This is a genomic window from Salipiger sp. HF18 (assembly GCF_011806505.1).
GTDB lineage: Bacteria > Pseudomonadota > Alphaproteobacteria > Rhodobacterales > Rhodobacteraceae > Salipiger > Salipiger thiooxidans.
In genome coordinates, this window is sequence record NZ_JAATOS010000002.1 from 1 (window position 1) to 56,533 (window position 56,533).

General features: G+C 68.3%; 53 protein-coding genes (1 of these 53 cut by a window edge). 28 read left to right on the forward strand and 25 right to left on the reverse strand.

Annotation, left to right across the window (positions count from 1 at the left end; translation table 11 throughout):
* The first annotated feature begins 169 nt into the window (after positions 1-169).
* Positions 170-1,177: an NAD(P)-dependent alcohol dehydrogenase gene (locus HC022_RS00605; RefSeq protein WP_167450950.1), complete on the forward strand. Its 1,008-nt coding sequence runs from the start codon at positions 170-172 to the stop codon at positions 1,175-1,177.
* Positions 1,178-1,749: 572 nt separating this feature from the next.
* Positions 1,750-2,802, forward strand: coding sequence for an AbrB family transcriptional regulator (locus tag HC022_RS00610; RefSeq protein WP_167450951.1), 1,053 nt, complete (start codon positions 1,750-1,752; stop codon positions 2,800-2,802).
* Positions 2,803-2,839: 37 nt separating this feature from the next.
* Here the strand turns inward: HC022_RS00610 and HC022_RS00615 are convergent, their stop codons facing one another.
* The 3 genes from HC022_RS00615 to HC022_RS00625 all read right to left on the reverse strand — a co-directional run bounded on the left by HC022_RS00615 (position 2,840) and on the right by HC022_RS00625 (position 7,562).
* Positions 2,840-4,723, reverse strand: coding sequence for an ABC transporter ATP-binding protein (locus HC022_RS00615; protein ID WP_175583396.1), 1,884 nt, complete (start codon positions 4,721-4,723; stop codon positions 2,840-2,842).
* A gap of 297 nt (positions 4,724-5,020) precedes the next feature.
* Positions 5,021-5,269, reverse strand: coding sequence for a hypothetical protein (locus tag HC022_RS00620; protein WP_167450952.1), 249 nt, complete (start codon positions 5,267-5,269; stop codon positions 5,021-5,023).
* A 1,357-nt stretch (positions 5,270-6,626) separates the two neighbouring features.
* On the reverse strand, positions 6,627-7,562 hold the full coding sequence (locus HC022_RS00625) for a LysR family transcriptional regulator (protein WP_089959501.1): 936 nt from the start codon (positions 7,560-7,562) through the stop codon (positions 6,627-6,629).
* 100 nt (positions 7,563-7,662) lie between these two features.
* On the opposite strand from HC022_RS00625, the gene HC022_RS00630 reads away from it, so the two are divergent.
* From HC022_RS00630 to HC022_RS00645, 4 genes are all read left to right on the forward strand, one after another.
* On the forward strand, positions 7,663-9,192 hold the full coding sequence (locus HC022_RS00630) for a sulfatase (RefSeq protein ID WP_167450953.1): 1,530 nt from the start codon (positions 7,663-7,665) through the stop codon (positions 9,190-9,192).
* Positions 9,193-9,206: 14 nt separating this feature from the next.
* Positions 9,207-10,196 carry a tripartite tricarboxylate transporter substrate binding protein gene (locus HC022_RS00635; RefSeq protein WP_167450954.1) on the forward strand — a complete coding sequence of 330 codons (990 nt, stop codon included), beginning with the start codon at positions 9,207-9,209 and terminating at the stop codon, positions 10,194-10,196.
* 79 nt (positions 10,197-10,275) lie between these two features.
* Entirely contained in the window at positions 10,276-10,764 is a 489-nt protein-coding gene (locus HC022_RS00640) for a tripartite tricarboxylate transporter TctB family protein (protein WP_167450955.1), read from the forward strand.
* 10 nt (positions 10,765-10,774) lie between these two features.
* Complete coding sequence (locus tag HC022_RS00645; protein WP_008888193.1) at positions 10,775-12,259, forward strand: tripartite tricarboxylate transporter permease; 1,485 nt, start codon at positions 10,775-10,777, stop codon at positions 12,257-12,259.
* An 8-nt stretch (positions 12,260-12,267) separates the two neighbouring features.
* On the opposite strand, the gene HC022_RS00650 is transcribed toward HC022_RS00645, so the two are convergent.
* Complete coding sequence (locus HC022_RS00650; RefSeq protein WP_167450956.1) at positions 12,268-13,155, reverse strand: LysR family transcriptional regulator; 888 nt, start codon at positions 13,153-13,155, stop codon at positions 12,268-12,270.
* 124 nt (positions 13,156-13,279) lie between these two features.
* On the opposite strand from HC022_RS00650, the gene HC022_RS00655 reads away from it, so the two are divergent.
* The 6 genes from HC022_RS00655 to HC022_RS00680 all read left to right on the forward strand — a co-directional run bounded on the left by HC022_RS00655 (position 13,280) and on the right by HC022_RS00680 (position 19,509).
* Positions 13,280-14,257, forward strand: coding sequence for a tripartite tricarboxylate transporter substrate binding protein (locus HC022_RS00655; RefSeq protein WP_254884849.1), 978 nt, complete (start codon positions 13,280-13,282; stop codon positions 14,255-14,257).
* A gap of 70 nt (positions 14,258-14,327) precedes the next feature.
* Positions 14,328-15,809: a sulfatase-like hydrolase/transferase gene (locus HC022_RS00660; RefSeq protein WP_254884847.1), complete on the forward strand. Its 1,482-nt coding sequence runs from the start codon at positions 14,328-14,330 to the stop codon at positions 15,807-15,809.
* A gap of 22 nt (positions 15,810-15,831) precedes the next feature.
* Positions 15,832-16,323 carry a tripartite tricarboxylate transporter TctB family protein gene (locus tag HC022_RS00665; RefSeq protein WP_167450959.1) on the forward strand — a complete coding sequence of 164 codons (492 nt, stop codon included), beginning with the start codon at positions 15,832-15,834 and terminating at the stop codon, positions 16,321-16,323.
* Positions 16,324-16,344: 21 nt separating this feature from the next.
* Complete coding sequence (locus HC022_RS00670) at positions 16,345-17,820, forward strand: tripartite tricarboxylate transporter permease (RefSeq protein ID WP_167450960.1); 1,476 nt, start codon at positions 16,345-16,347, stop codon at positions 17,818-17,820.
* Positions 17,821-17,839: 19 nt separating this feature from the next.
* Entirely contained in the window at positions 17,840-18,745 is a 906-nt protein-coding gene (locus HC022_RS00675) for a sulfite exporter TauE/SafE family protein (RefSeq protein ID WP_008888059.1), read from the forward strand.
* The gene (locus tag HC022_RS00680) at positions 18,742-19,509 is read left to right on the forward strand and encodes a TIGR02186 family protein (RefSeq protein WP_167450961.1); all 768 of its coding nucleotides are present in this window, start codon (positions 18,742-18,744) and stop codon (positions 19,507-19,509) included. The genes HC022_RS00675 and HC022_RS00680 overlap by 4 nt, the downstream gene beginning before the upstream one ends.
* Positions 19,510-19,867: 358 nt before the next feature.
* Here HC022_RS00680 and HC022_RS00685 read toward each other — a convergent pair whose 3' ends face one another.
* The 7 genes from HC022_RS00685 to HC022_RS00715 all read right to left on the reverse strand — a co-directional run bounded on the left by HC022_RS00685 (position 19,868) and on the right by HC022_RS00715 (position 30,252).
* Positions 19,868-21,532 (reverse strand): hydantoinase B/oxoprolinase family protein, encoded by a 1,665-nt coding sequence (locus HC022_RS00685; RefSeq protein ID WP_167450962.1) that lies wholly within the window; start codon positions 21,530-21,532, stop codon positions 19,868-19,870.
* Positions 21,529-23,640 carry a hydantoinase/oxoprolinase family protein gene (locus HC022_RS00690; RefSeq protein WP_167450963.1) on the reverse strand — a complete coding sequence of 704 codons (2,112 nt, stop codon included), beginning with the start codon at positions 23,638-23,640 and terminating at the stop codon, positions 21,529-21,531. Before HC022_RS00690 ends, HC022_RS00685 begins: the two co-directional genes overlap by 4 nt.
* Before the next feature lie 4 nt (positions 23,641-23,644).
* Complete coding sequence (locus tag HC022_RS00695) at positions 23,645-24,937, reverse strand: TRAP transporter large permease (protein ID WP_089959474.1); 1,293 nt, start codon at positions 24,935-24,937, stop codon at positions 23,645-23,647.
* Entirely contained in the window at positions 24,931-25,482 is a 552-nt protein-coding gene (locus HC022_RS00700) for a TRAP transporter small permease (protein WP_167450964.1), read from the reverse strand. Before HC022_RS00700 ends, HC022_RS00695 begins: the two co-directional genes overlap by 7 nt.
* A gap of 12 nt (positions 25,483-25,494) precedes the next feature.
* Positions 25,495-26,502 (reverse strand): TRAP transporter substrate-binding protein, encoded by a 1,008-nt coding sequence (locus HC022_RS00705; protein ID WP_167450965.1) that lies wholly within the window; start codon positions 26,500-26,502, stop codon positions 25,495-25,497.
* A gap of 79 nt (positions 26,503-26,581) precedes the next feature.
* Positions 26,582-28,156 carry a hydantoinase B/oxoprolinase family protein gene (locus HC022_RS00710; RefSeq protein ID WP_167450966.1) on the reverse strand — a complete coding sequence of 525 codons (1,575 nt, stop codon included), beginning with the start codon at positions 28,154-28,156 and terminating at the stop codon, positions 26,582-26,584.
* Positions 28,153-30,252: a hydantoinase/oxoprolinase family protein gene (locus HC022_RS00715; RefSeq protein ID WP_167450967.1), complete on the reverse strand. Its 2,100-nt coding sequence runs from the start codon at positions 30,250-30,252 to the stop codon at positions 28,153-28,155. Before HC022_RS00715 ends, HC022_RS00710 begins: the two co-directional genes overlap by 4 nt.
* A gap of 164 nt (positions 30,253-30,416) precedes the next feature.
* Here HC022_RS00715 and HC022_RS00720 point away from each other — a divergent pair, with 164 nt between their 5' ends.
* Positions 30,417-31,100 (forward strand): TetR/AcrR family transcriptional regulator, encoded by a 684-nt coding sequence (locus tag HC022_RS00720; RefSeq protein WP_167450968.1) that lies wholly within the window; start codon positions 30,417-30,419, stop codon positions 31,098-31,100.
* Positions 31,101-31,189: 89 nt separating this feature from the next.
* On the opposite strand, the gene HC022_RS00725 is transcribed toward HC022_RS00720, so the two are convergent.
* From HC022_RS00725 to HC022_RS00745, 5 genes are all read right to left on the reverse strand, one after another.
* Entirely contained in the window at positions 31,190-31,942 is a 753-nt protein-coding gene (locus HC022_RS00725; protein ID WP_167450969.1) for an SDR family NAD(P)-dependent oxidoreductase, read from the reverse strand.
* A complete protein-coding gene (locus HC022_RS00730) occupies positions 31,939-32,706 on the reverse strand; it encodes an SDR family oxidoreductase (RefSeq protein WP_167450970.1) in 768 nt (255 codons plus the stop codon). Before HC022_RS00730 ends, HC022_RS00725 begins: the two co-directional genes overlap by 4 nt.
* 10 nt (positions 32,707-32,716) lie before the next feature.
* Positions 32,717-33,982, reverse strand: coding sequence for a TRAP transporter large permease (locus HC022_RS00735; protein WP_008888211.1), 1,266 nt, complete (start codon positions 33,980-33,982; stop codon positions 32,717-32,719).
* Complete coding sequence (locus HC022_RS00740; RefSeq protein ID WP_254884848.1) at positions 33,979-34,512, reverse strand: TRAP transporter small permease; 534 nt, start codon at positions 34,510-34,512, stop codon at positions 33,979-33,981. Before HC022_RS00740 ends, HC022_RS00735 begins: the two co-directional genes overlap by 4 nt.
* Positions 34,513-34,597: 85 nt before the next feature.
* Positions 34,598-35,581 carry a TRAP transporter substrate-binding protein gene (locus tag HC022_RS00745; RefSeq protein WP_008888085.1) on the reverse strand — a complete coding sequence of 328 codons (984 nt, stop codon included), beginning with the start codon at positions 35,579-35,581 and terminating at the stop codon, positions 34,598-34,600.
* A gap of 171 nt (positions 35,582-35,752) precedes the next feature.
* On the opposite strand from HC022_RS00745, the gene HC022_RS00750 reads away from it, so the two are divergent.
* From HC022_RS00750 to HC022_RS00760, 3 genes are read left to right on the forward strand one after another with little or no spacing between them, the layout of a single operon-like run.
* Positions 35,753-36,469, forward strand: coding sequence for a GntR family transcriptional regulator (locus tag HC022_RS00750; protein WP_008888188.1), 717 nt, complete (start codon positions 35,753-35,755; stop codon positions 36,467-36,469).
* A 25-nt stretch (positions 36,470-36,494) separates the two neighbouring features.
* Positions 36,495-37,397: a 3-hydroxyacyl-CoA dehydrogenase gene (locus HC022_RS00755; protein ID WP_167450972.1), complete on the forward strand. Its 903-nt coding sequence runs from the start codon at positions 36,495-36,497 to the stop codon at positions 37,395-37,397.
* A gap of 13 nt (positions 37,398-37,410) precedes the next feature.
* Positions 37,411-38,343, forward strand: a complete 933-nt coding sequence (locus HC022_RS00760) for a 3-keto-5-aminohexanoate cleavage protein (RefSeq protein WP_008888062.1) — start codon at positions 37,411-37,413, stop codon at positions 38,341-38,343.
* A 237-nt stretch (positions 38,344-38,580) separates the two neighbouring features.
* Here the strand turns inward: HC022_RS00760 and HC022_RS00765 are convergent, their stop codons facing one another.
* The 4 genes from HC022_RS00765 to HC022_RS00780 are packed head-to-tail and all read right to left on the reverse strand — an operon-like array spanning position 38,581 to position 41,997.
* A complete protein-coding gene (locus HC022_RS00765) occupies positions 38,581-39,288 on the reverse strand; it encodes a GntR family transcriptional regulator (protein ID WP_089959444.1) in 708 nt (235 codons plus the stop codon).
* The gene (locus HC022_RS00770; protein WP_008888197.1) at positions 39,288-40,160 is read right to left on the reverse strand and encodes an ABC transporter permease; all 873 of its coding nucleotides are present in this window, start codon (positions 40,158-40,160) and stop codon (positions 39,288-39,290) included. Before HC022_RS00770 ends, HC022_RS00765 begins: the two co-directional genes overlap by 1 nt.
* A complete protein-coding gene (locus HC022_RS00775) occupies positions 40,157-40,969 on the reverse strand; it encodes an ABC transporter ATP-binding protein (RefSeq protein WP_040385031.1) in 813 nt (270 codons plus the stop codon). Before HC022_RS00775 ends, HC022_RS00770 begins: the two co-directional genes overlap by 4 nt.
* A complete protein-coding gene (locus tag HC022_RS00780; protein ID WP_008888263.1) occupies positions 40,966-41,997 on the reverse strand; it encodes an ABC transporter substrate-binding protein in 1,032 nt (343 codons plus the stop codon). Before HC022_RS00780 ends, HC022_RS00775 begins: the two co-directional genes overlap by 4 nt.
* Before the next feature lie 217 nt (positions 41,998-42,214).
* Between HC022_RS00780 and HC022_RS00785 the strand changes: the two genes are divergently transcribed.
* The 12 genes from HC022_RS00785 (at position 42,215) to HC022_RS00840 (ending at position 52,295) form a co-directional block, all read left to right on the forward strand.
* Positions 42,215-42,913, forward strand: a complete 699-nt coding sequence (locus HC022_RS00785; protein WP_167450973.1) for a fumarylacetoacetate hydrolase family protein — start codon at positions 42,215-42,217, stop codon at positions 42,911-42,913.
* Between the two features lie 23 nt (positions 42,914-42,936).
* Positions 42,937-43,530: an RraA family protein gene (locus HC022_RS00790; protein ID WP_167450974.1), complete on the forward strand. Its 594-nt coding sequence runs from the start codon at positions 42,937-42,939 to the stop codon at positions 43,528-43,530.
* Positions 43,430-44,443 (forward strand): NAD(P)-dependent oxidoreductase, encoded by a 1,014-nt coding sequence (locus tag HC022_RS00795; protein WP_368484588.1) that lies wholly within the window; start codon positions 43,430-43,432, stop codon positions 44,441-44,443. Before HC022_RS00790 ends, HC022_RS00795 begins: the two co-directional genes overlap by 101 nt.
* The gene (locus HC022_RS00800; protein ID WP_167450976.1) at positions 44,440-45,270 is read left to right on the forward strand and encodes a sulfite exporter TauE/SafE family protein; all 831 of its coding nucleotides are present in this window, start codon (positions 44,440-44,442) and stop codon (positions 45,268-45,270) included. Before HC022_RS00795 ends, HC022_RS00800 begins: the two co-directional genes overlap by 4 nt.
* A 253-nt stretch (positions 45,271-45,523) precedes the next feature.
* Positions 45,524-46,354: an aspartate dehydrogenase gene (locus tag HC022_RS00805; RefSeq protein ID WP_008888032.1), complete on the forward strand. Its 831-nt coding sequence runs from the start codon at positions 45,524-45,526 to the stop codon at positions 46,352-46,354.
* Between the two features lie 66 nt (positions 46,355-46,420).
* Complete coding sequence (locus HC022_RS00810; protein ID WP_167450977.1) at positions 46,421-47,428, forward strand: ABC transporter substrate-binding protein; 1,008 nt, start codon at positions 46,421-46,423, stop codon at positions 47,426-47,428.
* Between the two features lie 28 nt (positions 47,429-47,456).
* Entirely contained in the window at positions 47,457-48,242 is a 786-nt protein-coding gene (locus HC022_RS00815; protein ID WP_089959420.1) for an ABC transporter permease, read from the forward strand.
* 26 nt (positions 48,243-48,268) lie between these two features.
* Positions 48,269-49,063 carry an ABC transporter ATP-binding protein gene (locus HC022_RS00820; protein ID WP_167450978.1) on the forward strand — a complete coding sequence of 265 codons (795 nt, stop codon included), beginning with the start codon at positions 48,269-48,271 and terminating at the stop codon, positions 49,061-49,063.
* Between the two features lie 5 nt (positions 49,064-49,068).
* The gene (locus tag HC022_RS00825) at positions 49,069-49,815 is read left to right on the forward strand and encodes an ABC transporter permease (protein WP_167450979.1); all 747 of its coding nucleotides are present in this window, start codon (positions 49,069-49,071) and stop codon (positions 49,813-49,815) included.
* 37 nt (positions 49,816-49,852) lie between these two features.
* The gene (locus HC022_RS00830; protein WP_167450980.1) at positions 49,853-50,272 is read left to right on the forward strand and encodes a VOC family protein; all 420 of its coding nucleotides are present in this window, start codon (positions 49,853-49,855) and stop codon (positions 50,270-50,272) included.
* Positions 50,269-51,210: a glyoxylate/hydroxypyruvate reductase A gene (locus tag HC022_RS00835; protein ID WP_167450981.1), complete on the forward strand. Its 942-nt coding sequence runs from the start codon at positions 50,269-50,271 to the stop codon at positions 51,208-51,210. Before HC022_RS00830 ends, HC022_RS00835 begins: the two co-directional genes overlap by 4 nt.
* A gap of 134 nt (positions 51,211-51,344) precedes the next feature.
* Positions 51,345-52,295 carry a LysR substrate-binding domain-containing protein gene (locus HC022_RS00840; RefSeq protein ID WP_167450982.1) on the forward strand — a complete coding sequence of 317 codons (951 nt, stop codon included), beginning with the start codon at positions 51,345-51,347 and terminating at the stop codon, positions 52,293-52,295.
* 15 nt (positions 52,296-52,310) lie between these two features.
* Here the strand turns inward: HC022_RS00840 and HC022_RS00845 are convergent, their stop codons facing one another.
* From HC022_RS00845 to HC022_RS00865, 5 genes are all read right to left on the reverse strand, one after another.
* Positions 52,311-53,360: an L-idonate 5-dehydrogenase gene (locus HC022_RS00845; protein ID WP_167450983.1), complete on the reverse strand. Its 1,050-nt coding sequence runs from the start codon at positions 53,358-53,360 to the stop codon at positions 52,311-52,313.
* Between the two features lie 10 nt (positions 53,361-53,370).
* Complete coding sequence (locus HC022_RS00850; RefSeq protein ID WP_089959407.1) at positions 53,371-54,648, reverse strand: TRAP transporter large permease; 1,278 nt, start codon at positions 54,646-54,648, stop codon at positions 53,371-53,373.
* 1 nt (position 54,649) lies between these two features.
* Positions 54,650-55,150: a TRAP transporter small permease gene (locus HC022_RS00855; protein WP_167450984.1), complete on the reverse strand. Its 501-nt coding sequence runs from the start codon at positions 55,148-55,150 to the stop codon at positions 54,650-54,652.
* Positions 55,151-55,275: 125 nt separating this feature from the next.
* Positions 55,276-56,253 (reverse strand): TRAP transporter substrate-binding protein, encoded by a 978-nt coding sequence (locus HC022_RS00860; RefSeq protein WP_167450985.1) that lies wholly within the window; start codon positions 56,251-56,253, stop codon positions 55,276-55,278.
* 37 nt (positions 56,254-56,290) lie between these two features.
* Positions 56,291-56,533, reverse strand: partial view of a GntR family transcriptional regulator gene (locus tag HC022_RS00865; RefSeq protein ID WP_167450986.1) — the 3' end only. Its footprint extends 456 nt past the window's final position; 243 of the gene's 699 nt are visible here — the last part of the coding sequence; the start codon falls outside the window, past its right edge; its stop codon occupies positions 56,291-56,293.

Genomic DNA, 56,533 nt, shown 5'->3' on the forward strand with positions numbered 1-56,533 from the left:
GCTCGAGTGGGATGCCCATCTGCGCTCCATCGACGGGCTGGGCCGCGACTACCGCGCTTGACACCTGCAAGGGTCGCTCCGGGATGGAAGCGCCGCGTCCCGGGGCTAGCTTAGCCCCAGCGCCCGCCCCGAGGCGGGCAGGCAAGGCACAAGACGAAAGGCATTCCCCATGAAACAGGTGGCGATCAAGGCCCCCGGCGGGCTCGACAACCTCGTGATGAGCGACATGAGCGAGCCGGCCGCCCCCGGTCCCGGCGAGATCACCGTTCGGATCCACGCCAGCTCGCTCAACTACCACGACTACCGCGTCTGCGCGGTCGAGGGCGCACTGCCCGACGGGCGCATCCCGATGGCCGACGGTGCCGGCGTGGTCGAGGCCGTGGGCGAGGGCGTCGACGGCCTTGCCGTGGGCGACAGCGTGGTGTCCTGCTTCTTCCCCGACTGGCAGACCGGCGACGACCGGCCCAGCGATTTCTCGACCACCCCCGGCGACGGCCGCGACGGTTACGCCCGCGAGCGCGTCACCCTGCCCGCCTCGTGGTTCACCCGCGCGCCGGAGGGCTGGACGCATGAAGAGGCCGCGACGATCACCACCGCGGGCCTCACCGCGTGGCGCGCGCTGGTGGTCGATGCCGGGATCAAGGCTGGCGACACGGTGGCCGTGCTGGGCACCGGCGGCGTGTCGATCTACGCGCTGCAACTGGCCAAGGCGATGGGGGCGACTGTGATCGCCACCTCGTCCTCGGATGCCAAGCTCGACCGTCTGCGCACGCACGGCGCCGATCACGTCATCAACTACCGCACCACGCCGGAATGGGGCGAGGAGATGCGCCGTCTCACCGGCGGGCGCGGCGTCGACATCGTGGTCGAGGTCGGCGGGCCGGCGACGCTGGCGCAGTCGATCGTCGCCGGCCGCCCGGGCGCCCATATTGCGCTGATCGGCGTGCTGACCGGCCGCTCGGGCGAGATCCCCACCGCGCTGCTGATGGCCCGGCAACAGCGCCTTCAGGGCCTGATCGTCGGCTCGCGGCAGCACCAGCTCGATTTTGTCAGGGGCCTCGAGGCGCTGGAACTCCGGCCCGTCATCGACCGCAGCTTCCCGCTCGCCGACCTGGCCGAGGCCTTCCGCCATCAGGAAAGCGGCACGCATTTCGGCAAGATCTGCGTGACGATGTAGGCGTCGGGTCCTGCGACGTCCTTGGGGTTGTCGGCGGCAGACAGCATCTTCACCGGGCCTGCCACCTCCGCCCGCTCTGGCGGGAGGTGGCAGGTGTGCGGATCGCCGTGGCTCCGCCCCCGAAGATGATGGCATCGAGCGCCCCGGACTCTCCGTCTGCACTGGCCGGGAGGTCGATGCAGGTCAGGTAGCGTGGGCTGGGGCCGCTCCGGCACATCCCACACGGCAGGTGGCGCCAGCGATCCGCGCATGTCCTCGCGCCCCGCCCGCCAGCAGTCACTGGGCGCGACCATTCGCGCCGGCACAGTCAGGCCGCTGACCGCCGCGCATGACAGACGCGCCGGATGCGCCGCCAGAGCGCGCACCTAAGATAGAGCGACCTTCGAGCACTCCAGGCCGACAGCACCGACACCTGCCCTCGTCACCCGACAAGCCCAACATGCGACAGGGCCCGGAGCCGCCCCCGATCGGCCCCGCGCCACACGGATCTGGCAAATAATACCCCGGCATGTCGATTGCACATCTCCGGCCTATGTCGGAGATAGCCGGCGAGATCGGAAGGAATGCGGCGGATGACGATAAGAGCGGGACAGAAATGGGGCGTCCTCGTTGCGCTGTCGCTCATCTTCGGCGTGGGAATGGAGTTGGTCGGGGTCCCGGCGGCGCTGCTTCTCGGGCCGATGATCGCGGGCGTCATCTGCGGCGCGCGGGGCTTCGGCCTGAGGGTTCCGGTGATCCCCTTCCAGCTGGCACAGGCGACCGTGGGCGTGCTGGTGGCTTCGTCGATCTCGATGGAGGTGCTCACCAACCTCGCGGAGGACTGGCCGATCTATCTGGGCGTGGTGATCCTGATCCTGATGGCCAGCGCCGCGCTCGGGCTGATGCTGAGCCACTGGAATGTGCTGCCCGGCACCACCGCGATCTGGGGCTCGTGGCCCGGGGCCGCGACGGCGATGACGCTGATGGCCGAGGCCTTCGGCGCCGACGTGCGGCTCGTGGCGTTCATGCAGTACCTGCGGGTGCTCTTCGTGGCGCTCGCGGCCTCGCTGCTGGCCGGGCTCTGGGGCGACGGCAGCGGCAGCGCCACGGGCGAGACGGTCTGGTTCCCCGCCCCCGACTGGTCGGCGCTGGCGGTGACCGCGGCGCTGATCGTGGGCGGAAGCTGGCTGGGGCGCCTGTCGCGCATCCCCGCGGGCCAGATGCTGGTGCCGATGCTGGTGGGCATCGTCCTCAACGTCAGCGGGCTCGGTCATTTCCAGCTTCCGGAATGGTTCCTCGCGCTGGCCTACGCGATGCTCGGCTGGCGCATCGGACTAGGCTTCAGCACCGCCGTTCTGGCCTATGCGTGGCGTGCGCTTCCGAAGATCATCGGCTCGATCCTCGCGCTGCTGGCCTTCAGCGGCTGCCTCGCGGCGATGCTGCATTTCTGGCTCGGCATCGACCCGGTGACCGCCTATCTCGCGACCAGCCCCGGAGGCATGGATTCCGTCGCCATCATCGCCGCCTCGACGCAGGTCGACCTGCCTTTCGTCATGGCACTGCAGACCATGCGCTTCCTGATCGTGCTGTTCTTCGGCCCGCCGCTGGCGCGCTTCGCCGCGCGACGCTCGGGCCGCCGGGACTGAACGCAGCGTCGGCCGCTGACGGCCGCACGGAGCCCGCTCAGGCCTCCTGCGCAATCCCGCCGAATTGCTGCTCGAAGAGCACCCGGAAGGGCCCGTCTGCCTGCAGCAGCTCGGAGGGGCTGCCCGACTGGATCACCTGCCCGTCCTCGATGAAGTGGATGCGATGGGCGTCCATCACCGTCGACAGGCGGTGGGCGATGACCACGGTCGTGGTCTCCCTGCTCACCCGCTGCATCGCCTCGCGGATCAGCCGCTCGGAATCCGCATCGAGCGCGCTGGTGGCCTCGTCGAGCAGCAGGATCCGGCCGCTGCGCAGGAAGGCGCGCGCAATCGCGAGGCGCTGGCGCTGGCCGCCGGACAGCAGCGCGCCGTTCTCTCCAACCTCGGTCTGATAGCCCTGCGGCAGCGCCGAGATGAAGTCATGCGCATTGGCGTTCCGCGCCGCGGCGATCACCTCCTCGTCGCTCGCATCGGGACGGGCGACCCGCAGGTTGTCCATCACCGTGGTCGAGAAGAGGAAGGTCTCCTGCCCGACGTAGGACAACGTGCGATGCAGCGATTTCGGCGCGATCCGGCGCAGGTCCTGCCCGTCGACCACCACCTCGCCCGAGGTCGGATCATAAAGCCGCATGAGCAGCTGCAGGATGGTGGACTTGCCGCTGCCCGACGGTCCGACGAGCGCCGTGGTCTTGCCCGCCTCGAAGCGCAGGTCAAGCGCGCGAAGCACGTCCTGCCCCTCGCGATAGCCGAACGACACCCCGCGCATCTTGATCTCGCCCGGCCCCGGGACGAGCTCGCGCGTCTCGTCCTCGGTCCCGATGGCGGGCGGCGTCTCGATCAGGTCGAACATCATGTGCACCGGCTTGATCAGCGCCTCGAGCCGCACGCGCAGCCGGGTCAGCCGCTTCGCCGGCTCGTAGGCCATGAGCAGCGCGGTGATGAAGGACATGAGCTGGCCCGGCGTGGTGGGCTGGCCGTCGAAGAGGTCGATGGCGCTGATCATCACCACCGCCGCGATGACGAGGCCCGAGAGCGTCTCGACCAGCGGCGAGGTGATGGCCTGCATCCGTGCGACGGCGTTGGAACGCTCCTCGACCTGTCGCACGGCGGTGTTCATGCGCGCGGCCATCCGGTCCTCGAGCCCGAAGAGCTTGATCACCGCAAAGCCCGCGGCGGTCTCCTGCGTGACCTTCAGGATCTCGGTAAGCGAGCTCGTCTCCTTTTCGACGATGGCGCGCACACGCTTGATGATCACCCGGACGACGACCATCAGGATCGGCCCGATCACCAGCGCCACGAGGGTCAGCACCGGCTGCTGCCAGAACATCACGAAGATCAGCCCGCAGAGCGTGAGGATGTCGCGAACGAAGGAGGTCACGACGAGGTCGATGATCTGCCGCGCCTTCTGGGCGCTGCGCGAGCTGTGCAGCAGGATGCTCGAGGATTCGTTGACGTTGAAGAAGGCGACGCCCTGCCGCAACAACTGCTCGTAGAACCGGATCTGCAGCATCGCCACGATGCGGTTTCCGGCCCGGGTCATGAACACCGCCTGCACGTAGCTCGCGAGGCCCTTGACCGTGAAGATCGCCGCCACCGTGACCGAGACCGAGAACACCCGCCGCATGTTGCCGCTGTCGTTCATCGCGTCGACGATGCCCTCCATCACCCACGCGGTCAGCGCAGCACCCGAGGCACCGACGACCATGGCGAGGATGGCGATGATGTAGGTCTTCGACTGCGACCGGAGGCTCGACAGGATGAGCGCCCGGATGCGCTGCCGGGACTTCTGCGACCTTCTCTTCTTCCGCGCCGCCTTGCTCTCGCTCTCGGACGCGGGCGCGGGCGCGGGCGCGGAGGCCGCATCTGGCGCGGCGTTGTCCTGCGCGTCCGGCGTTTCGATTTTCACGGTGCGGTCAAACATGGGGAACAGCGCTCCGGGCCCGTTGGCGGGTTTGGATCGAATGGGCAATGGGTAATTGATGGACACGACGAAGCTGGGCCGCGGAAGGGCGTGGCGCTGCGCATCGGTCCGTACGTCTCCCGAAAGCGGGTCGAGGGCCAATCACCTTCGGTTGATGAGAGGCATGCTGCCGTTGACTCGTGAATGACAGCGCTGCCCCCTCACACGCAAAAAAGGGGTGTCCTCACGGACACCCCTTTTCGTCAGATCCCCGGATCTCCTCGGTCATCGCGCGTGGCGAAACCGGGAAGTCCTTGATTACTGATAGGAGCGGATCATCGACTCGGCGCGGGCCTTCTGGTTGGCTGCGCCGGTTTCGTCCTGAACCACCTGGTACACGGCAACCGCCTGCGCATTGCTCAGAGCAGCCACGTCGGCGTCGGGTGCGATACGCTCCAGAGCTGAGCGGGCGAAGTCTCCGGTGTTGAAGGTCTGCGCCGATGCGACACCAGCAAAGGTGGTGGCGGCGGTCAGGGCGGCGGCGGCGATGAGTGCAACGTTTTTCATGATGCGTTCCTTTTCGATTTCGGTTTGCGGTGCGCCGAAGCGCGATCGTTTTTCGTGTTCGGCGTCTGTCGAATGAGGCTGATATCGTCCCCGCCGCCGCAGCTTTCAAATCACGCCGAACCTCACTGCCGCTCGCGAACTCGTGGCCTTGAAAGTGAGTCTTCGCGCACCGGAGCACGCCCCGGGCCAGGGAATGCTGGGAAGCGCTGGCGCCATGTGATCGCAAATCCGGTGAAAGGTCGTGAACAGATGACCTTTTACACGGCGGTTCGCATTCATTCATAAGTTCTGTGCGTATGCGCGCACCTCAGGGAGGCTGTACGAAAGCCGTTCGGCGCACTGCGACCGCACCGCCCCCGCATCAGACGCCTCGCCGCGGCAATGCGCTCTCGCCTTCGGCTGTTTTCATGATCCAGATCAAGGCGCCGCGCGCGCCGATGCACGAGACAGACCGCGCCCAGGTGAGGAACCGGGCCGGTGACAGGCTGCCGAGGGGGAGCGTGGGGAGCGCAGAGGCGGCCTTGTGAACCGGCCCGGGACATCCGGGCGATGCACCGGGCCGTCAGCCCCATGCAGCAAGGCCCCATGTCCGCGCCTTTTACACCGCCTCCCCCTGGCCGCCGGTCGGGCACGAGAGACCGGCTTTGGCGGACCGCTGAGAGACTTCCTGTGCAGCCCATCAGACGCGATGTTGCGGCCGATTTCGACTCCGCCGATCGAAGTCCCGAACGCCGCTCGTATCTGCGGGGCGGCAGCGTCGACGAAAACGATCAGTCTGAATCGTCCTCCTGCGACCTGTCAGCTGCGCTGAGGGCGCAGTTCCCGGAACAGATGCCGCCCGGCAGGGCTCGAGGCCTCTTGCCATGCGCTCACCGCAAATCAGGTCTGCGATCCTGACCATTGTTCTGCAATGCAGCATTGGCTAGTTTGATCTCAACGGCGCAGCGATGTGCCACAGAGTTTCCTGGGGTTCTCTCCTCCTCCCTGAACCCCGGAAATCAGCGGCGACCCTCTCTCCTCCTCCCTGAGGGTCGCCGCGCTCCTTCCCTCCTCTGATACGGCATCGACCTCTCCGCGACGTGCCGCGGCTGTTTGCTCGGGCCTTCGATCATGTCGGCTGAAGCACCTCTGGCCCCGCGCGAGCCTCCTCCGGCAACTGGCCGCCCGGCGCCGTCCATCAGACCATCACAGGCGGCTCCGTGCCCGAGGACCGCTGAGAACGACAGTCTCCGGGCAACGCGACCCTTACCTGTCCGGACCGAACCCTTGTCGCAGGCCGGGATATACCAACCAAGACGCGCCCCGCGCGGATCACGCCGAGAGCGCCTGAGCGCCGTCCATGGGGGCGCTCACGGAATCAGGCATGGCCCTGCGCGACCACGGTCTCGATGGCACGGCGCAGCCGTTCGGTGAAATCCAGCGTCACCGGGCGGCCCGCCACCAGCTCGCGGCAGAAGAGGCTCACCGGCATGTCCCAGAGCGGCTCCTGCAGCGGCAGGGTCACGAGGGTCTCGTCGCACATCGCCGAGGCCAGCGACGAGATCACCACCATGACCGCATCGGTGCCGCGCACGAAGGTGCCGAGGGCGGCGACCGAATTGGCCCGCATCGCCATCCGCGGCGGCGCCAGGCCATGGCGCGCGGTCAGCAGCGCCGAAAGATGCAGGAAGCTGTCGTCATCGGCGAAGCCGACCCAGTCGTAGCCCGCGATCTGCCGCACGCCGACCGGCCCCTGCCCGACCAGCGGGTGATCGCGCGCCACCACCAGTTCCATCGGCAGGGTCACCAGCTGCTCGCGCCGCGCATCCTCCAGCGGCTGCCCGGCCAACCCGCCCGCCACCAGCAAGAGGTCGATCCGACCCTCGGCGAATTGCATGGCCAGCTGGTCGCCGACCCCGGTCAGCAGGTCGATGGAGAGGCCCGGGTAGTCCCGCCGCATGTCGCGCAGCACCTCGGGCAGCACCGTCGCGGACCACGCCACCCCGGCGCCGATCCGCAGCGTGCCCGCCTCGCCGGTGCGCAGCGCCTTCAGCTCATCCTGCGCCTGCCGCGAGGCGGTGCGCAGGGCACCGGCGTGGCGGTAGAACAGCTCTCCCGCCGGGGTCAGCGTGACCCCCTTGACCGAGCGCTCGAAGAGCGTGGCGTCGATCTCCTGCTCGAGGTTGCGCAGGCTCACGGTCAGCGCCGGCTGCGACAGGCCCAGCGTCTCGGCGGCGCGGTGGAGGTTGCCGGCGTCGGCCGCGGCGAGAAAGTGCAGCAGCCGGCGGCTCAGAAAGGCATCGTAGGGCGACATGAGGGCCAGTTCGATAGATTAGATTTATTTTTGGCAGCGGTTTATCTATTTTACACTATCACCGTACTTCGTCCATGCTCTCCTGCGGACTGGAGGGGCAATGCGCACAGTTTTCGTACTTTTCGACAGCCTGAACCGGACGGCGCTCGGGGCCTATGGCGGCGACGCCATTGCCACGCCGAACTTCGACCGGCTTGCGGCACGGTCCGTGACCTTCGATCAACACTACGCCGGTTCGCTGCCCTGCATGCCCGCGCGGCGCGATTTGCACACCGGCCGGCTGAACTTCATGCACCGGTCATGGGGACCGCTCGAAGCCTTCGACAACTCCTTTGCCGACGTGCTGCGCGACAAGGGCGTCTACTCGCACCTCATCACAGACCACGTGCATTACTTCGAGGATGGCGGCGCCGGCTACCACACCCGCTTCGACAGCTGGGAATTCATCCGCGGGCAGGAATACGACCCCTGGGTGCCGATGGTCGCGCCGCCGCTCGACAGGTTCCGCGCGGAATTCTCGGACAAGCACTACCCGCTCGACCGCTCGAGCAAGCGCTTCCAGCACATGGTGAACCGCGAGGTGATGCAAGACGAGGCCGACTTCCCCGGTCCCAAGTGCTTTGCCGCGGGCTTCGACTTCCTCGAGCGCAACCGCGCGGCCGACGACTGGCTGCTGATGCTCGAATGCTTCGACCCGCACGAGCCGTTTCACGCGCCCGAACGCTTCCGCGACGCCTTCCCGACCGACTACGAGGGCGGCGCTCTGGACTGGCCCTACTACGCCCGCGCCACCGAGACTCCGACCGAACTCGACGAGATCCGCGCCAACTATGCCGCGCTCGTGGCGATGTGCGACGAGTATCTCGGCCGGCTGCTCGACTACTTCGATGCCCATGACATGTGGAAGGACACCGCGCTCGTGGTGTCGACCGATCACGGCTTCCTGCTGTCCGAGCACGGCTGGTGGGGCAAATGCCGGATGCCGTATTACGAGGAAGTCAGCCACATCCCGCTGATGATCCACGACCCGCGCAACCCGCAGGCGGCGGGCAGCCGTTGCGGCGCCGTCACCCAGACGCCGGACATCATGCCGACGCTGCTGGGGCTGCACGGCGCCGAGCTGCCGCCCGAGGTGCGCGCCCATGACCTGGCGCCGCTGCTGGCGGGCACGGCCGAGAAGGTGCGCGACAGTGCCATCTTCGGGATCTTCGGCGGGCCGGTGGGCATCGCCGACGGGCGGTATGCGCTCTACCATTACCCGGTGGACTGGCGCGCGCCGGGGCTCAGGGAATACACGCTCGCGCCGCAGCACATGACCGGGCCCTTCACCACCACCGAGCTGAAGACCGCCACCATGGTGCCGGGCTTCGACTTTACCAAGGGCGTGCCGCTGATGGCGATCGACGCCCTGCCCGATGCCAAGCGGGTGCCGATGAACGACGGTCTCGGGTTCGACGACGCCGAGACCCGGCTCTACGACCTCCGAACCGACCCGGCGCAGAAAGCGCCGGTCACCGATCCGGAGGTTCAGGCCCGGCTCGTGGCCGAGGCCGAAGCCGCATTCCGCGCGCATGACGCCCCCGAAGAGACCTATGGCTGGTACGGGATCGCACTGGAAGTAAACGCATGATTGGGAGGAACCTCATGACCCTGACATCTCGCTTCGTCGCGGCGGCCCTTGGGCTCGCCGTTCTGGCCGGTCCCGCGCTGGCCGAATTCCCCGAGCGCAACATCGAGAGCATCTACCCCTGGGCACCGGGGGCCACCATGGCCGCGAGCCAGGTGATCGCCGACGCCATGGGCGACGAGCTTGGCGTGAACATCTCGGTGGTCTCGACCCCCGGCGCCGGCGGCGTGAAGGCCTTCGAGACCGCCATGTCGCGCGACGCCGACGGCTACACCCTGTTCGACGGCTACGTGGCCCCGCTGGTGATCCAGCCGATGAAGGGCAACGCCGACTGGACCTACCAGGACTTCACCCCGCTGTGGTCCGCCACTTCGAACAGCTTCGCCATCGCCGTGCGCGCCGATGACGACCGGTTCAACGACCTCTCCGACCTGATCGCCTACATGAAGGAGAATCCGGGAGACCTGCGTTACTCCCCCGGCGTCGCCGGAGGCATCCCGCACATGGTCGGCGCCGCGACGCTGATGGCCACAGACACCATCGCCCAGCTCGTGCCCTACCCCGAGATCGACATCGCGGTGCGCGACATGCGCGGCGGCATCCTCGACTTCATGATCACCAACCCCGGCGTCTACAACGTCAACAAGGACGACATGAAAGTGCTTGCGGTGCTCTCGGATATGGAGGACGCCTCGGCCACCTACGGCGGCGCGCCGCTGGTCGGCTCGTTCGACATCGACATCGGCATGGCCAACCTCAGCCCCTCGGGCTGGAATTGGTGGCTTGTGCGCAAGGACACCCCCGAGGATGTCGTCACCAAGCTGCGCGATGCCATGGAAGCAGCCCTCAAGCGGGACGACGTGCGCCAGCGCCTGCTCGACATGGGCTACGTGCCCACCGGCTTCTCGCCTGACCAGTACGAAGAGATCGTCGGCGCCGTCGCGGGCGAACTCGAGCACGGCCAGGCCGCCATCGACTGGGAAACCGAGCGCCTGAACGGGCTCTGACCCGTCACCCGGCACGCGCATTCGGGCGGCACGCTGCGGCGGCCGCCCGTCCTGCCCTGGCCGCAACCGGAAGAGTGTCATGAAGCTGCGTGAACATGCCTATGACTGGCTTGCCTGGATCCTGATCGGCGCGGTGCCGCTGCTGATCTTCTGGCAGAATGCGACCTCGCTCAGCGACCAGGGCGTGGCCTCGGGCGGGCCGATGTCCAACGCCGCGGCCTATCCCTCGATCATCGCGTGGATCCTGCTGGCGCTGAGCCTGATCAATGCGTTGCGCATCGTCACGGGCCAGATCTCGCAACGCTCCCCGCTCGATCCCACCGCGACCACGCGGCTCGCGCTGATCGCGACGGGGCTCTTCGTGGTCTACCTGCTGTGCCTCGGCTGGCTCGGCTACTATCTCACGACACCGGTCCTGCTGGCGGTTCTCTTCGCGATGCTGGGGCTGAGTCCGCTTGCCGCCATCGCCGGTGCCATCGCCGCCACGCTGATCGTGGCGGCCGTATTCGAAGGGCTGCTGAACGTGGTCCTGCCGCTCGGCATCTTCAGCTTCACCCTCTTCGGATAGGCCTGCTTCCGTGTTCGACCTGCTGCTCGAGGGGGCACCCCTCTACTTTTCCGCCGCCTCGGTCCTGCTGACCGTGCTCGGCATCATCGGCGGCCTCGTCATCGGCGTGCTGCCCGGGCTGGGGCCGCTCATGGGCATCGTGCTGCTGCTGCCGGTGGCCTTCCACCTCGAGCCGATCCCCGCCATGGCCATGCTGATCGCCGTCTATGTCGGAGGCTCCGCCGGTGGCTCGATCTCGGCGATCCTGCTGCGCATCCCCGGCACGCCGCTGGCGGCGGCAACGCTCTTCGACGGCTACCCGCTGGCCCAGAAGGGCCGCAGCCAGGACGCCATCGGCCTCTCGATCACCGCCTCGTCTCTGGGCGGTCTGGTCGCGGGCATCGTGCTGATCTTCTTCTCGCCGGTGCTGGCCGATTTCGCGCTGAAATTCGCCCCGCCGGAATATGCCGCCATGGCGCTGCTCGGCCTGCTGACCATCGCCGTGGTCTCCGAGGGCTCGGCCATCAAGGGCATGCTCGCGGGCGGGCTCGGGCTGGCGGTGGCGACCGTCGGCACCGACGAGTTCACCCAGGCCTACCGCTACACCTTCGGCACCATCAACCTGACCTCGGGGCCCAACCTCGTCGCGGTGGTGGTGGGGCTCTTCGCCCTTTCCGAGCTTTTCGTGCAGGTCGAGGGCGGCAATTTCCGTGACCGGCCACAGATCCAGAAGCTGCGGATCTCGTTCCGCGCCCTACGCCTGATCGTGAACCACCGCTGGAACGTTGTGCGCTCGGCCCTTCTGGGCACCGGGCTCGGCGCCATTCCCGGTGCCGGCGGCGACGTCAGCGCCTTTGTCTCCTACGCGGTGGCCAAGCGCCTCGCTGCGGAAGAGGACGGCTATGGTGAGGGTGCCGAGGGCGGGGTCGTGGCCACCGAGGCCGCCAACAACGGCACCTGCGGCGGCGCGCTGATCCCGACGCTGTCGCTGGGCATCCCGGGCGACGCCTCGACCGCGGTGCTGCTGGGCGCGCTGTTCCTGCTGGGCTTCTTCCCCGGCCCCGAGCTCTTCCAGTACCACGCCGACGTGGCGGGCGGGATCTTCCTCGCCTACCTCGCCAGCAACGTGGTGCTGATCGTGCTGGGCATCCTGCTGGTGCCGTTCTTCGGCACCGTGCTCAAGGTGCCCAAGGCCTGGCTGCTGCCGCTGGTGCTGCTGCTCTCGACCATGGGCACCTACGCGCTGCAAAACTCGGTCTTCGACCTCTGGGTGATGCTGGCCTTCGGGTGCATCGGCTACGTGCTGCGCAAGGCCAGCTACCCGCTGGCTCCGATCATCATCGGCATGATCCTCGGGCCGGTGCTCGAGAACAACTTCCGCCGGGCGCTGCTGCTGTCGCGCGACGGGCCGATGATCTTCCTCGAGCGCCCGATCAGCGCGACGATCCTCGCCATCGCGGCGGTGATGCTGGTCTACGTGACCGTCACCACGCTGCGCCCGCGCAAGGCCCGCTGAGCCGGGCCCTATCCCTGGCCGCGCAGCTCAAGCGCGAAGGCGAAGAAAGCCTGCACCAGCGGGTTGGTGTCATGCTCGCGACTGCAGGCGTGCAGCACTGCCTCGGGCGCGTCCGCGTCGCGGATCGGACGGTAGCAGACGCCGGGGATCGACAGCCCGGTGGCCGAGCGCGGCAGGATGGTGAAGCCGCCCCCCGCCGCCACCAGCGCGATGATGGCCGGCAGCTGGTTGACCTCCTGCCCGATACCGAGCCGGAAGCCGTGGCGCTCGAACAGCGCTGCGAACTGGCCGCGCAGGTAGGACGACTTGCGCCCCGCCGCAGCGATGAAGGTCATCTCGCAGAGCGCCCGCACCGGCACCGTCTCCTGCCGTACCAGCGGGTCGCCGTCCGACAGCGCCACGTAGTACCGCTCGCGCATCACCTCGTGCGCGCGCAGTGTGTCGGTGGGCAAAGGCCGGGTCAGCGCCACGTCGATGTCGCCGCGTGCCAGCGCGTCGGGAATGTCGGGCGAGATCATCTCGACCAGATCGACCTGCGCATTGGGAAAGCGCCGCCTGAGCCGGGTGATGACATGGGGAACGAGGTGGAAGCTGGCATTCTCGATGAAGCCCACGCGCAGGAAGCCCTCGTCACCACGGGCGATGCGCCCGGCCCGTGCCAGCACCGTGTCGATACGGGTCAGAAGCTCGGGCAGGTCGGCCACCAGCGCCGTGCCCGCGGGGGTCAGCGACACGTGCCGCTGGCCCCGGTCGAACAGCGTCATGCCGATCTCGGTCTCGACGCGCTGGATCTTCTGCGACAGCGCCGGCTGGCTGATTCCGAGAATGCGCGCGGCGCGGGCGAAGTGCAGCTCTTCGGCCAGCACGACGATCGCCCGCATCTGTCCCGTGTCCATGGTGCCTCCGCCGAATGATAAGTACCGCTTATTTCCCAATTAGGTATCTCTGACAACACTTATCAGTTCCATCCAGACCCACACTCTGGACCGTCGACCGAAGGAGGAGGACCCCTTGACCCGAATGCTCACCATCACCCGTCGTGCCCTGATGCTGGCCGGAACCGCTGCGTTCGGCCTGTCCGCCGCGCCCGCCCTCGCGCAGGACGGCTGGCCGCAACAGCCCGTCAACATCATCGTGCCCTACCCGCCGGGCGGGAACACCGACCTGATCGCGCGCACCCTCGCAGAGCCGCTCTCCGAAGTGCTGGGCCAGCCCGTGGTGATCGAGAACCGCGGCGGCGCCGGCGGCACCGTCGGCGTGGGCGAAGCCTCGCGCGCCGCGCCCGACGGCTACACGCTCGTGGTCGGCGACATCGCCACCATGGGCATCAACCCGCACGTCTACGACAACCTGGTCTACGACCCGCTCGAGGATTTCGACCCGGTGATCCAGATCACCTCGATCCCGCTGGTGATGGCGGTCGGCCCCCGTCTGGAAGAGGTCGCGGACCTGCCCGACCTGATTGCCCGCGCCAAGGAGGACCCCGAGTATATCGACTACGCCTCCGCCGGTGTCGGTACCGCGCAGCACCTCGCCTTCGAGCTCTTCCGCTCGCTCGCGGGCATCGAGGCGCTGCACATTCCCTACCAGGGCTCGGCCCCCGCACGCACCGCGCTGATGAGCGGCGAGGTCGGCGTGATGATCGACGGCACGGTGGTGCCGATGATCAAGGACGGCACCCTGCGCGCGCTCGCGGTCACCTCGGAAGAGCGGGTCGCCGCCCTGCCCGACGTGCCCACGGTCAGGGAACAGGGCGTCGACATGGTCTACACGTCGTGGCACGGGATCATGGCGCCCAAGGGCACCGACCCCGAGATCATCGAGACGGTCAACGGCGCGCTGGACGAGATCCTCGGCCGCCCCGACATCCGGGAACGCTTCGGCGCGCTGAACATCGGCCTTGTCGGCGGCAGCCCCGAAGACTTCACCGCCTTCGTGACCGAGCAGGCCGGCACACTCGGCGAGCTGGTCGAGATGTCGGGCGCCAGCCGCAACTGAGCCCGCCCCGGGGGCGCCGGACGATCCGGCGCCCGCCTTCCAGGAACGTACCGATTACCCGAGGTGGATGATGTCCGATCAACCGCATGTCCTTTTCGTCACCGTGGACCAGTGGCCCGCACACCTGCTGGGCTGCATGGGCCATCCCGACATAGAGACCCCGACGCTCGACATGCTGGCGCGTTCCGGCACGCTCTACCGCAACTGCTATGCCGAAACGCCGATCTGCATCCCCTCGCGCCGCTCGATGATGACAGGCCTCACCGCGCGCGGCCACGGCGACCGCGATTTCCAGCCTGCGCTGCGCATGCCCGCCAAGGCCCGGACGCTGGCTGGGACCTTCTCTGCCGCGGGCTACCAGACCGGCGCCATCGGCAAGCTGCACGTCTACCCGCCCCGCGATCGCATCGGCTTTGACGACGCGCTGCTGGCCGAGGAAGGCCGCGGCCATCTCGGCGGGCCCGACGATTACGAGATGTCCCTCGCCGACGCCGGCCACCCGGGCGAGCAATTCGCCCACGGCATGAGCAACAACGAATACGGCTGGAACACCTGGCACCTTGCCGACGACCTGCACGTGACCAACTGGACCACGCGCACCGCCGCGCGGCAGATCCGGCGCCGCGACCCCACGCGGCCCGGCTTCTGGCACGTCTCCTACACCCACCCGCACCCGCCGCTGGTGCCGCTGCAGCGCTACTTCGAGCGCTACGCAAGGCGCAGCGTCGCCGCGCCGCTGGAAAGCGACTGGTCGGCCGACACCGCGGCGATGCCGGCGCTCCTGCGCTCGGTCCGGGGCTACTACGCGACGCTGCCGCCCGAGCAGCTCGCCGACACGCGTCGGGCGTTCTACGCGCTCTGCACCCACATCGACCACCAGATCCGGCTGCTGATCGGCACGCTGCGCGAGGAGGGCATCCTAGACAACACGATCATCGTCTTCTGCTCGGATCACGGCGACATGCTGGGAGACCACGGCATGTTCGGCAAGCGGCTGATGTACGACGCCTCGGCCAACGTGCCGCTTCTGGTCATCGACACCCGCACGCACGACCGCATCGGGCGCAATGCCACCAGCGACAGGCTCGTGGCGCTGCATGACCTCATGCCCACGATGCTCGATATGGCGGGGGTGGCCATCCCCGAGGGCGTCGAGGGCTGCTCGCTGCTGGCGCCCGACACCCGCGACCACCTCTACGGCGAGAGCCAGTCCGGCGCAAAGGCGACGCGGATGATCCGCGACCGCCAGCACAAGCTGATCTGGTACCCCGCCGGCAACCGCTTCCAGCTCTTCGACATGATGGAGGACCCGCGCGAAGGCCATGACCTTGCCGCCGACCCGGCGCAGGCCGCGACGCTGGACCGGCTCAAGGCGCTGCTGCGCGGCCATCTTTACGGCAGCGATCTCGAGATGGTGGACGGCGACCGCTTCGTGGGTCTGCCCGAACCCGCTGACACCACCCCCGACAATCGCGGGCTGTCCGGGCAGCGCGGCTTTCACTATCCGCAGGTTCCGGCCAGCGACCCGGCGGTCGCGGTGGGAGCGGCCTGAGCACGACCACGGGAGGAACGACATGACACGCAGGACCTTTGCCCCGGATCCGGGCGGGCTGATCTCCGGGGCCATCATGCTGGCCATCGGCATCGCCGTCACCGTGACCTCGCTCGGCTACGGCATCGGGTCGTTGCGCCGCATGGACGCGGGCTTCTTCCCGATGCTCCTCGGCGCCGGCGCGATCCTTCTGGGGCTGGCGATCACGCTGCTGCACGGGCTGTTCCCGACGCGCAGCGACGAGGCCGAGACGCCCGCGTCCGAGACCATCGACTGGGCCGAGCGCTGGCACCGGCTGCGGCCGATGCTGCTGGTGCCGCTCGGCATCGCGGCCTTCGCGGCGCTGCTCGAGACCGCCGGCCTTCTGATCGCGACCTTCGCGCTGGTGCTGATCTCGGGACTTGCCGCGGAAAAGCCCGACCTCAGGCGGCTTGTGGTGATCGCGCTGCTGGCGCCGGTCGGCGCCTGGGTGATCTTCGTCCTCGGCTTCGGCCTTCCCTTCAAGCTCTACTGAGACAGGACTGAGACAGGCGTCATGGAACTTCTCTCAAACCTCGCGGACGGCGCCAGCATCGCGCTGAGCTGGTCGGCCATCTTCTACTGCTTCATCGGCGTCAGCCTCGGCATGGTCGTGGGCGTGCTGCCCGGCATCGGACCGCTGCCCGCCATCGCCATGCTGCTGCCGCTGACCTTCTACATCGAGCCCTCCGAGGCGATCATCATGCTCGCGGGGATCTACTACGGCGGGCAATACGGCGGCTCGACCGCCTCGATCCTGCTGAACCTGCCGGGCACGCCCGCCGCCGCCGTCACCTGCCTCGAGGGCTACCCGATGGCCAGGAACGGCCGCGCCTCGGTGGCACTCTTCATGACCGCCATCGCCTCGCTGGTGGGCTCGATGGTGGGCATCGTGCTCGTCGCGGCCTTTGCGCCGGTGCTGGCCCGCTTCGCGCTCGAGTTCGGCGCAGCCGAGTATTTCTCGCTCATGGTCTTCGCGCTCTTTGCCGCCGCCGCCGTGGGCGGCTCCGACATGCTGAAGTCGCTCTCGATGGTGGTGATCGGGCTGATCCTCGGCATCGTCGGGCAGGACGTCACCTCGGGCATCTTCCGCTTCACCTTCGGCCTGCCCGCGGTTGCCGACGGGCTCAACATCGTGGCGGTCGCAATGGGCGTCTTCGGCGTCTCCGAGATCATCTCGACCATCGCGATGCGCAGCCACTCGACCAGCTTCGAGCGCTTCACCTTCTCCCCCATGCTGCCCCCCCGCGAGGAATGGCGCCGGTCCGTCCCCGCCATGGGCCGCGGTTCGGCCATCGGCGCGGTGGCGGGCATCCTGCCCGGCGCCGGCGCCGCCATGGCCTCGTTCATGGCCTACGCGGTCGAGCTGCGCCTGAGCCGCGTGCCGCAGCTCTTCGGCAAGGGCAGGATCGAGGGGCTGACCGCGCCGGAAAGCGCCAACAACGCCACCGCGCAGGCGGCCTTCATCCCGACGCTGACGCTGGGCGTGCCCGGCGACGCGGTGATGGCGGTGATGATCGGCGCGCTGATGATCCACGGCATCACGCCGGGACCCGCCTTCATCGCCGAGAACCCGACGATGTTCTGGGGGCTCGTGGTCAGCTTCTTCGTCGGCAACCTGCTGCTGGTGCTGCTCAACATCCCCTTCGTGGGGATCTGGACCCGGCTTCTGCAGGTGCCCTACAACGCGCTCTTCCCGATCATCCTGGTGCTCGTGTCGATCGGCGTCTACTCGATCAACTCCTCGGTGGTCGACATCTACCTGGTGCTGGGATTCGGGGTCTTCGGCCTGATCATGGCGCGGCTCGGCTTCCCGCCGGCGCCGCTGGTGCTGGCCTTCATCCTGTCGCCGATGATGGAAGAGAACTTCCGCCGCGCGCTGCTGCTCTCGCGCGGAGACTTCAGCACCTTCGTCACATCCCCAATATCTGCGGCCTTTCTCGGGTTGTGCATCGTGGGCCTGCTGGTAATGGTCCTCTCCAGGAAGATGTGACCACTCAGGCAAGGGCAGGATGCACATTTATCTCCCCGTAGCCGAAATTCCGGTGAACCTGTTCCTCATCGTGGGACTGGGCGGAGTCGTCGGGATCATGTCGGGCCTGTTCGGAGTCGGCGGCGGCTTCATCCTGACACCGCTGCTGTTCTTCATCGGCATTCCGCCCGCAGTGGCGGTCTCGACGCAGGCGGTGCAGATCGTCGCCTCGTCCTGTTCCGGAGCGCTGGCCCACTGGCGCCGCAAGACGCTCGACATCCGGATGGGGACGGTGCTCTTGCTGGGGGGCCTCGCGGGATCGACGCTGGGGGTCTGGCTCTTCGCCTTCCTGCGCTCGCTGGGGCAGATCGACCTCGCGGTGCAGCTCTTCTACGTGGTCTTCCTCGGTTTCATCGGCGCGATGATGTTCTTCGAGAGCCTCAACGCCCTGCGTGGCACCCGCAAGCCCCGCAGGCGCCGCCACGGCTGGGGACAGGGCTGGCCGCTCAAGATGAAGTTCCGCACCTCGGGGCTCTACATCTCGGCCATCCCGCCGCTGCTTGTGGGGGTGCTCTGCGGGGTGCTCGCGGCGATCATGGGCGTCGGTGGCGGCTTCATCATGCTGCCCGCGATGATCTACCTGCTGAAGATGCCCACCAAGGTCGTGGTCGGCACCTCGCTCTTCCAGATCACCTTCGTGTCGGTCTTCACCACCGTGATGCACTCGGCCACCAACCACACGGTCGACATCGTGCTGGCGCTGCTGCTGCTGGTGGGCGGCGTGGTGGGCGCACAGATCGGCACCCGCTTCGGCGCCCGGCTGCGCGGCGAGCAGGTGCGCATCCTGCTCTCGATCCTCGTGCTCGCGGTCAGCGCCAAGGTGGCGGTCGACCTGATCCGCATGCCGTCCGAGCCCTTCGCGCTCTTCTGGGAGGCAACGCGGTGAGGCGCGCCGCGGCGCTTCTCCTCGCGCTGGCGCTTTCGCCCGGGCCCGCTATCGCCGACGACGACGCGCCCGAGCCGCCCCGCGCCACCTTCGCGCTCAGCCTTGACGAGGTCGAGATCAACACCGGCTTCCACGGCGCCGAGCTGCTGATCTTCGGCGCCCCCGCCGGCGGCACGCCCGGCGACTACGACGTGGTGATCACCGTCACCGGTCCGCCCGGCCGCGCCACCCTTCGCCAGAAGGAGCAGGTCGCGGGCATCTGGTTGTTCACCGGCGAGGCCGAGTTCGCGTGGATGCCCAGCTTCTACACCGTCGCCAGTTCCGGCCCGCTGGACGAGATCGTCGACCCGGTCGAGAACCTGCGCCATGGCATCGCGCCCAGCACCTACATCCCCGCCCCCACCGGTCTCGGAACCGAGGAGGAAACCCAGCTCTACATCGACGCGATGCACCGGATCACGGCTGACAGCCACCGCATCACGCTCGAGGAAGGCATCGTCGAGCTCACCGAGGGCGTGCTCTTCGAGGCGCGGATCCCGCTGCCGGTGAGCCTCGTGCCCGGGACCTACGACGTGCGGGTGTTCCTGCTGAAGGACGGGCTGGTGCTCAGCCGCTCCGACGTGGACCTGCCAGTGCGCAAGAGTTCGGTGCAGCGGCTGATCTACCGGGCCGCGCAGGATTACGGGCTGCTTTACGGCATCGCGGCGTCGCTGATCGCGCTGCTCGCGGGCTGGCTGGCGGCGGTGATCTTCAACCGGCGCTGACGGCCCGGTCGCCTCAGGACGACGTCCGCATGGTGCCGCCGTCCACCCGGAGGGTGACGCCCGTGACGCAGCGCACGGGCGCGGAGGCAAGGAAGCAGATCACCGCCGCGCCCTCGTCCCCTCGTCCGCCGCAACGAAACCGTCCGCGGCGATATGCGCCGCGAACAGGCCCCCCCCGAGGCCCGGCTCGGATGCAGGCGCTCGCGGATCCGGCGGCTCTCGCGACGCCCCGGCGCGATGCAGTTCATCGTGACCGAGCGGTCCGGCCCCGAAGCTGAAGGCCGATGGCCCGCTCTCCATTCTGCACGCGCCCCGCAGGGGTCGCGACACCGGGCCCGACAGGGGCCCGGCGCTGTCCTCAGACCAGGCCGAAGTCCCGCCGTGCGCCCTCTTCCGAGATCAGCCCCGCCTCGAGATCGCTGCGCACCTCGGCCTCGGGGCGCTCCGCCGCCGGGCCGAAGCCGCCGCCCGAGGGCGAGATATGGCGGAACACGTCGCCCTTCTTCATCGCGTAAGGCTGGGTCACCAGCACCGGCAGCACCGTCTCGATGCCGTCGCGGATCAGGATGTTGACCGGCCCAGTGCCCTCGGACCCGCCGTAAAGCCCGTGTGGCAGGAAATCCCGCTTGTCCGAGCGCAGCGACATCACGCCCTCGGTCTCGCCGAGGTATTCGTATTCGCGGATGAAGGACGGCCCGCCTCGGTGACGCCCGGCGCCACCGGTGTCCTGCACGATGCCGTAGCGGCGGATGCGCAGCGGGTAGGAGGCCTCGATCATCTCGACCGGCACGTTGGCCTGGTTGGCGCCCATGTGCGGCACGCCCACCTGCCCGTCATGGGCCGAGGTCGCGCCCCATGTGCCCATCACGGTTTCCGAGAAGACGAAGGCGCGCCCGTCCTCGTAGCCCGCGAAGGTCGGCACCGTCGAGCCGCCCATGCCGTCCGCCGTCACCCGGTCGGGCAGCGCCTGCGCCAGCGCGCCGAACATGGCGTCGATGATGCGGTAACCGGTGATGCCCCGCGCGCCGCAGGGCGCCGGGTGCACCGAGTTCACCACCGTGCCCTTGGGTGCGGTGACCGTCACGACACGCTCGAAGCCGTGGCAGTTCGGCACGTCCGACAGCATGACCGAGCGCAGCGCCGTGTAGACCGAGGCCTTGGTGAACGGGATCGGCGTGTTGACGCCCCCCTTCACCTGCGGCGAGGAGCCCGCGAAATCGACGCTGATGGTGTCGTCGTGGATGGTCAGCGCGATCTGGATGACGATGGGCTCGGGGTTCTCGCCCAGACCGTCGAGGTGGTCGGTGAAGTGGTAGGTGCCATTCGGCAGGTCGCGGATCTCGGCCCGGCCGAGGCGCTCGGCGTAATCGTGGAGCTCGTGCGCGCAGGCCAGCACGGCGTCGATGCCGTGCCGCGCCACCAGCTCGAGGAACGACCGCCGCCCGGCGTGGCTGGCCGCCATCTGCGCGCGCAGGTCGCCATACACCATCTCGGGGACGCGGACGTTGAGGCCGATGATCTCCCAGATCGCGGCGTTCATCACGCCCTGGTCGTAGAGCTTCAGGAACGGCAGCCGCAGCCCTTCCTGGTAGATCTCCTCGGCCCCGAGCGCGTTCGAGCCGGGCACGATGCCGCCGACGTCGGCGTGGTGCGCAAGCGTCGTGGTCCAGGCGACGAGCCTGCCTTCGTGGAAGATCGGCTCGACGATGTAGATGTCGGGCAGGTGCTGGCCCGCCGCCACGTAGGGGTCGTTGCCGATGAAAACGTCGCCCGGGTGGATGTCGCCCTCGTAGCGCTGCATCAGGTGCTGCATCGCGTCGTAGAAGCTGCCGAGGTGCATGGGCGTGGTCACGCCCTGCGCCAGCGTCTGCCCGTCGGCGTCGCAGAGCGCGGTCGAGTAGTCCATGCTGTCGCGCACGATGGGCGAATAGGCCGCGCGCATCAGCATCAGGGCCATTTCGTCGGCGATGGCGTCGAAGGCGTTCTTCATCACCTCCAGGCGGATGGGGTCGATCCGGCTCATTCGGCGGCCTCCTTCTCGGTGATCTCTGCCGCCACCGGCAGGGTGACGATGATGTTGCCCTTGGCATCGAGCGCCGCGGTGCAATCGGGCGGCACGATGGTGGTGCCCTCGTATTCCTCGATGATCGCGGGGCCCTGACGGGTGCCCGCCAGAAGGGCGGCGCGGTCGATCACGGCGGTGTCCACGCGGCCCCACTCGGGGCCGAAGTAGACACTGCGACGACGCTCGGGCGCGGCCTCGCGACGGCGGTACTCAGGCAGGCTGCCCGCCCCCTTCTGCACCCGCGCGGTGACCCGCAGGCTGACGATCTCGACCGGCGTCTCGGCCAGACGGTAGCCGTACGAACGCTCATGCGCGGCGTCGAACTCCTCGCGCGCTGTGGCGATGGCCTCGGGGGTCAGCGCCAGCCCGCCCGCGAAGGGCAGCGTCAGCTCGAAGGCCTGCCCGCGATAGCGGAAGTCGGCCTCGTGGATCAGCTCGACGGTGTCGATCTCGCGGCCAAGCTCGGCGGCGGTCTGCGCGGCCAGCGCCGCAAAGCCCTCGGCCACCGCCTCGGGCGCCACCGCGTCGAGCCTCTGGAGAAGCGCCGCCGAGGCCGAGGTCTCGATATCGGCGTAGAGCAGCCCCAGCGCCGACAGCACGCCCGCACCCGGCGGCACGATCACCGTGCGCACTCCCAGCGAGCGGGCGAGCGACACCGAGTGGATGCCGCCGTTGCCGCCGAAGGCGATCATCGCGAAGTCGCGCGGGTCGAGGCCCCGGAAGGTGGTCACCGACTTCACAGCGCGGGTCATCACCGTCGACACCAGCTCGTGCACGCCATGCGCGGCGCGGTCGAGCTCGATCCCCATCGGGCCCGCCACCACACGCTCGAGCGCCGCGCGGCTGAGTTCGGGGTCCACCGGCACGGCGCCGCCGGCCAGCGCCTCGGGGTTGAGGAAGCCCAGAACCATGTTGGCGTCGGTGACCGTGGGCTCGGTGCCGCCGGTGCCATAGCAGGCGGGGCCCGGATAGGCGCCCGCGCTGTGCGGCCCGACCTTGAGCGCCCCCGCCCGGTCCTGCCAGACGATGGAGCCGCCGCCGGCGCCGACCTCGGAGATGTCGATCACCGGCAGTTTCAGCGCGTAGCCGCCGCCCTTGGCGAGCTTCGACGACAGCGAGATGCCGCCGCCGACCTCGTAGTCGTCGGCCCGGATCAGCGCGCCGCCCTCGATCAGCGAGGCCTTGGCGGTGGTGCCGCCCATATCGAAGGTGATGGCGTCGGTGAACCCGGCCTCGAGCATCACCGCCCGCGCCCCGATCACGCCCGCCGCCGGGCCGCATTCGACGATCTGCGCGGGCTTGGCGACCACGGTACGGCTGTCCACGATCCCGCCCGCCGAGTGCATCATGAAGAATTGCGAGGGCAGCCTGGCCGCCGCCAGCCGGTCGCGCAGCGAGTCGAGGTAGGTCTTCACCGGCGGGCCGACGAAGGAGTTGATGACGGTGGTCGAGGTCCGCTCGTACTCGCGGATCTCGGGCAGCACGTCGACCGAGAGCGAGACATACATCCCCGGCAGGTGATCGGCGAGCAGTTGGCCTATGCGCCGCTCGTGCGCGGGGTTGGCGTAGGAGTGCAAGAGGCACACCGCCACCGCCTCGACGCCGCTGTCGCGGATCCGGCCGATCGCCTCGAGCACGCTGGCCTCGTCGAGCGCGGTCAGCACGTTGCCCTTGTGGTCGAGCCGCTCTGTGACCTCGTAGCGCCACTTGCGCGGGGACAGTGCGGGGGGCTTCTCGTAGAGCGGATCGTAGAGCCGCGGCACCCGGATGCGGCGCATCTCGAGCACGTCGCGGAAGCCCTCGGTGGTGATCAGCGCGGTCTTCGCGCCCTTGCCCTCGAGAATGGCGTTGGTGGCCACGGTGCAGGCGTGCATGACCTCGCCGATCTCGTCGGGCGACAAAGCCTCGACCTCGACCAGCTCGAGGATGCCCTCGGCCACGCCGCGGGCGTAGTCGTCGGGTGTCGACGAGACCTTGCGCGTGGCGATGGTGCTGTCGGCGCGGATGAGTGCGACATCGGTGAAGGTGCCTCCGATGTCCGCGGCGATGCGCAGCTTTCCGGTCATGGTATCAGTTCCCAAGCAGCAGGTCCGGGAGGAAGAGAACGACCCCCGGCGCGTAAGTGATGATGAAGAGCACGAGGATCAGCGGCACGAGGAAGGGCGCCGCCGCCCAGCACACGCGCTCGAACGAGATGTCCGCGATCCGCGTCACGATGAAGAGTGCCACACCCACGGGCGGGGTGACGATGCCGATCAGCAGGCCGTAGACCATGATCAGTCCGAAATGCACCCGGTCGATGCCGAAGTGATCGACCAGCGGCATCATGATCGGGATCAGGATGATCATCGCCGGGATGTTCTCGAGGATCATGCCCAGCAGCAGGAAGAAGACGATCACCAGCAGCAGGAACAGGTACTTGTTCTCGGTGAGGCCCAGCACCGCCTCGGCGATGGTCTGCGGCACCCGGTCGTAGGTGAGCACGAAGCCCATGGCGTGGGTCACGCCGATGATCATCAGGATCGAGCCGAACAGGATGATGGTCTCGCCCACGGCGCGGCGCAGCTTGCCGAAGGCCAGCGTCCGGTAGCCCAGGCCCAGGATCAGCGTGTAGGCGCAGGCGATGACGCCCGCCTCGACCGGCGTGGCGAAGCCGCCGGTGACCGATCCGATGATGATGAGCGGCGCCAGCAGCGCCCAGCCGGAACGCGAGACCTCGGAGACCAGCACCTTGCGGGTCGGACGCGGCGACAGCGGCACGTCGAAGCGGCCCGCGACCCAGCGGTTGTAGACCATCAGCGCGATGACCAGCACCAGCCCCGGCCCGATCCCCGCAAGGAACATGCGCTCGACCGAGACCTGCGCCCCGAACGCGTAGATCAGCAGCGGCACCGACGGCCACATGGTCGGCCCAATCACCGAGCTGGCGCAGGTGAGCGCCGCCGAGAAGGCGCGCGGGTAGCCGTGGCGCTCCATCTGGGCGATGACGAGATTGCCGATACCCGCGACGTCGGCGATGGCCGAGCCGGTGACGCCGCCGAAGAGCAGCGAGCACATGACGTTGACCTGCGCGAGGCCCGCCCGCAGGTGGCCCACCAGCGCGTTGGCGAGGCTGAAGATGCGCTCGGTCAGACCGATGGCGCCCATCAGGTGACCGGCGAGGATGAAGAAGGGCACCGCCGTCAGCGCGGGCGTGTGTACGCCTTCGAGGATATTGAGCGGGAAGGTGTAGAGCACCCGCAGGTTGTCGGCGAGGCCGATCTGCCAGAACCCGGCAAGGGTGCCCGCGGCCAGTGCCACGACCACCGGAACCCCCAGCGTCATCAGCACGAAGAACAGGCCGAAGATGGTGATGGCTACCATTGCGCGGCCTCCTCGCTGCCGGGCGCGTCATCGTCGGCCCAGCCGGCCAGCACGCCGATGAGATCGGTCAGGAAATGCAGCGTCAGCATCGCCGCCGAGGCCAGCAGCGGCAGCGACAGCCAGTAGCGGGTGAGGCCGATGAGCTCCATCGTGCCGCGCTGGCGGGCCAGGATCTGCGGCGTCTCGGCCAGCAGGATCAGCGTGAACGCGAGCCCCGCCAAGGCGGTCAGGACCCGCGCCATGCGCCGCCCGAACGGCCCCAGCCGGTCGATCACCAGCCCGAGCACGATGTCGAGATGGCGGCGGTACATGACGAAAAAGCCGAGAAACACCGCCCAGACCATCAGCACGAGCGTCCAGGGCGAGACCCACAGCAGGCTCGGCTGGCCGATGTTGCGCAGCACGATGTTGGCAAAGTTGATCACCAGCATGACGGTCAGCAGGAGTTCGGCAGCGGTCTGGAACAGCCCCGCGGCACCGTCGAGCAGACGGTTGGCGCCGCGGAACCATGCCGGTCCGCAATTGGGCGGGCGGTGTGTGGTCATGTCGGTCCCGGATCAGTCTTCCGAGCCGCCGAGAGCGGCGTCGATCAGCCCCTCGGGCAACTCGCCCGCCGCGTCGCGCTCGCGGTACCAGTCGGCCATGCGCGCAAACAGCGGCTCGAGCGGCATCTCGGTGAAGGTCACGCCCTGTGCCTCGACCGCGGCGCGCATCGCCTCGGCGTTCTCGGTCATCAACTTCATCGAGTAGTCACCGGCCTCGGCATGGGCCTGAAGCAGCGCCTGCTGGTCCTTCTCGGGAAGCGCGTCGAAGGCGGCGGCGTTCATCATGTAGGGCAGGCCCTGCCAGAACTCATTGGTGCGGGTGATGTAGGGCGCCTGTTCGTAGAACTTCATCGCCTCGACCAGCGCCGCGGGGCTGGTGACGGCCTCGGCCACGCCCGACTGCAGCGCCTGGTAGGTCTCGGTCCAGGCCAGCATCTGCAGGTCGGCGCCAAGGCTGCGCCACACTTCGATGGCCAGCTCGTCGGGGTACATGCGCAGCTTGAGCCCCTCGATGTCCTCGTAGCTCTCGATCGGACGGTCCGAGATCAGCACCCGGTACGGCCCGCGCACCATCGCCATCGGCTCGCCGAGCGCCCGCACGCCCGCCACCTCTTCGGCGGTCTCGAACCAGCCCTTCACGAGGTCGGAGTTGGTGAACTCGACCCAGTCCTCGCGGCTCTGGAACAGGAAGTGCGGGGCGACCCACTTGATCTCGGGCACCCATTTCTGAAGGAAGAAGGCGTCCTCGGCATAGAAGTTCACGGTGCCGAGCTCGAGCTGTTCAAGGATCGAGTCTTCCTTGCCGAGCTGCTCCGCCGGGAACACCTGGATCTCGAGATCGCCATCGGTGAGCTCGGCCACGCGGTCGGCGAAGAACTGGTAGACGACGCCCTCGGGGCTGTCGGCGGGCTGCTTGTGGGCGAAGCGCCAGGTCTCGGCCTGCGCCGCACCCGCGGTGACCCCGAGAAGGGCCAGCGATGCCAGGAGCATCCGGCCGCGATACGTTTGATGGTCTGTCATTCCTGTTGGTCCTTTGTTGTGTCGTGGTGTCCCGGGCGGTGGCCCCGCCTCTCTGTGCTGTCGTCCTGTCGGTCGGTCGTCAGGGCGTGCCCCAGCCGCCGCCTCCCGGCGTCTCGAGCATCACCGCCTCGCCGTCGCCGAGCGTGAGCGAGCCCTTGGCGGGCTGCGTCCGGACCGCGCCGTCGCGGGCAATGGTGGAGTTGCGCCCCTTCGCGCCATCGCCCCCGCCGTGCAGCCCGTAGGGCGCAAAGGCCCGGCGGTCGGTCTGCAACGAGACCCGCGCGTCGTGGCCGACGATCTGGATGGTGCGCACCACGCCGTCGCCGCCGCGGTTCCGGCCCTCGCCGCCGGTGCCCTCGCGCAGCTCGTAGCGCAGGCAGCGCAGCGGGTAGCTGATCTCGAGCGCCTCGATGGGGGTGTTGAGCGTGTTGGACATGTTGGCGTGCACGCCCGACATGCCCACGCCCATGGGACGCCCGCCCTGCCCGCCGCCCGAGGTCTCGATATAGGTGTAGGGCCGGCCGTTGCGCGGGTCGGTACCACCGATGCCGATGAGGTTCATGGTCCCGTTCGAGGCCGCCGCGATGCGCTCGGGCGCGATCTGGGCAAAGGCGCGCAGGATGGTGTCGGCGAGCCGCTGGGTGGTCTCGGTGTTGCCCGCGCAGACCGCCGCCGGGCGCTGCGCGTCAAGGAAGCTGCCCCTGGGGATGTCGACCGTCACCGGCCGCAGCACGCCCGCGTTGGGCGGGAGGCTCGCGTCGGTCAAGAGCTTGAGGCAGTAGAAGGTCGCCGACCAGCACATCGGTGCCACCGCGTTGACGTTGCCGCGGACCTGCGGCGAAGTGCCGGCGAAGTCGAACAGGAAGCGGTCGCCGGTCAGCTCGACCTGGACCTTGATCCGCACCGGCTCGTCCGAGGAGCCGTCGCTGTCGAGACAGTCCTCGGCGTACCACACGCCCTTGGGCAGCTCGGCCATCCGCGCCCGCATCCGGCGCTCGGTGTAGTCGAGGATCGCCCCCAGCCCCTGCTCGAGCGTCTCGGCGCCGAAGCGCTCCGCCAGCTCGCCCATGCGCCGCGCCCCGATCCGGAGCGCCGCAAGCTGGGCGTTGAGATCGCCCCGCCGCTCTTCCGGGGTGCGGACGTTGGCCAGCACCATCTCGAGGATGTCCTCCTGCAGCGCGCCGGCCCGGTAGAGACGCACCGGCGGGATGATCAGGCCTTCCTGGAAGATTTCGGTCGAGCGCCCGGGCATCGAGCCCGGCTCCATCCCGCCCACATCGGAATGGTGCGCCCGCGTCGCCACGTGGGCCACCCGCCGCCCGTCGATGAAGACCGGCGCGATGAGCGTGATGTCCGGCAGGTGCGCGCCCCCGACATAGGGGTCGTTGACGATGACCACGTCGCCATCGGCCAGCGCGCCCGTGCGCTCCAGCGTCGGCCCCACCGCGCGCAGCATCGAGCCCAGGTGCACCGGCACGTGCTCGGCCTGCGCCACCAGCTCGGCATCGGCGGTGAAGATCGCGCAGGAGGCGTCCATGCGCTCCTTGATGTTGGGCGAGAACGAGGTGAGCTTCAGCACCGAGCCCATTTCCTGCGCCGTCGCCTCGAGCGCGTTGCGCAGCACTTCCAGCCGGATCGGATCGAAACCGCTCATTCCGCGACCTCCACGAGAATGCTTCCCGACTTGTGAACCGTCGCGCGGTCGCCAGGATAAAGGATGGTGGTGGAGGAGACCTCCTCGATGGCCGCGGGTCCCGCGATCACGTCGCCGGCCCTGAGGCCGTCGCGTGCCCAGACCCGGGCCTCGTGCCAGGCGCCCTCGCCGCCGCCGTCGCCCGGTTCGAAATAGATCCGCCGGGTGCCGCGCAGGGCGTCCTCGGCAGGCGAACCGCTGCCCTCGGGCAGTTCGGGCAGCGCGGGCTTGTCGATGCGGCCGATGCCGGTGACGTTGACGCCCACCACCTCGAGCGGGGCGCTCGGGTCGGCGTGGCCGAAGCGGGCCAGATGCGCCGCGTTGAAGGCTTCAGGCAGCGCGTCCCACCAGCCCGGTTGCGCCGGATCGGCGGCGATGGGCAGGGCGAAGCTCTGGCCTTCGTAGCGCAGGTCGAGCCGGATCTCGAAGACCCGCCGGTCCTCGGGCACACCATCGGCGGCAAGGTGCTCGGTCGCACGCTGCACCAGCCGTTCGATCAGCGCTCCGGCCCCGGCCTCGCCGAGATCGGCGAAGCGCGCCACGTGGGTCTCGACGAAATCGTGCCGCAGGTCCGAGATCAGCTGACCGAGCGCGCAGAGGATGCCCGGCGTCGGCGGCACCATGACGCTCGGCATCTTGAGATCGCGCGCCACCGGGCTGCCGTGCATCGGCCCCGCGCCGCCGAAGGGCACCAGCGCGAAGTCGCGCGGATCGTAGCCGCGCTCGACCGAGACGACGCGGATGCCGCGCACGATGTTGGCATGCGCCACCCGCAGGATGCCCGCCGCCGCCTCTTCGAGGCTCAGCCCCAGCGGCCCCGCGATGTCGCGCTCGATCACCCTCGCGGCGCCGGTCACGTCAAGCTCGAGCGTGCCGCCAAGCCGCGAGCTGCCGTCGAAGCGGCCCAGCACGATGTTGGCATCGGTCACCGTGGGGCGGTCGCCTCCACGGCCATAGCACACCGGCCCCGGCACCGCCTCGGCGCTCATCGGACCGACGCGCAGCGCGCCGCCCTCGTCGATCCAGGCGATCGAGCCGCCCCCGGCCCCGATGGCGTTGATGTCGATCACCGGCAACTGGATCGGCACGGTCTCGAGCGAGGCGCTGCGGGTGATCTCGGGCACGCCGTCGCGGATCAGGCTGATGTCGGTCGAGGTCCCGCCGATGTCCATGGTGATGATGTCGGGAAGGCCCGCCTCGCCCGCCACATGGGCCGCGGCGACCACCCCGCCCGCGGGCCCGGAGAGCACCGTATGCACCGGCTTTTCGCGGGCACTGTCGAGGCTCATGAGCCCGCCCGCGGCGTCCATCACCATCACCGGACGGTCCTCGCCCATGCCGAGCCCCTTCTCGGGGTCCTGCAGGATGCTCGAGAGCGTGCGCAGGTAGGTTTCCATTACCGGGCGCAGGTAGGCGTTCAGCACCGTGGTGCTGGCGCGTTCGTATTCGCGGAACTCCGAGTTGATCTCGGTCGAGGCGCAGATCGCAACGCCGGGCAGCTCCTGCTCGAGGATCTCGCGGGCGCGCTGCTCGTGCATCGGGTTGGCGTAGGCATGGAGGAACAGGATCCCCACCGCCTCGACACCGGCGGCGGCCATGTCGCGCGCCGCGGCCCGCACATCGCCCTCGTCAAGAGGCTCGATCTCCTGCCCGGCATAGTCGAGCCGGCCACCTGCGGTGAAGCAGAGTTCGCGCGGGACAAGCTGCTCGGGCCGGACCACGGTGATGTCGAAGAGCGTGGGGCGGTTCTGGCGCCCGATCAGCAGCAGGTCGCGGAAACCGCGGTTGGTCAGGAAGGCCGTCCGCGCGCCGTTGCGCTGGATCACCGCGTTGGTCGCGGTGGTCATGCCATGGCCGATGTAGGACACGTCGCGCCCGGTCGCGCCCTGCAGCGCAAGCGCCTTCTTCAGCCCTTCGGCGGTTCCCAGCGCGCGGTTCTCCGGCGTGGTCGACACCTTCGAGACGGTGATGCGGCGACTGGTGGAATCGTAGGCGATGCTGTCGGTGAAGGTGCCCCCAACGTCCGACGCCACCCGTATCCTTTGCTCGACAGACATGGCTCTTCCCTGTAACGATAACGTTACAGTTATAGAAGTGGGGAAATACGATTCTCGTCAAGAACAAAATTTTCCCCAGAGGATCATTGGTGCCGAAATCGCGGGGCGATATGGTCTCGGCGGATCAGGACGGCTAAGGTTTCAGCATCCAGAGAGGCCAGCGCATGAGCACAGAGGCGAACACCAGGGATCCGGGCAGCGAAACCGCCACGCTCTCGCACCGCGAGCGCAGCGAGGCCACCCGCGCGCGTATCCTCGAGGCGGCGCGCTCGCAGTTCGTGGCGAACGGGCTCGAGGGCACCCGGATGGAGGCCATCGCCACCGAGGCCGGCGTCAACAAGGCGCTGGTCTACCGCCATTTCGGCAGCCGCGAGCAGCTCTATCGCGACGTGCTGAACGCCGCCTATGCCCGGATGCGCGAGAGCGAGAGCGAGCTCACCCTCTCGGCCGATCCCATCGCGGCGATCGAGCAGATCGTCTGCTTCACGCTCTCCTACTATGTCGAGAACCCCGAGTTCCTGATCCTCGTGGGCATCGAGAACCTGCATCAGGGCGAGCACCTGAAGACCCTCGACCGCCGCAGCCTGCGCGTCCCGGACCTGATCGACCGCTACCGGGGGATCATCGAAGACGGCGAGCGCAAGGGCGTCTTCCGCAAGGGGCTGGACCCGGTCGACCTGTATACGGTGGTGTCGGCGCAATGCTGGTACGCCGTCGCCACGTCCTACACCTTCGGCTTCACCTTCGATGTCGACGTGCTCGATGCCAAGACGCTCGAGGCCCGCAAGGCGCTGATCAAACGCGTGGCGCTCGGGTACGTCCGCGATCTGGATATCGCGGACGGTTAGCGTCAGGCAGGCGGACGGAAGCTGTGGCGCTCTCGCCGGGCGTAGCCATCCCGTCGCACTGACAGCGCGCCCGCAGCCGCCGGGCAGGGCTATTCCGCCGTCCAGCCTCCATCGACCATGATCGCCGAGCCGGTGGTCATGCTCGAGGCGTCGGAGGCGAGGAAGACCGCCGCGCCGACCACGTCCTGCACCTGCCCCACGCGACCCAGCTTGATCTTTGCCAGAACCTCGGTTCCGAAGGCAGGGTCCTCGAAATAGGGCTTGGTGAGCGGGGTCTCGATGAAGGTGGGGCAGACCGTGTTGACCCGGATGCCCCGCGGGCCCAGCTCTATGGCGACCGACTTGGTGAACCCCTCGAGCGCCCATTTCGAGGCGCAGTAGAGACTGCGCTTCGCCGCGCCCACGTGGCCCATCTGCGACGACATGTTGATGATTGACCCCCGGGTGCCGGTCTCGGTCATGCGCCTGGCCACCGCCTGCACCGCGAAGATCGCGGCCCGAAGGTTGAGGCCGAGGATCAGGTCGTAGTCGTCGGGCGTGAGATCGGCGAGAAGGTTGGGCCGGTTGGTCCCCGCGTTATTGACGAAGACGTGGTAGGGCGGCCGGGCAGCGATCTCGCGCGCGAAGGCCGCGCTGTCGGTGACGTCGAGCACCAGCGCATCGGCCTTGCCGCCGGCGGCGGCGATCTCCTCGGCCACCGCGCCGATCTCGTCGGCACTCCGGGCACAGAGCGTGACCTCGGCGCCGTGCTCGGCGAGGGCCAGCGCGATGCCGCGCCCGATGCCCCTGCCCGCACCTGTGACCAGCGCGCGGCGCCCCTCGAGACTGAACAGACCGCTCATCCCAGCATCCCCGTGTCGCCGCAGACCGACAGCGCCTGCCCCGAGATCGTGCGTCCGCGCGGGCTCGCGAGGAACAGGACCTGGTCGGCCAGCTGCTGCGGGGTCACGTATTCCTTGATCGACGTCCTCGAGAAGGCGTCGCGCTCGGCCTCCTCGAAGCTGACCCCCTGCGCCTGTGCCCGCGCCTCGAGCACGCGGCGCTGGCGGTCGCCGGCGACCAGCCCCGGAAGCAGCGCGTTGACGCGGATGCCGTCGGGGCCAAGCTCGATGGCCATGGATTTCGACAGGCCGATCACCCCCCATTTCGCCGCCGCGTAGGGGCTGCGCAGGCGGAAGCCAAGCCGCCCGGCGAGCGAGGAGACGTTGACGATCGAGGCATTGCCGGACGCGCGCAGCTGCGGCACCGCGCGGGCGATGGTGACGAACTGGCTCGTCAGGCAGATGTCGAGCGTCTGGCGCACGTCCGAGGCGTCGAGCTCTTCGATGCGACCGGTGGGCCCGGCGATGCCCGCGTTGTTCACGAGGCAGTCCAGCCCGCCGAGATGCGCCATTGCCGCATCCATGAAGCCGATGAGCGCGTCGCTGTCCGACACGTCCACGCGCGCCCGGAAGACCGCGTCCGGAAGGGTGGCCAGCGCGGCCTCGTCGATGTCGCAGGTGGCGACCGAGGCACCTTCCGCAAGGAAGCCCTCCACGATGGCGCGGCCGATGCCGCCTGCGCCCGCGGTCACGATCACGCGGGCGCCTTTCAGGGTCAGGTCCATGGAACCTCCGTCATTGAGTGAAGACCAGCGACAGCCAGGGCAGGAAGCTGATGATGAGCAGATCGACCAGCAGGATCAGCACGAAGGGCACGACCCCGCGCGCGATCTGCGGGACACCGATGCGGGCGATCCCCGAGGCGATGAAGAGGTTCAGACCGACGGGCGGCGTGAACATCCCCATGGCGAGGTTCACCACCATGATCACCCCGAAATGCACCGGATCGAACCCGAAGGTGGTGGCGATGGGCAGCAGGATCGGCGTGAAGATCAGGATCGCGGCCGCGGCCTCGAGGAACATGCCCACGAGAAGCAACAGCACGTTGACCAGGATGATGAAAACCCACGGGCTCTGGATCGCGCCGACGACGAAATCCGAGATCACAGCCGGAACCTGCAGCTGCAGGATGATCCGGCCGTAGAGCCCCGCCGCGGCGATGATCGACAGCACGATGGCCGCGGTCACGGCGCTGCTGCGCAGGATGCGGGGGATCGCCGACAGCGGAAGCTCGCGATAGATCACGGCGCCCACCAGCAGCGCGTAGACGACCGCCACCACCGCGGCCTCGGTCGGCGTCACGATGCCGCCGTAGATGCCGCCAAGGATCAGCGCCGGCATGGCGAGCGCCAGCAGCGCCTTCCACCCGGCGAGCGCCACCTCGCGCAGCGACGAGGGCTCGCCCGGAGTGGTCTGCATGCCGCGGGCATGCACGTAGGCGTAGATCAGCAGCGACACCACCACCAGAAGCCCCGGCAGAACCCCCGCCACGAACATCGCGCCCACCGACTGGTTGGCCGAAATCGCATAGAGGATCAGCGGGATCGACGGCGGGATGATCACCCCGAGCGCCCCCGAGGCCGCCTGGTTCGACGCGGCATAGGGCTTGGAATAGCCCTGCGTGACCATGGCCGGGATCAGGATGGCGCCGACGGCGGCGGTGGTCGCCGCGCCCGAACCCGAGATCGCCGCAAAGAAGGCCGAGGTCACGATGGCCACCATCGCGAGCCCGCCGGTCATGGCGCCCACGAGGGTCTTGGAGAAGGTCACGAGGCGGGCCGAGATCCCGCCCTCCTGCATCAGGTTGCCGGCGAGGATGAAGAACGGGATGGCCAGCAGCGGGAAGGAGTTGACCGAGCGGATCATCTCCTGCGGGACGATCATCAGGGGCATGATCGAGCCCTCCCAGATCGTCGTGACCGCGGCCAGACCCAGAGCGAAGGTGACCGGCACGCCAACCAGAAGGAACAGCAGGAGCGAGCCGAAGAGCAGCGCGATCATGTGGAACCTCCCTCGTGCAGCGGAGTCGGGTGCGGGTCATCCTGCGGATCGGTGAAACGCTCGCGCAGCCCGGCGAAATCCTCGGCCAGGATGCCGATCGCGTTCAGCAGCACGAGCCCCGCCCCGGCGGGCATCGCCGCGTAGAGCCAGCCCATCGAGATCCGGGTGCTCGGCGCGACCTGCATCGCGACACGCTGGGTGATGTCGAGGCCCTGGGTCAGCAGCACCCAGGCGAAGATGCACGAGGCCACCGCCACCACGATGCGAAGCAACCGCGACACCCTGGGGCCGGACAGGCTCTCGAACAGATCGACCGAGATCAGCGAGCCGTAGCGATAGGCGTAGGCCGCCCCCAGCATGGTCATCCAGACCATCGAGAAGCGCGACACCTCTTCGGAGAAGCTCAGGGAGTTGCCCATCACGTAGCGGGCGAAGACCTGCCAGCTGATGAGCACCGTCATCACCAGCATCAGCGCGGCCAGAAGCCAGCCGACAAGCCAGTTGATGCCGTCCACCACACGAACGGTCATGCGCAGGGCGCCTTGCATCGTCACTCTCCGGTATCATGGCACGCGCCGGGGAAACGCCTCCCCCGGCGCCGATGGGCCTGCGCGATCAGTTGGACGCGGGCTCGAAGTTCAGGGCAGCGTCCACGAGATCGGCACCGACCTGATCCTTCCACTTGTCGATCACCGGAGCGACCGCCTCGCGGAACGGCGCGAGATCCGGGCGCGTCACTTCCATGCCCAGCTCCTGCAGCTCGTCGATGTACTTCTCTTCCAGCGCCAGCGACGCCTCACGCTGCACCGGCAGCGCCAGTTCGGCGGCCTCGAGCATGATGGCCTGGTCCGCTTCCGACAGCGATCCGAAGAGCTGCGCGCCGATCATCAGCGGCGCCGGCGAATAGACGTGCTGCGAGATGGTCAGGTAATCCTGCACCTCGTAGAAGCGAACGTCGTAGATCGTCGGGATCGGGTTCTCCTGGCTTTCCATCACGCCCTGCTGCAGCGCGGTGAAGACCTCGGTCCACGCCATGGGCGAGGCATTGGTGCCGAGCGCCGTCCAGGTGTCCACCTGCACCGAGCTTTCCTGCGTGCGGTGCTTGATGCCCTTCAGGTCGCCGATCTCGTTGATCGGACGCACCGAGTTGGTCTCGTGGCGGAAGCCGTTCTCCATCCAGGCCAGGATCTTGACGCCTGCGGCGGTCTCGATGGCGCTGGCGAGCTGGTCGCCGTACTCGCTGTCGAGAAACGCCTGGGCGTGGGTGTGATCGCTGAAGATGTAGGGCAGGTCGAACAGCAGGAACTCGGGCGTGAAGCCCCCCATCGGGCCGGTCGATGTGATGCCCATGTCGATGAGCCCGAAGCCCATGCCCTCGACCACCTCACGCTCGGCGCCGAGCGCGTTGTCGTAATGCGGGCGGATGGTGAGACGGCCCTCGGACAGGCGTTCAAGCTCCTCGCCGAACTTGAGCACGCCCACCGCCTGGTGGGATTCCGCGCCCAGCGGCAGGCTGACGTCGAAGGTCCGGGTTTCCTGCGCCATAGCGGCGGTGCCCAGCAGCAGCGTGGCGGTGGCGGTCAGTACGAAATGTTTCATCAGCGAAGGCCTCCCAACCCTCTCTCCTCGGGATCAAAGTGTGATCTCACTTTACGGTATTGCGATTCACTCGGAATGGTCAATCAGAATATTTCTCTTGTTTTCATGCGGTTTTTGGCCACACTGAAGCAGAGACACGAAAAACCGAGATCACAGTTAGACCGAAAACGCATGACGGAATCACTGGAACTGGATGGCTGGTCGCGGCTTGGTCCGCTGACCCTGCGCGAGGGAGAGACCGCGCAGGCGCAGATCTATGCCTGCCTGCGCGAAGCCTTGATTTCCGGCTATTTCCGTCCGGGCGAAGAGATCAGCCTGCGCCGCACCGCCTCGGTTCTCGGCACCAGCGTGACGCCGGTGCGCGAGGCGCTGCGGCAGCTCGAATCGGACGGCGGGCTTGAGGTCTGGGGCGGCAACCGCGTGCTGCGCGTGCCGGTCCTGACCAGCGCCGAGCTCGACGACATCCGCGACATCCGGCTCGAGCTCGAGGGCTTCGCCGCCACGCTGGCCATCGAAAAGGTGACCGCGGCGCAAATCCGGCTCATCGCCAACGCCTGCGCGGTGATGCGCCGCGCCGCCGAAGAGGGCAACGCGGACCGCTATCTCGAGAGCAACTGGCGCTTTCACAAGCTGATCTACCAGGCCGCCGGGCGACCGGTGCTGATGGGCGTGATCGAGGGCATGTGGCTGCGGGTCGGCCCGCTGATCCGCCATGCGGTGACCTCGCCCAACCATTTCGAGCGCTCGATGGAAAGCCACGACAAGGCCGAACAGGCGCTGCGCGACCGCGATGCCGGGGCGCTGCGCGACGCGATCCTCAAGGACATCTCGGATGCCGCGGCGGATCTCGGGACGACGTTGAAGAACTACGAGGAGCGCGGCGACTGAGCCGCCGCCCAAGGAGGAGACCCCAATGACCACACCCGTTGCCGTCATCGGCTGCGGCCTGATCGGCCGCGCCTGGACGATCGTCTTTGCCCGCGCCGGCTGCCCGGTGCGCCTGTGGGATGCCGCGCCCGAGGTGCTGGAGAGCATCCCGGACAGGCTGCGGGCCATGTGCGACGAGGCAGGCGAGGACCCGGCGATCCTCGCGCGCGTCACCACCCACGCCACCATGGCCGAGGCGCTCGACGGCGCGCTCTGGGTGCAGGAAAACGGCCCCGAGAAGCTCGACATCAAGCGCGCGATCTACGCCGAGCTCGACCGGCTCGCATCGCCCGAGACCATCCTCGCCTCGTCGAGCTCGGCGCTGGTGTCCTCGCAGTTCGCCGAAGGGCTGGCCGGGCGCGGCCGCATACTCGTGGCGCATCCGGTGAACCCGCCGCACGTCGTGCCGGTGGTCGAACTCTGCCCCTCGCCCGACACCACGCCCGAGACCATGGACCGGGCCGAGACGCTGATGCGCGAGGTGCGCCAGGTTCCCGTGCGGATGACCGCCGAGATCGACGGCTTCGTGCTCAACCGCCTGCAGGCCGTGCTTCTGGCCGAGAGCCTGCGGCTGGTGGAAAGCGGCATCGTCACCGCCGAGGGCGTGGACGACACGCTGCGTCACGGCCTCGCGCGGCGCTGGGTGCTGCTCGGCGCGCTCGAGACCATCAACCTCAACGCACCCGGCGGCGTGGCCGACTACCTCGACCGCTACGGCCCGACCATGGCACGGCTGTCGGACGGTGCCGCCCGCGGCGAGGCCTTCACACCCGGGGTCGCGGCCAAGCTTGCCGCCACCCTGCCCGCCCCGGCCCGCGTGGCCGAGCTTTCCGCGAAGCGCGACCGCGATCTGACGGCGCTTTCGCACTTCCTGAAAACCCTTTCCTGAAAGGACCCAGCCCATGGCCCCCAAACGCAAGGTCATCATCACCTGCGCCGTCACCGGCGCGATCCACACGCCCTCGATGTCGGAATACCTGCCCGTCACCGCCTCCGAGATCGCCGAGGCCGCCATCGGCGCCGCCGAAGCGGGCGCCGCGGTCGTGCACCTGCATGCGCGTGATCCGCAGGACGGCCGCCCCGACCAGACCCCCGAGGCCTTCGACCCGTTCCTCAAGGTGATCAAGCAGCGCTCGGGCTGCGTGGTGAACATCACCACCGGCGGCGCGCCCACCATGACGATCCAGGATCGCGTGCGCCCCGCCGCCACCTGGCAGCCCGAGCTGGCCTCGCTCAACATGGGCTCGATGAACTTCGGCCTGTTCCCGATGCTGGCCCGCTACGACGCCCAGCTCAAGCACCAGTGGGAGCGGGACTACCTCGGCAACAAGGGCATCCTGTTCCAAAACACCTTCGAGGACATCGAGCACATCCTCACCACGCTCTCGGCGAACGGCACCCGCTTCGAGTTCGAGTGCTACGACACCGCACACCTCTACAACCTCAAGCATTTCTTCGATGCCGGTCTGGTGAAGGGCCCGCTGTTCATCCAGACCGTCTTCGGCCTGATGGGCGGCATCGGCGCGCATTACGACGACGTCATGCACATGAAGCGCACCGCCGACCGGCTGTTCGGCGACCAGTACCGCTGGTCCGTGCTTGGCGCAGGCAAGAACCAGCTCCCCATCGCGGCCATCGCGGCAGCGCTCGGCGGGCACGTCCGCGTGGGGCTAGAGGATTCGCTCTGGGCGGGCCCGGGCAAGCTGGCGCAGACCAACGCCGAGCAGGTGTTGGCGGCGCGTCAGATCATCGAGGGCCTGGGACTCGAGATCGCCACCCCCGACGAGGCCCGCGAGCTCCTCGCCCTCAAGGGCGCCGACGCCGTCGGTTTCTGAGCCGGCCCGGTCCGGAGGAATTCAGAGGGCGCCCCCGGGCGCTCTCTCTTGTCCGGCCATTGCTTCGGTCCCTGCGCACATTCCCGATGCGGCGGCACCCGAAGCCAGAGGGACCTGTCGCCCGTCGGGTCTGTGCCCCGCACATATCCTCTGCAACGACGCATCGCCGCGACGCGGGCGCCGCCCTCGATCAGAGGCCGAAACCAAGTGCCGCAGGGCGCGACACGTGCCCTGCCCCTACCCTTCGCTGGCGTCCGGAAACAGCCGCTCGCGCAGCCCGTCCAGCGTCAGCCGGTAATGCGCGGCCAGCAGCGTCACCGCCTCGTCGGCGTTCCGGTCGAGCGAGGCGTTCAGGATGGCCTCGTGCTCGGCCAGGGCATCGCCGCGTCGCAACATGTTGAACTTCACCGACAGGTTCCGGTAGCGGATCGAGCGCTCCATCATCTGGACGCAGAAGCCCAGCATCAACTGCGATCCGCAGGCCGAGAGCAGCGCAAGGTGGAAATCGTGGTGCCGCGTTTCCCAGTCCGGGTTGAACCGCATCGCGCCGCCGCCGGTGTCGAGCACCCGCTCGGTCCGGGCAAGCCGGTGATACGAGAGGATCGCGGCGTCCTCCCAGTCCTGATCGCCGTGGGCGATGGATTCCCGCAAGGACAGCGTCTCGAGCCAGATCCGCGTCTTCACCAGCTCCTCGAGCTCGGCGAAGGACAGCGGCGACACGAAGAAGCCGCGCTGACTGCGGCGCTCGACCCAGCCCTCGGACGACAGCCGGTTCAGCGCCTCGCGCATCGGCGCGGTGCCGATGCCGTAGCGCTCGGAGATCGCCTCGAGCTGCAGCTTCTCACCGGGCTCGAGCGCCCCCAGCAGGATATCACTTTTCACGCAGTCATGGGCGCGATCGGACAGGATCGCACCCATTCTCGGATCGGACTTTGCCTTCACCATCACCCCATTCCGCTCGGCTTGTCGGACTTTCTCCAGAATACCAGCGTCCGTTCGAGCCACACGACCATAAGGAAGAGCGCCAGCCCGAGGAAGCTCAGGTAGATGATCAGCGAGAACACCCGCGGCGTGTTGAGCTGCGACGCCGACACGCGGATGAGCGCGCCGACCCCTTCGCCCCCGCCGAGGAATTCGCCGGTGATCGCCCCTGCCATGACGCCGACGGCGGCAATCTTCAAGCCCGTGAAGAAATAAGGCAGCCCGGTCGGCAGCTTCAGCCGCAGGAGCGTCTGCATTCGCGTCGCCCCGATCGACTTGAAGAGCATCCGCTCGTTCTCGGAAGCCGCGTAGAGCCCCGCGGCGGTGGAGACGACGATGGGGAAGGTCGCGATGAAGGTCGCCAGCGCCACCTTGGACGAGATGCCGAAGCCCAGCCACGCGATGAAGAGCGGCGCGAAGGCGACCTTGGGCATGGTATCGATGGCCACGAGATAGGGCATCACGGCGCGCTCGCCGAACTTGGTCTCGCCCACGAGCACCCCCAGCGAAAAGCCGAGCGTCGTCGCCAGCGCGAAGGCATAAAGCACGGTGCGGCTGGTGGTCCACATGGCCTCGAGCACGTAGCCGCCCGTCACCATGTTCCTGCCCACGAAGACGATGTCGTCCCACGTCTCGCCGGGCCCCGGCAGGATGATCGGCGAGACCAGCCCCGTGGCGGTCAGCCCGAACCAGATGCCGAGGATAAGCACCATCAGCCCGGTCATGGCGAGCCAGCGCGGGATGCGGTCGATCAGCGGCTCCTGCTCGGTCCAGATCGTGTCGCCCTCGTAGGCCGGGTGCTCTGCCTTGGCGGCGGTGTAGCCCTGATCCGTCATGTGCCAAAGGCCTCCTGCCCGAGCTTCTCGCGAATGTAATGGACGATCTCGCCGAATTTCGGAGTGTTGATCATGTCGAGGTTGCGCGGCCGCGGCAGGTCGATGTCGACGATCTCGGCGACGTGGCCCGGGTTTGCCTGCATGATGTAGATCCGGTCGGCGAGGATGACCGCCTCGGGGATGGAATGGGTCACGAGGAAGGCCGTCGCGTGCCGTTCAAGGCAGATCCGCTGCAGCTCCATGTTCATGAAATCGCGGGTAAGCTCGTCCAGCGCCGAGAACGGCTCGTCGAGCAGCAGCACCTCGGGCTCGGAAATGAGCATCCGGCAGATCGACGCGCGCTGCGCCATGCCGCCCGAGAGCTCGCCGGGATAGACCTTTTCGGCGCGGCCGATGCCCACCAGCTCGAGCAGGTCGCGCGCCCGGCCCGCCGCGGCCCGCGCCGCGCCCTTGCCGTCGCGGATCTCGATGGGCAGCAGGACGTTCTCGAGCGTGGTCTTCCACGGCAGCAGCGTCGCCTGCTGGAACATCATGCCGATGTCGCGGCGCGGACCCAGCACCGGCTTGCCGGCCAGCACCACCCGGCCCGAGCTGGGCGGCATCAGCCCCGCCATGATCTTCAGCAGGGTCGACTTCCCGCAGCCAGAGGACCCGATCACCGCGCCGAACTCGCCCTTGTTGAGCGTCAGGTTGACGCCCTGCAGCGCCCTGAACGCGCCGAAGGACTTGGACATGCGCTCGATCTGGTAGACCGGCCGTGTGACGGCCGGTCCCTCTCTTCTGCTGTCCATCTTCACGACCTGACTCATTCCGCGTTCCAGGCGTCGATCCAATCGTTGCTGTAGGCCGCCTTGAGATCCTCGAGCGGTGCCTCCAGATCGCCCGCCGCGAGAAGGCTCTTCTCCCAGGCTTCCCAGTGCTCGGGCGGCTGGAAGCCGTAGCCCTTCTCGATATAGGCGTCCGTGGGCGTCATGCGCTCGACCGCCGCGGCAAGGAGCGCCGATGCGAACGCGCGGTCCTCGCCCTCGCTCGGGTTGCCCGCCGCCATGTGGTCCAGCGCGGCGTCCTCGTTGGCGGGATCCGACACGAAGCGCATGCCGCGGACAAGCGCGCGGCCGAAGCCCTCGACGACCTCGGGGTTGGCATCGGCGTAATCGCGGAGCACCGCGTAGCCGTTGCCGAAGAAGGCGAGGTAGTCGTCGGGCGTGATCTCGTTCAGCTCCATCCCCCGGTTGGCGAGGATGGCGGCGTCGCTGACAGCCCCGACATAGGCATCGACATCGCCGCGCATGAAGGCGACCGCCGCGGTGCCGCCGTCCCCGACCGGCAGGAACTCGTAATCGGTGCCTTCCTTCATGTTCGCGTCGCTGAGGATGGCGCGGGCAAAGGAGACCTCGGCGCCATCGGCGGTGCCGACGCCGATGATCTCGCCCTTGAGCCCGGCAGGGTCGGTGTAGTCGGACTCCGCCTTCACCAGCAGGCCGAAGACGCTCTTCGGATAGAGGTTGTAGATGAACACCACGTCGAGCCCGCGCTCACGGGCGTTCAGCACCGGCCCCGGCCCCGGCGCACCGATCTGGGCCTGACCCGCAGACATGGCCTGCAGGACCGAGGACGAGCCGTCCACCGCCTGCACCTCGAGGCTGAGGCCCTCCTCCCCGAAATAGCCCTCGCCGATGGCGGCCCACATGGGCGCCCACGTGACAGCCGAGGGGTTCGGCACCGCAACCGTGATGCTGGTCTGCGCCGCGGCCGGGACCGCAAGACCCAGGACCATCGCCGACGCCGCCATGGCCCCCAGCGTTGTTCGGCGGGTAAATCGCTGATTTGTTTTCATGTTTCTTGTCTCCTCCCAAGTCATGGCCCGCGCCCTCCCGACGAAAGCCATGGGCAGAGTGTATGCGATTCTCGGTTTTTTGATAGTTTTATATATTTTTATGAACCGTAATCCGCCCATGTTGGAACCATTACATTGTTTTAATTAAATTATCTTCGATATAGCCGGTTCATAAAAAATATATTAGCGTGAAGGCGACATCACCAGGGAGGTAGACATGTCCGAACTCGCCGTGGCGGCGCCCGAGAGGCCCGAACTCGAAATCGTTGGTTCCAAACAGAGTTTTCCGGTCCGGCGGATCTACTGCATCGGCAAGAACTACGTCGCGCACATCCAAGAGATGAATGCCGACGAGCGTGACCCCCCGGTGATCTTCATGAAGCCCGTGGACGCGGTGGTCCCGGGCGGGGGCGAGATCCCCTATCCGGTCTTCACCGAGAACTTCCACTACGAGGGCGAACTCGTCGTCGCGCTGAAATCCGGCGGCTACAACATCCCCGAGGACGAGGCCTATTCCCACATCTTCGGCTATGGCGTCGGTCTCGACATGACCCGGCGGGACCATCAGGTCGGCGTCATGGAAAAGGGCATGCCGTGGGAGATCACCAAGGCCTTCGACAAGTCCTGCCCGATCGGCCCGATCAGCAGCGTCGAGGACACCGGTCACATCGACCACCACGTCCTGAAGACCATCATCAACGGCGAGACAAAGCAGGAAGCCAACGTCGACCTGATGATCTGGAAGACCAAGGAGATCATCTCGAAGATCTCCGAGCAGTACGAGCTCAAGGCCGGCGACATCATCATGACCGGAACCCCGGCCGGGGTCGGCGCGGTCAAGAGCGGCGACACGCTCGAGGTCACCTGCGACGGGCTCGAGCCGCTCAAGGTCACCATCGGCGCCCGCGCCGCATGACACCCCGGCCCGGCCAGACGGCGATGTCTGCCCTGGCCGGGCTCGGCACCGCCACGCTTGGCGAGGTGGCAGCGGTGCGCATCGTCCCGGGGGATCTGCGCGCCCTCGACCCGGCGCAGGGGTGCGTGGCGGGTGTGGCGCTCACGGTGCGCTGCACACCGGGCGACAATCTCGCGCTCCACCTCGCACTGGCACAGGCCCGCCCCGGGGACATTCTCGTCGTCGGCTACGGCGGCGACCTGACCACCGGCCCGTTCGGCGAGATCATGGCAACCGCCGCCCGGATCGCCGGGATCACGGGTCTCGTCATCGACGGCTGCGTCCGGGACAGCGCCCAGATCGTCGACAGCCGCTTCCCGGTCTTCTGCCGGGGCACGGCCATCCCCGGCACGAGGAAATCCTGTCGCGGCGAGATCGGCACCGCCTGCACCATCGGCGAGGTCGAGATCCGGACCGGTGACCTCGTGGTCGCGGACCGCGATGCCATCGTCATCCTCGACCCCGGGACCGTCGGCGATGCGCTCGCCAAGGGGGAGCGGCGCGCCGTCAGGGAGGCCGAGGTCATGGACCGCCTGCGCCGGGGAGAGACGACTTGCCAGATCTTCGGATTTGCCTGAGGCAGGACAACAGGGAGGAAGACCAATGACAGCCCGAGTTGGCATCATCGGAACCGGACGGATGGGCACGGCCATCGCCAAGAGACTGATCGAGACCGGCCATGACGTGAGCGTCTGGAACCGAAGCCCCGGGAAGACCGGAGACGCCGTGGCCGCCGGGGCGCAGAACGCCGCGTCTCTTGCGGATCTCGTCTCGGACTGCGGGACGCTGATCTCGTCGCTGACCGACGCCACCGCGGTCTCTGCCGCCCTCGACGAGGCCATCCGCCGCGGCCTCGACGGCAAGCTCTGGATCGAGATGAGCACCCTCACGCCCGACGACCAGCGGCGCTGCGCCGGGGCGGCGGAAGAGGCGGGGGCGCTCTACCTCGAATGCCCTGTGGGCGGCACCGTCGGCCCGGCCCTGAAAGGGGCGCTGCTCGGCATGGCCGGAGGCTCCGACGCCGCCTGGGCACGCGGCAAGCCCGTTCTGGAGAGCCTGTGCAAACGGGTCGATCACCTGGGCCCGGTCGGCGCGGGCTCGGCGATGAAGCTCGCGGTGAACCTGCCGCTGGCGCTCTACTGGGCGGGCATGGCCGAGGCGCTCGCGCTCCTGCAGGGCAGCGGCGTGGATGCGGCGCGCGCGGCGGATCTCATGGCGAACAGCTCCGCGGGACCGGCCGTGCTGAAGAACCGCCTGGAGGTCGTCAAGACCACGCTGCAGGGCACCGACCAGCCCGGCACCTTCGACCTGAACGGCCTGCGCAAGGACCTCGGGCTTGCGCTCGCGTGGGCACCGCACGCGGAGGGCCCGGCAGGGATGCCGCTCTCGGAGGCCACGGTGGCGCTCTACGACGCGGCGATCGCAGCGGGGCTGGGCGGCATGGACGGCTCCAGCCTGACGCGCTTCCTGCTCTCGGGGCACGAAGGTTGAACGCCCTCCTCGCAGATCCCGGAACCCTGACGCTCCTGTGCCTCGGGCTGATCGTCGCCGGAGCGCTGATCGGGCTTCTTGCCGGCCTCTTCGGCGTCGGCGGCGGCGCGATCAGTGTTCCGGTGTTCTACGAGACCTTCCTCTTCATGGACGCCCCCGCCGACATCGCCATGCCGCTCGCGGTGGGGACGTCCCTGGCGATGATCATACCGACTTCGATCCTCTCGGCGAGGACCCACGCCGAGAAAGGGGCGCTGGACATGCCGCACCTCCGGGCCTGGGCGCTGCCCGTCACCGCCGGTGTGCTGATCGGCAGCGCCGTCGCCCGATACGCCCCGGCCGAGGTGTTCCAGATCGTCTTCGCGGCGGTCGCGGGCTTCAACGCCTTCAAGATGCTCTTCGTCCGCAAACCGTGGCTGATCCGCGACGGCCTGCCGGGCGAGCCCCTCCGGGGCCTCTACGGCGGCATTGTCGGGCTGCTCTCGGCGCTGATGGGCATCGGAGGCGGGGCGATCTCCAACCTCATCCTGACGCTGCACGGCTGGACCATGCACCGCGCCGTCGCGACCTCTGCCGGCGTCGGCCTTCTGATCGCGATCCCCGGCGCCATCGGCTACGTCATCGCGGGCTGGGGCAAGCCCGACCTGCCGCCCGACGCCGTGGGCTTCGTCTCGCTGGCGGCGCTGGTGCTCACGCTGCCGACCGCGCTCCTGACGACACGACGCGGCGCACGGCTGGCCCACGCCCTCTCGCGCGAGCCGCTCCCCCGCCTGTTCGGGCTGTTCCTGGCCATCGTCGCGATCCGCTTCGTGATCGCGTTGTTCTGAGGCGCAATCGACCGCTCATGCGGAACGAACGCGCCCTCGTCCGGCCACCGGCGGAGAGGATGACCCCCGCACAACGCGCTTCAGGAACACGCCCACCGCCGATCGCCTCCGCATGAGCTAAGCTCACGCATGGCGGCGTTTTTGTCGTTTGTCGGCTTTCCTTCCCCTTTCTACGCTCCCTTCGACACCCGACCGCCCGGCCCCCGGATACGGGTCGGGGCTGGACCTCGCAGACCGGAAGGAGCCGCGGATCGTGCCGCAAGACATCCCCACCCCCAAGCCGATCCGCCTCGCCGTCGCGGGGCTCGGCGCCATTGGATTCGGCGTCGTCGCCGCGGTCCAGTCGGGCCGCCTTCCCGGCTTCGAAATCGGGGCCGTGTCGGCCCGCGACCGTGACGCCGCGCGGGAGCGCCTTGCAGAAATCGCACCGGACGTCCCGGTGGTCGCGGTCGGAGAGCTCGAGCCCTATGCCGATCTCGTGGTCGAATGCGCGCCCGCCGCGCTCTTCCCCGAGATCGTCGGTCCCTTCGTTCGAGCCGGCAAGAAAGCCGTGGTGCTATCGGTCGGGGCCATCCTGAGCTCCGAGCATCTCGTGAAGCTCGCGGCCGAGAACGGCGGGCAGATCATCGCCCCCTCCGGCGCGCTGCTGGCGCTCGATGCGGTGACCGCCGCGGCCGAGGGCAGCATCGAGTCGGTCCGGATGATCACCCGCAAGCCCGTCACCGGATTGCTGGGCGCGCCCTACCTCGACGAGCACGGCATCGACATCGCCAGCGCAACCGCGCCGATCCGTGTTTTCAGCGGCAGCGCCCGCGAGGCCGCGCGGGGCTTTCCCGCAAACCTCAACGTCGGCGCCGCGCTGGCGCTTTCGGGCATCGGCCCGGACCGCACCACCATCGAGATCTGGGCCGATCCGGCCCTCACCCGCAATACCCACGCCATCGAGGTGGTGGCCGACAGCGCCAGCTTCTCCATGTCGATCGAGAACGTGCCCAGCGAAAACCCCAAGACCGGGCGCATCACCGCGCTGTCGGTGATCGCCACGCTGCGCAAGATGACCGCCCCGCTGCGCATGGGCACCTGACGCCCGGCGGGCAACACGATCAGGGACAACAAGCAAAGACTTGAGACCAACAGGGACCCCCAGACCATGACCCATTTCTCCCCCCTCTTCCCCGGAACCACCGCCCTTGCCGGGCTCCTTGCCCTCGGCGCATCGCCGCTGGCGGCGCAATCCGTCTCGATGACCGTCGAGGCAAGCGCCATCCCCGCCTTCGTCGCCGCCGACCGCGGCTTTTTCGGCGCGCTCGAGGTCGAGGTCTCGAAGGTGGGCTATGACCAGGTGCAGGCGCTTCTGGTCGCCGGCGACACCGACATTGCCTGGATGTCGCCGATCGAGACCGTGCAGTTCGTCACCGAGGGCTCGGACTTCCGCTACTTCTCGACCTCCGGTGCGCAGAACATGTACAACGGCATCGTGGTGCGCGCCGAGGAGGCGGACCAATATCCCGACGTGCTGAGCCTCGAGGGCAAGCAGCTCGGCATCCCGGGCTTCGGCACCGGCACCTGGGCCAGCTTCCGCGCCTTTACCCGCGCCTTCTACGACATCGAGGACCCGACCGAGTATTTCGACGTGGTGACCGCCTCCTCCGGCGCGCTTCTGGCGCTGGTCGAACAGGGCCGCGTCGATGCGGCACTGCTGTTCTCGGGATCGTCGGCGGCCGCCCGCGCCCTTCCCGAGTTCAGGACGGTGTTCTCGTTCACCGAGGCCATGGAAGCCGCGACCGGCCAGCCGCTGGTGATCAATGGCGCCGTGGCCACCGGCACCTGGCTCGACGAGAACCCCGAGACCGCCGCCGCCGTCGTCGCCGGTCTCGACGAGGCCACGGCCTGGATCGAGGCCAACCCCTCGGCTTTCGCGTCGGGCGGCGAGTACGAGCAGCTTGCACAGGACGCGGGCTGGCTCGCAGGTCCCGAGACCGTGGACTCGGTGCTGAGCCTGATCGAGGAAGGCAAGTGGTACCTCAGCTCAGAGGACTACACGCAGGAGTGGATCGGTGCGATCATGACCCTGCTCGCCGACGGCCAGTTCGTCGAGGAACTGCCCGAGCAGGACGCCGCCTTCCTCGCGCCCGGCACGCTGACGGCGTCCGAGTGAGGCGGGCCGGACCACGCTGGCACGCGACATGACCGACCTCACGCGATCCCGGAGACTGATGCTCAATGCCGCGCCCGTCGTGGTGGGCATCGGTCTGTGGTGGACGATCACGACCTTCGTGCTCGTCCAGCCCCGGCTGTTCCCGCCACCCCAGGACGTACTGGCCGAATTGCTGCGCATCCTGTCGAACGACGGCCCGCTCGGCCCGACCTATGCCCATGCCGGTGCCACCCTCCTGCGGCTTCTGACCGCCTGGTCCATCGCCTTCGTCATCGGCACGCTGCTCGGCGTGCTGGCCGGGCGCAGGCGGCTGGTCTTCGACTTCATGGCCAACCCGGTGTGGATCGCCATGTCCGTTCCCTCGGTGGTCTGGGTCTTCATCCTGCTGGTGCTCTTCGGCATCGAGAACATCGTGCCGGTCTCGGCGCTCGTGCTGCTGCTCACCGCGCCGGTCTTCCTCGGCACCGCCGAGGGCGTGCGGGCGATCTCGAAGGACCTGCTCGAGATGTGCGACAGCTACCACGTTCGGGGCTGGCAGCGCCTGACCGGGTTCTACCTGCCCTCCATCGCTTCCTACATGGTGGCCAACGCCCGCGTCTCGTTCGCCTATGGCATCCGCATCGTGCTGATCGCCGAGGTGATCGGCCTGCCGAACGGCGTCGGGATCCTCGTGGCCTACTGGTCGGACACTCTCTTCATGGCCCCCATCGTGGCGTGGGGCATCCTGCTCACCGCCGTCGGCATGGCGGTCGACCTGCTGGTCTTCGGCCCGCTCCAGCGCCGGATCCGACAGGAAAGCGAGCTCTCCCGATGAGCCCGCGCAACGCAAGGTATCGCTGAATGATCCCCAAGGTATCCCTCGACAACATCGACCTGTCCTTCCCCGACGCCAGCCGCCCCGACGGGCGCAAGGTGATCTACGAGGACTTCTCGCTGCAGATCGAGAAGGGCAGCTTCACCGTCCTGCTCGGCCCCTCCGGCTGCGGCAAGTCCACCCTGCTCAACATCATCAACGGTCTGCTCAAGCCCAACACCGCCAGGGGCATCGTCATCGACGGCACCGACCTGCGGTCCGAGCCGGACCTGTCGCGGCAGATGGCCTACGTGTTCCAGGGCCCGCGGCTGCTGCGCTGGAAGACGCTGGCAGAGAACGCCGAGTTCGGCCTGCGCGGTCTGGGCGTCCAGCCCCGGGAAAAGTGGCGCGAGCTCATCGACAAGTACTTCCGCGCCGTGGGTCTTGGCGATGCGCAGCACCTCTACCCGCACCAGGTTTCGGGCGGGATGCGCCAGCGCGCCTCCATCGTGCGGGCCTGGGTGAACGAGCCGCAGATCCTGCTGATGGACGAGCCCTTCAGCCACCTCGACGAGATCACAGCCGCCGAGATGCGCCGGATCCTCACCAACCTCTGGACCTCCGAGGAAGAGCGCCGGACCATCGTCTTCGTCACGCATGACATCTCGGAGGCGGCGCAGCTTGCCACCGACATCATCATGCTGACCCCGGCGCCGTCCAAGATCTGCCTGCGCCGCAAGGTCGACCTGCCGTGGCCGCGCCGGATGGACAGCGACGAGGTGATCGCTGTCGAAAAGGAACTCCGCCACGCCTTCGCCGAACGCGCCGGCATCGGGTTCTGAAGCAGATGGTCCGCTTCGACACCTCCGCCGCGCTGGCGCAGATCGCCTCCATCGTGGTCCTCCTCGCGCTCTGGGCCGCCGCCGCCATCATCGTCGACATGCGGGCGCTGCCCGCACCGTGGCTGGTCTTCGCCACGCTGGGAGAGCTCATCGTCAGCGGACAGGCCTTCGCCCCGCTTGGCGAGACGCTGGGGCGCACCCTCGCGGGCTTTGGCCTCGGCATGGTGCTCGGCACCGGCTACGGCATCGCGGCGGCGCTGTCGCGCACCTTCCGCGAGCTGACGCTGTGGCTGCTGCAGATCTCGATCTTCACGCCCACGCTGATCCTGATCTTCCTGTTCCTGATCTCGCTGGGGCGGACCAACCTCACGGTGATCGTGCTGGTCGGGCTCGTGGTGATGCCGGTGGTTGGCACCTACATCCGCGACGCCATGGGCGATTTCGAGGACGAGCTGACCGAGATGGCGGACTCCTTCAAGATCGGCCTGCGCGAACGGGTGACCGGGATGTACCTGCCCTTCCTCGTGCCGCCGCTGCTGGCCGCAGGCCGGGTCGCCTTCACCCTTGCCTGGAAGGTCGCCTTCCTGTCCGAGATCTTCGGCTTCCCGAACGGCATCGGCTGGCAGGTCAAGACCGGCTATGACATCTACAACATCCAGCTGCTGCTCGCGTGGCTGATGCTGTTCATCTTCGTGCTGCTGATCGCCGAACAGCTGATGCGACTGGCGCAGCGCCGTTTCGTCAAATGGTAGGCTCCGCCCTGCCCGTACTCACCCAAAGAGGCCCCGCATGACCTTCAAGCCCCTGTTCCACCTTGCCTATCATGTCGACGATCTCGACGCCGCCGCGCAGTTCTACGAACAGACGCTGGGGTGCAGGCGCGGCCGCAGCACCGAGACGTGGATCGACTACGACTTCTTCGGCCACCAGGTCTCGCTGCACCGGGGCACGCCCTTCGCGAACGCCGCCACCGGCAAGGTCGGCGATCACATGGTGCCGATGCCGCATCTCGGCGCCGTGCTGCCGCTGCCGCTCTGGCGCGAGCTTTCGGAACGGCTGACCGAGGCCGGGACGGAATTCATCATCCCGCCCTCGGTCCGTTTCGAGGGCCAGCCGGGGGAGCAATGGACGATGTTCTTCCGCGACCCCGCCGGCAATCCCATCGAGCTCAAGGGCTTTGCCAGCGAAGAGGCCGTCTGGGCAGCATGAGCACGCCCGTCCCCTTCGTGACCTCGCTTGCGGCCGGGCCCGCCGCCGACTGGCGACGGGCGCTCGGCGCCGCGTTGCCCGGGCACCGGATCTGCGCGCCGGAGGAGCTTGATGCCACCGAGCGCGCCGCCGTGAGGGTTGCCGTCGTCGCCAACCCCGACCCCGCCGCGCTTGCCGCGTTTCCCGCGCTCGAATGGGTGCACAGCGTCTGGGCCGGGGTCGAGCGGCTGGTCGGCACGCTGGACCCGCAGATCCGCATCGTCCGGCTGGTCGATCCCGACCTCGCGCAGGTCATGTCCGAAGGCGTGCTGGGTCACGTGCTGTACCTGCACCGCCGCATCCCCGAGTATCTCGCCCAGCAGCGGGCGGAGACGTGGCGCCAGCTCGAGCAGGTTGCAGCGTCCCGGCGCTGCGTGGCGGTGCTCGGGATGGGGCATCTCGGGCAGCATGCGGCACGTGCGCTCCGGGCTGTCGGCTTCGAGGTGCTTGGCTGGTCGCGAACCCGCAAGACCGTGGCCGGCGTCGAGACCTTCGGCGGCACCGGGACCCTGCCCGGGGTGCTTGCCCGCGCCGACATCGTCACCGTGCTGCTGCCGCTGACCGACGCGACGCGCGGCCTTCTGGATGCGCCGATGCTGGCGCACTGCAAGCCCGGCGCCGCGCTCGTCAACGTTGCACGCGGACCGATCGTCGACACCGCCGCCCTGCTAGACGCACTCGGTCGCGGCGCGCTCTCGCATGCGGTGCTCGACGTCTTCGACACCGAACCCCTGCCGCAGGGCGATCCGCTCTGGTCGCACCCGTCGGTCACCGTGCTGCCCCACGTGGCCGCCCCCACCAACCGCGACACCGCCAGCGCCATCGTCGCCGGGAACCTCGCGGCCTACTTCCGGGACGGCACCCTGCCCGAGGCCGTCGACGGCGCGCGCGGCTACTGAGCGTCCCCTCCTGACCGGACTGACGTTTTCTTCAGCGTCGCGTCCCCCGTCGCGACGCACTTCGTGCCCGCGCCTTGAGCTCTCCGCCGCCGCTCCGTAGCGTTCGCAAACCAACGGTGGACAGGGGCTTTCCGATGCGGCGCAGACTTCCTTCCCTCAATGCCCTGAGGGCATTCGAAGCCTCTGCGCGCACCCTGAGCTTCACCGCAGCCGCCGCCGAACTCAATGTCACGCAAGGCGCGATCTCGCGCCACGTGCGTGCGCTCGAAGCCGAGATCGGCGTTGCGCTCTTCGTCCGCAGCGTGCGCCGCATCGACCTCACCCACGAGGGGCACGTGCTGTTCCGCGGGGTGCGCAGCGCGCTGGACCAGCTCGAGCAGAGCGTCGGGCGGGTCGACCGCCGGACCGCCGGCGGTGTGCTGACGATCAGCGCCCTGCCGACCTTTGCGATGAACTGGCTGATGCCCCGGCTCGAGGATTTCTCCACCACCAACCCCGCCATCGAGGTCCACCTTCTGACCGGCATCGGCGCCGTGGACTTCTCGCGAGAGGATACCGACCTCGCGATCCGCGTCGGCACCCTCGGCGATGGCGACGCACCGGCGAATTCGGCCCGCATCGACCTGAAGATGACCGAGCGGCAGGAGGGCTGGCGCGCCCACCGTCTCATGGCGGACGAACTCGTGCCCGTCGGCACCGCCAGGGTGATGCGCGGGGTGGATTCTCCCGCCGATCTGCTGACGCGCCGGCTCCTGCACATGGCCACCCGCGCCAATGCCTGGGCGGACTATCTCGGCGCCACGGGCATCCCGCATGAGGTCGCCAACGAGGGCCCGCGGTTCGGCCATTACTTCATGGTGATCGAGGCCGCCCGCCGCGGCGACGGGATCGCCGTCGTGCCCAAGGTCCTCGTCGAGGACGACCTCGCCTCCGGCCGCCTCGTCACGCTTCAGGGCGACCCGGTGCCAAGCGCCGGGGCCTACTACCTGCTGTGTCGCGAACACCAGTGGCAGCTGCCGGTCATCAAGGCCTTCCGGACCTGGATCAGCGGTCAGGCGAAGCTCTACGCCACCGCCCGCCCCTGACGGCCAGCGCCGCCTTCAGAACACCACCTGCACCTTCACCGCCTTGCCCCGGTCGAGCGCCAGATCCATCGCCGCCTGCACCTGATCGACCGGCAGGCTGTGGGTGACGATCGGTGCGAGGGTGAGGGTGCGGCTGTTGATGAGCTCGACGGCCTGCCCGAACTCGGCATCGAAGCGGTGGGTGCCGACGAGGTTCAGCTCCTTGGCCACCAGCATGTTGAACGGCACCGGCGTATCGCCCATCACGCCCACCTGCACGATGGTGCCCAGCGGGCGGGTGCAGGCGATGGCCGAGCGGATCGCGGGGCCCGCGGCGGAGCATTCGAAGCACAGGTCGAACTGCCCCTTGTCGGCCTCGTACCCGGTCAGCGCCCCGCCGTCGGTGGCGACGTTGATGGCACGGGTTGCGCCCACTGCCTTCGCCACCTCCAGCGTCGCGTCCTGCAGGTCGGTCACCACGATCTCGGCGGCGCCGAAGTGCTTCGCCAGCGCCACGCAGAGCGCGCCGATGGGGCCCGCGCCGGTCACCAGCACGCGCTTGCCCTCGAGCGGGCCCGCGATCTGCATCGCCCGCGTCACGGCGCGGCAGCAGACGGCCAGCGGCTCGGCCAGCGCCGCCTCCGCCATGGGCACGCCCTCGGCGATCGGGTGACATTGCGCGGCGCCGATGGCGATCCGGTCGCGGAAGAAGCCCTGCTCGTGCGGCAGGAACATCGCCGAGCCCTTGAAGCGCATGTTCATGCAGTGCTGGTGCGCGCCCTCGCGACAGAACCGGCAGGCGCCGCAGGGATGCGACGGGTTCACCGCCACCCGGTCGCCCACCGAAAGCCCCTCGACGCCCTCGCCCAGCCCGACCACCGTGCCGGCCGCCTCGTGGCCGATGATGATCGGCTCGCGCACCCGGATCGTGCCGATGCCGCCATCGGTGTAGTAGTGGATGTCGGAGCCGCAGATCCCTCCGGCGCCGATCGCGACGATGACCTCGCCGGGGCCGGCGGTCGGGTCTTCGAGGGTTTCGACGCGCAGGTCCTTCCGGCCGTGCAGGCGAGCGATGCGGATCGTCATGTGAACCGTCCTAGTTGCTGAGAAGCGAGGGGAGCCAGGTGCTGAAGAACGGGATGTAGGACACCAGCAGCAGCACGATGATGTTGGTCAGGATGAACGGCCCGATGGCGCGGGTCACCTGCCACAGCGACACCCGGCCGATGTCGGCGCAGATGAACAGGCAGACGCCGACCGGCGGCGTGGTCAGGCCGATCATCAGGTTGAGCACCGCGAAGACCGCGAAGTGCAGCGGATCGACCCCGACCCCGGTGGCCAGCGCCAGCAGCGGACCGAAGAGGATGATCAGCGCGGCGATGGTCTCCATGAACATGCCGACGAAGAGCAGCACGAGGTTGATCAGCAGGATCACGAGGAACTTGTTGTCGGTGACGCTGAGCACCGAGTCCGCGATCATCTGCGGGATGCGCTCGGAGACGAGGATCCAGCCGAACACGTTGGCGAGGCCCACCAGCACGAGGATGGCCGCGGCGGAGACGGCGCTGTCGATGACGATGCGCGGCACGTCGCGCAGCTCGAGCCCGCGGTAGACGAAGGCGCCGACGACGAAGGCGTAGATCGAGGCGACCACGGCGGTCTCGGTGGGGGTGGCGAAGCCGATCAGCAGGCCGCCGACGATGAAGGCGGTCATGGCGACGGCCCAGAACGCGCCGAGGAAGGCCTTTCCGAGCTCTCCGAAGCCCTGCCACGGCTGGCGCGGGAAGTTGCGGCGGCGGGCGATGATCCAGGCGGTGATCATCATCGCCACCCCCATCAGGATGCCCGGCAGCGCGCCGGCGATGAACATCTTGCCGACCGAGATGCCCGACAGCGTGCCCACGATGATCATCGGCACCGAGGGCGGGATGATCGGCCCCACGGTCGAGGAAGCAGCGGTGATCGCGGCGGAGAAGTCCGCCGGGTAGCCAGCCTTCTTCATGCCCGGGATCATCATGCCCCCGATCGAGGCGGCGTCGGCGGCGGCGGTGCCCGAGATGCCGCCGAACAGCATCGAGGCGGCGACGTTGGTCAGGCCCAGCCCGCCGCGCATCCAGCCGACCATGGCCTGCGCCAGGCGGACGATGCGCCCGGTGATGCCGCCGGCGTTCATCAGGTTCCCGGCAAGGATGAAGCCCGGGATGCAGAGCAGCACGAAGGTGTCCATGCCCGCGTACATCTTCTGCGGGATCACCACGAGCGGCATGCCCTTGAACGACAGGTAGGCGAGCGACGAGACGCCCAGCGTCACCGCGACCGGCAGGCCGATGACGAGACCCGCAAGGAAGCAGGTCAGAAGGATGGCGAGTTCCATGTCAGGCGTCCTCTTCGAGACGGTCGGGTTTGCCGTCGGTCGTTCCGGTGAGCATTCCGACCACGCGCAGCGCGGCAAAGAAGCTCAGCGACAGCAGCGCCACCAGCACCGATGCGTGGATCCAGTCCATCCGCACGCCCAGCGAGGGCGCGGTCTGGCGCGCGCCGATCGAGACGTAGAGCCAGGTCGCGTTGACCAGCACGAGGCCGAAGGCGCAGGTGATGACGGCGCAGAGCAGCCGCAGCAGCCAGGCCAGCTTCTCGGGCAGCGCCTCGCAGACGATGTCGACGTTGACGAGGTTGCCCGAGCGGTAGCTCAGGCCGACCCCGAAGGCGGCGAGGTAGAGCAGCGCGAAGCGGGTCAGCTCCTCGGTCCAGACGACCGAACTGATAACGCCCGAACGGCCCAGAAGCTGCACCACCACGGCCACGATGATGACCATGAAGGAGACGCCGGTCGCGGCTCGGGCGATGACGGTCAGGACCGCGGTGAACTTTTCCATGGTCGTCCTCGTCGGGAGGGGGAGAGGGATCTGTGGCCGCGGCGCGCAGCACCGGACCGGAGGGGAGGCGGGCCCTGCAACAGGGTGCGGGCCCGCCGGAAGATCGGGAACGGATCCCCGGCCGGTCACTCGGCGAAGAGCTGCTCCACGTCGGGACGGATCTCTTCGGCGACCGAGCTCAGCACCGCTTCCTTGGCGGCGGCGGCGAAGGCCGCGCTGTCGACCTCGACGAACTCCATGCCAAGCTCCTCGAGCTGCGTCTGAAGCTGCTCCTCGTCCGCGAGGAACTGCTCACGCTCCCAGGCCTGTGTCCGCGAGGCGGCTTCCATCACCGCGGCCTGATCCTCTTCCGACATCTGCTGCCACGCCATGTCGGACAGCGTCAGGTAGATCCACGACCGCACGTGCTGGGTCAGGTTCACGTAGTCCTGCACCTCGTTGAAGTTGGCCGACTTGATCAGCGCCAGCGGGTTCTCCTGCGCCTCGATGGTGCCGTTCTGCAGCGAGGTGAAGACCTCGGAGAAGGCCATCGGCGTCGGGTTCGCGCCAAGCGCCTTCCAGACGTTGAGGAACAGCGGCACGTTGGGCACGCGCATCTTCAGCCCGTTCAGGTCGTCGGGCGAGGTGATCGGCCGGTTCGAGGTCAGGTTGCGCGGGCCGCGGGCGAAATAGGCGATCGGGCGGATGCCGACCTTCTCGATGATCTGCTGCTCGATCTTGTCGCCAAGCTCGCCGCCGGCCACCGCGTCCATGTCCTCGAGCGTCTTGTAGCCGTAGGGGATCGCCAGCAGCGCCGCCATGGGCGCGTAGTTCTGCAGCGACTCGCCGGTGATGGTCATGTCGGCGGTGCCGAGCTGCATGCCGTTGATGACGTCCATCTCCTTGCCGAGCGTCTCGTTCGGATAGACCTCGACCTCGATGCGGCCGTCGGTCAGGGCGGCGACCTCCTCGGCGAATTTCATCGAGGCCTTGTGCCAGATGTTGTCCTCGTTGGCCGGGTGACCGAGCTTGAGGGTCATGTCGGCGGCCATCGCCGACGCGGTCAGCGCGACGGTCGCGATCCCGGTGAGCATGAGGGTCTTGAGAGACTTGGTGACGAACATGGTTTCCTCCCTTTCATTCGCCTTGAAATTTTCGCGACTATTCCCCTGAGGGGTCGAAATAGTCGGGAAAGTCTTCACGGATCGCGGGCAGGTCCTGCAGGATCATCTGCAGGTGCCCGCGCATCGCCTGTTCCGCAGCCTGCGGGTCATGCGCCTCGATGGCGTCGACCACCGCGTTGTGCTGCGTGATGAGGTGGGCCAGCGGGAAGTTGATCGACGTCATCTGCCGGACCCGGTCCATCTGTGTCTTCATGCCCTCGATCACCGCCCAGGCATTGGG

Coding starts and splice junctions, on each gene's coding strand:
- HC022_RS00605 (WP_167450950.1), top strand. CDS start 170: ATGAAACAGGTGGCGATCAAGGCCCCCGGCGGGCTCGACAACCTCGTG.
- HC022_RS00610 (WP_167450951.1), top strand. CDS start 1,750: ATGACGATAAGAGCGGGACAGAAATGGGGCGTCCTCGTTGCGCTGTCG.
- HC022_RS00615 (WP_175583396.1), bottom strand. CDS start 4,723: ATGTTTGACCGCACCGTGAAAATCGAAACGCCGGACGCGCAGGACAAC.
- HC022_RS00620 (WP_167450952.1), bottom strand. CDS start 5,269: ATGAAAAACGTTGCACTCATCGCCGCCGCCGCCCTGACCGCCGCCACC.
- HC022_RS00625 (WP_089959501.1), bottom strand. CDS start 7,562: ATGTCGCCCTACGATGCCTTTCTGAGCCGCCGGCTGCTGCACTTTCTC.
- HC022_RS00630 (WP_167450953.1), top strand. CDS start 7,663: ATGCGCACAGTTTTCGTACTTTTCGACAGCCTGAACCGGACGGCGCTC.
- HC022_RS00635 (WP_167450954.1), top strand. CDS start 9,207: ATGACCCTGACATCTCGCTTCGTCGCGGCGGCCCTTGGGCTCGCCGTT.
- HC022_RS00640 (WP_167450955.1), top strand. CDS start 10,276: ATGAAGCTGCGTGAACATGCCTATGACTGGCTTGCCTGGATCCTGATC.
- HC022_RS00650 (WP_167450956.1), bottom strand. CDS start 13,155: ATGGACACGGGACAGATGCGGGCGATCGTCGTGCTGGCCGAAGAGCTG.
- HC022_RS00655 (WP_254884849.1), top strand. CDS start 13,280: ATGCTCACCATCACCCGTCGTGCCCTGATGCTGGCCGGAACCGCTGCG.
- HC022_RS00660 (WP_254884847.1), top strand. CDS start 14,328: ATGTCCGATCAACCGCATGTCCTTTTCGTCACCGTGGACCAGTGGCCC.
- HC022_RS00665 (WP_167450959.1), top strand. CDS start 15,832: ATGACACGCAGGACCTTTGCCCCGGATCCGGGCGGGCTGATCTCCGGG.
- HC022_RS00670 (WP_167450960.1), top strand. CDS start 16,345: ATGGAACTTCTCTCAAACCTCGCGGACGGCGCCAGCATCGCGCTGAGC.
- HC022_RS00675 (WP_008888059.1), top strand. CDS start 17,840: ATGCACATTTATCTCCCCGTAGCCGAAATTCCGGTGAACCTGTTCCTC.
- HC022_RS00685 (WP_167450962.1), bottom strand. CDS start 21,532: ATGAGCCGGATCGACCCCATCCGCCTGGAGGTGATGAAGAACGCCTTC.
- HC022_RS00690 (WP_167450963.1), bottom strand. CDS start 23,640: ATGACCGGAAAGCTGCGCATCGCCGCGGACATCGGAGGCACCTTCACC.
- HC022_RS00695 (WP_089959474.1), bottom strand. CDS start 24,937: ATGGTAGCCATCACCATCTTCGGCCTGTTCTTCGTGCTGATGACGCTG.
- HC022_RS00700 (WP_167450964.1), bottom strand. CDS start 25,482: ATGACCACACACCGCCCGCCCAATTGCGGACCGGCATGGTTCCGCGGC.
- HC022_RS00705 (WP_167450965.1), bottom strand. CDS start 26,502: ATGACAGACCATCAAACGTATCGCGGCCGGATGCTCCTGGCATCGCTG.
- HC022_RS00710 (WP_167450966.1), bottom strand. CDS start 28,156: ATGAGCGGTTTCGATCCGATCCGGCTGGAAGTGCTGCGCAACGCGCTC.
- HC022_RS00715 (WP_167450967.1), bottom strand. CDS start 30,252: ATGTCTGTCGAGCAAAGGATACGGGTGGCGTCGGACGTTGGGGGCACC.
- HC022_RS00720 (WP_167450968.1), top strand. CDS start 30,417: ATGAGCACAGAGGCGAACACCAGGGATCCGGGCAGCGAAACCGCCACG.
- HC022_RS00725 (WP_167450969.1), bottom strand. CDS start 31,942: ATGAGCGGTCTGTTCAGTCTCGAGGGGCGCCGCGCGCTGGTCACAGGT.
- HC022_RS00730 (WP_167450970.1), bottom strand. CDS start 32,706: ATGGACCTGACCCTGAAAGGCGCCCGCGTGATCGTGACCGCGGGCGCA.
- HC022_RS00735 (WP_008888211.1), bottom strand. CDS start 33,982: ATGATCGCGCTGCTCTTCGGCTCGCTCCTGCTGTTCCTTCTGGTTGGC.
- HC022_RS00740 (WP_254884848.1), bottom strand. CDS start 34,512: ATGACCGTTCGTGTGGTGGACGGCATCAACTGGCTTGTCGGCTGGCTT.
- HC022_RS00745 (WP_008888085.1), bottom strand. CDS start 35,581: ATGAAACATTTCGTACTGACCGCCACCGCCACGCTGCTGCTGGGCACC.
- HC022_RS00750 (WP_008888188.1), top strand. CDS start 35,753: ATGACGGAATCACTGGAACTGGATGGCTGGTCGCGGCTTGGTCCGCTG.
- HC022_RS00755 (WP_167450972.1), top strand. CDS start 36,495: ATGACCACACCCGTTGCCGTCATCGGCTGCGGCCTGATCGGCCGCGCC.
- HC022_RS00760 (WP_008888062.1), top strand. CDS start 37,411: ATGGCCCCCAAACGCAAGGTCATCATCACCTGCGCCGTCACCGGCGCG.
- HC022_RS00765 (WP_089959444.1), bottom strand. CDS start 39,288: ATGGTGAAGGCAAAGTCCGATCCGAGAATGGGTGCGATCCTGTCCGAT.
- HC022_RS00770 (WP_008888197.1), bottom strand. CDS start 40,160: ATGACGGATCAGGGCTACACCGCCGCCAAGGCAGAGCACCCGGCCTAC.
- HC022_RS00775 (WP_040385031.1), bottom strand. CDS start 40,969: ATGAGTCAGGTCGTGAAGATGGACAGCAGAAGAGAGGGACCGGCCGTC.
- HC022_RS00780 (WP_008888263.1), bottom strand. CDS start 41,997: ATGAAAACAAATCAGCGATTTACCCGCCGAACAACGCTGGGGGCCATG.
- HC022_RS00785 (WP_167450973.1), top strand. CDS start 42,215: ATGTCCGAACTCGCCGTGGCGGCGCCCGAGAGGCCCGAACTCGAAATC.
- HC022_RS00790 (WP_167450974.1), top strand. CDS start 42,937: ATGTCTGCCCTGGCCGGGCTCGGCACCGCCACGCTTGGCGAGGTGGCA.
- HC022_RS00795 (WP_368484588.1), top strand. CDS start 43,430: ATGCGCTCGCCAAGGGGGAGCGGCGCGCCGTCAGGGAGGCCGAGGTCA.
- HC022_RS00810 (WP_167450977.1), top strand. CDS start 46,421: ATGACCCATTTCTCCCCCCTCTTCCCCGGAACCACCGCCCTTGCCGGG.
- HC022_RS00815 (WP_089959420.1), top strand. CDS start 47,457: ATGACCGACCTCACGCGATCCCGGAGACTGATGCTCAATGCCGCGCCC.
- HC022_RS00820 (WP_167450978.1), top strand. CDS start 48,269: ATGATCCCCAAGGTATCCCTCGACAACATCGACCTGTCCTTCCCCGAC.
- HC022_RS00825 (WP_167450979.1), top strand. CDS start 49,069: ATGGTCCGCTTCGACACCTCCGCCGCGCTGGCGCAGATCGCCTCCATC.
- HC022_RS00830 (WP_167450980.1), top strand. CDS start 49,853: ATGACCTTCAAGCCCCTGTTCCACCTTGCCTATCATGTCGACGATCTC.
- HC022_RS00835 (WP_167450981.1), top strand. CDS start 50,269: ATGAGCACGCCCGTCCCCTTCGTGACCTCGCTTGCGGCCGGGCCCGCC.
- HC022_RS00840 (WP_167450982.1), top strand. CDS start 51,345: ATGCGGCGCAGACTTCCTTCCCTCAATGCCCTGAGGGCATTCGAAGCC.
- HC022_RS00845 (WP_167450983.1), bottom strand. CDS start 53,360: ATGACGATCCGCATCGCTCGCCTGCACGGCCGGAAGGACCTGCGCGTC.
- HC022_RS00850 (WP_089959407.1), bottom strand. CDS start 54,648: ATGGAACTCGCCATCCTTCTGACCTGCTTCCTTGCGGGTCTCGTCATC.
- HC022_RS00855 (WP_167450984.1), bottom strand. CDS start 55,150: ATGGAAAAGTTCACCGCGGTCCTGACCGTCATCGCCCGAGCCGCGACC.
- HC022_RS00860 (WP_167450985.1), bottom strand. CDS start 56,253: ATGTTCGTCACCAAGTCTCTCAAGACCCTCATGCTCACCGGGATCGCG.